This window comes from Streptomyces gossypii, assembly GCF_025165795.1.
Classification (GTDB): Bacteria; Actinomycetota; Actinomycetes; order Streptomycetales; family Streptomycetaceae; genus Streptomyces; species Streptomyces gossypii.
This window is the reverse complement of the sequence record NZ_JAJAGO010000004.1, coordinates 115,344-169,590: the sequence shown is the minus strand read 5'-3', so window position 1 is coordinate 169,590 and position 54,247 is coordinate 115,344. Positions and strand designations below refer to the sequence as shown.

Genomic DNA, 54,247 nt, shown 5'->3' with positions numbered 1-54,247 from the left:
GGCGCTGACGGACGTTCACGCCTCGCTGATCCACCGCGATCTGAAGCCGTCCAACGTGATGATGACTCTCGACGCCCGAAGGTGATCGACTTCGGCATTGCCCGTGCCCTCAACTCCTCCCTGGCCACGGGGCTGACGGCGGACGGGGCGGTCGCCGTTCGAGGTCGCGGACGAGCAGGCGCTCGCGCTGATGTACCGGGTGGCCGACGAGGAGCTTGGCCCGGCCGGGGTACCGGAGGCGTTGCGAGAGCTGATCAGCGGCTGCCTGGCCAAAGGCCCCGCCGACCGCCCCGACCCGCAGGCGCTGCGCGGACAGGCCGAGTCGGGTTACGACGCGTCTGCTCCATGGCTGCCGCCAAGAGTGCTGGACTGACTGACACCGAGAACACCCAGCCCGGCCGCTCACGGCGCAAGAGCCGCGCCGCCCTGCCCGATCTGGTGCGGTCCTGGGGCTGGATGACAACGAGACCCGGTGCGTGCGCGATCGGATCGCCCGCTTCGGGCCGGTGGATTGAGGGGCCGTCACCCTCACCTCGGCCTCACTCCGCCGCTGCGTCGCCTCCGTAGGCAAAGGTGGCCCCGCCCGCCGGTCAGGGACGCCCCATCCGTCAGGTGAGGGGCACGGGCGGAACCACTTTGTTTCTACAAGGTACAAAATGGGAGGGGTTCGCGCCAGTGCGTTCCCCAGTGACCTGCGGCTCATGTGCACCGGCTCGCTCACACCGATGTCGGCGGCCTTCGTGTGCTCCCGTGCCGGGGCCCCCGCCGTCGCCCCGGCCACCCCGTCCCGCCGGGTGATCCGCCCGAACGGCCGGGGCGGCGCGGGCACTCCTGCGGTGAGCCGCCGGTCATCGCGTTCAGTTCCCGTACCAGCTCGGTCAGTTCACGCGGGCGCTCCGCAGTCCACCAGTCGCCCAGTAGCTCGGCGAACTCCTCCTCACGGGCCTGTGCCAGCCGCCCTCCCGCGGTCCGGCCGGCCGGCGTGAAGACGAGCTGCAGTCCCTCACGTACGGCGAGCCCGCGCTCCTCCAGCTCACGCGCCGCATCCGAGACCACGGTCCACGGCAGCACGCCCTGGTCGGCCAGCAGCGCGGGCTCGACCGGGAGGTGGTGGTAGAGGCGCAGCAGCATCCAGCAGGAGGCGGGGCGCAGTTCGACATGGGCACGGTCCGCGATGCGCGCGTACAGGTCGCGCCGCCCCTCCCGGGTGCTGAGCACTGACAGCGCCCGCCGCACCTCGTCCGCCGAGGACCGCTCGACCGGGTTGAGGCCGAGCGTCTCGCTCTCGTCGGGCGTCTGGACGCTGCGGCGCAGCGGATCCTCCCGGATGAACCAGGAGAGCACGAAGGCGAGCAGCACCACGGGCGCGCCGAACAGGAACACATTGGTGATGGCGTCCGAATACGCGCTCAGCACCGCGCCCCGGGTCTCCGGCGGGAGCGCGCCCACCGCGCGCGGATCGTTCTGCAGCGACTCGGCCGAGACGCCCTCCGGTATCCGCCGTCCGCTCAGCGCGCCGGTGAGTTTGTCGCCCAGCCGTCCGGCGAAGACCGTGCCGAAGACGGCGACCCCGAACGCCGCGCCGATGGAGCGGAAGAAGCTGGCGCCGGAGGTGGCGACGCCCAGATGCCGGTAGTCGACGGAGTTCTGCGCCGCCAGTACGAGCACCTGGATCACCAGGCCCAGACCCAGCCCGAACACGGTGAAGTAGACGCTCATGGCCAGGGTCGAGCTGTCCGGCCCCATCCGGTGCAGCAGGAGCAGGCCGAGCGCGGTGACTCCCGTGCCCAGCACCGGGAAGATCTTCCAGCGGCCGGTACGGCTGACCAGCTGCCCGGAGAGGGTGGAGGTCACCAGCATGCCCGCGACCATCGGCAGCATGTGGACGCCCGACATCGTCGGCGTCACGCCGTGGACGACCTGGAGGAACGTCGGCAGATACGTCATCGCGCCGAACATCGCGAAGCCGACGACGAAAGCGATCACGGCGCAGAGCGTGAACGTCCGGACACGGAAGAGCTCCAGCGGCACCACCGGCTCCGCCGCCCTCCGCTCCACCCGGATGAACGCCGTCAGCAGGACCACGGCGAGGACGGCCAGCGCGGCCGTCTGTACGGAGATCCAGGGCCAGCTGGTGCCTCCCAGCGAGGCGATCAGCACCAGGCAGGTGGCGACCGACGCGACGAGGAGCGTGCCCAGGTAGTCGATGCGGTGCTTGCTGGAGCGGGCCGGCAGGTGCAGTACGGTCGCGGCGACCACCAGGGCGATGGCGCCGAGCGGCAGGTTGATGTAGAACACCCAGCGCCAGTCGAGATGTTCGGTGAAGAAGCCGCCCAGCAGCGGGCCGAGCACGCTGGTCGTCCCGAACACCGCCCCGAACAGGCCCTGGTAGCGGCCCCTCTCGCGGGGCGGCACGAGATCGCCCACGATCGCCATCGACAGCGTCATCAGCCCGCCGCCGCCCAGCCCTTGGATCGCACGGAAGCCGATCAGCTGCGCCATGTCCTGCGCGATCCCGCACAGCGCGGAGCCCAGCAGGAAGAGCACGATCGCCGCCTGGAAGAGCCGCTTGCGCCCGTACTGGTCGCCCAACTTGCCCCACAGCGGGGTCGCGGCGGTCGCGGCCAGCAGATAGGCGGTGACCACCCAGGACAGGTGGTCCAGACCGCCCAGTTCGCTGACGATCGTGGGCAGCGCGGTCGCGACGATCGTCTGGTCGAGGGCGGCGAGCAGCATGCCCAGAAGCAGCGCGCCGATGGCCACCAGCAGCGAGCGCGAGCTCAGACGCTCGCCCTCCCCAGGCGCTGTGGGTGCCGCGCCGGACGCGGCGGGCTGCGCCGTCATGAGCCGACCACGCTCCTTCGGGTACGAGGTGCCCTTCCATCGTCACCGCTGTACCCCGGAACGTCCTGCTGAGCTTCCCACCGGGCGGCCGGGCAACCGGGCCGCCGGGCCGCCCGGTCCGGCCGCCTCCGCCGGTGGCTCGGCCTCAGCCCGCCTTCGGCGCCGCCTGCTGCACGACCTCGAAGGACCACAGCGTCGACCCGGAGGCCGCCGGTTTCGGCTTCTCCGCCCCCTCGGCCGCCCCGCCGGGCGCCCCTTCCCCCGCCGGGCGGCCGCTCTGGTGGGCGGCCTTCATCGGCCCCTCCATCCACGCCTGGAAGGACTCCTCGTCGCGCCAACGGGTGTAGACGAGGTACTGGTCGGTGCCCTCGACGGGGCGGAGCAGTTCGAACCACTCGAAGCCGTCCGAGTTCTCGACCGTCCCGGCCCGGGCGCCGAAGCGCTGCTCCAGCACCTCCCGCTGCTCGTCCGGGACCGACAGCACATTGATCTTCACGATGCTCATGCGCCCATCCTGCCGTATTGCTGCGCTCGGTTCCCTTCCTGTCGACGCTCCGCTTTCGTGCGGGCGCTGACCTGGTGTGACGGGTGAGGTGATGGCGATTCGCCCGGACTTGGGGTGCGCGGGCCGCGTGAACTGCCGGTTCCGCCAGAGGTCTTGACCGCGAACAGACAATGCAATAGGTCTAGACCTTGGCGCTGTGAAACGAGGCGGCCACCGTTGCCGGAGTGTCCGTCTTCGCAGCGCCACGCACGACCAGGCCGCCAACAGGTATCAGCTCCCCGAGCTGGTGCCGCCCCCACCCTGACCGGCGGCCCCCACGTGAAGGAGTTGCATGAAGAACAAGACCAAGCTGGCAGCAGTGATCGGCGCGGGCATCGCTCCCCTCATCGCCGTCGCCCTCCCGGCCAACACGGCAAGCGCGCACGGCTATGTGAACAACCCGCCGAGCCGCCAGGCCCAGTGCGCCGACGGCTCCGTGCCCTGTGGCCCGATCAAGTGGGAGCCGCAGAGCGTCGAGGGGCCCAAGGGCCTGAAGAGCTGCAGCGGCGGCAACGAGGCGTTCGCCGAGCTCGACGACGACAGCAAGGGCTGGCGGGTGACGAACGTCGGCAGCTCGCAGGACTTCACCTGGCGGCTGACCGCACGGCACTCCACCAGCACCTGGCAGTACTTCGTCGGCGGCCAGAAGATCGCCGAGGTGGACGACGGCGGTGCGCAGCCGGGCTCGACGGTCACGCACAACGTCGACTTCGGCGGCCTGTCCGGCAAGCAGAAGGTGCTGGCGGTCTGGAACATCGCTGACACCACCAACGCCTTCTACGCCTGCATCGACGTGAACATCGGCGGCTGACACCTTCTCAGCACTCCATTCGACCTCCCCCCGCGATCGGGAGCGGGCTCCCCGTCGCGGGGGAGGTCGTCACCCACAGCCCACGGCCGCTCCCCGCGCGTCCGTGGGCTGTCCTGGTCCCCCGGCCACTCCCTGCTCCCCGACCTGGGCCCTGGCCTGCTCCCGCCCTGGGGTGGTGATGCGCCGTCCACCGTGGGTCACCGGAGTCGACCTGTCACGCCTGCGGGCACGGGAGTTCCTTCGGTGCGGTCACGGGGTGCGGCGCGTGCTTTCATACTCGCGACGACCCCGTGTGCCGGTCCCTCCACGCCTGGTTGCCGGAGAGCGGCAGCTGCCCTGCTGAGGGGGCGGTGAAAGCGCGTGCGTGAGGCTTCGGGACGACAAGTGCCGCTCCCTGTCGGTACTCTGGGACTTTGGCATGGTATTGCCGTTGACGGGTTGATTGTCCTATTGACGGTGAGTCTCGGGGCGTGTCAGGTAGCCGGTGAATGTCCCGCGTCTGACCACGGGGATGATGGGGCGGGACAATGGTTGCGGAACGAACGGGAGACGGCGGCGCGTGAGGGCGGATACGTCTGGGGAGCGGGCACAGAGAGGCGGCGCGGGTGTGACCCGGCCGAGCCTCGCCGGGCAACTGGGCTCACGCGGGGGCATGGCCCTGGTGGCGCTGTGGCTGCTGGCGGGGGCGCTGGTCGTCCGGCAGGCCGTCGCCGTGCTGCGGCAGCCACCGGACGAACGGCTGACCGACCTGCTCGGCTGGATCGGCGACAACGGCGTGCTGCAGGTGCGCGGCTCCTTCTACGACGGAGCGACCCCGTTCACCGGTACACCTTTCGCGGGCCTGGTGCTCAAGCCGCTCACCAGCGCGGCCGAACAGGGCCTCGGAGTGGCATGGACCTTTGGCACCCTGCTGCTCGTCGCAGCCGTCGGCGTCGTCGCCGCACGGGCTCTCCCGGCCCCGGTCTCGCCGCGTACCAAGCTGTTCGCCGTGCCCGTGGCGCTCAGCCTGCTCGTCGTGTCGGTGCCCGTCCGCAGCACCTTCACCCTCGGGCAGACCAGCATCCTGCCCGTGCTGCTCGCGCTGGTGGGCTGGCTCATGCTCAGCGACCGGCGGGCGAGCGGTGTCCTGATCGGTCTCGCCGCCGCACTCCAGCCCGCGGTCCTGCTTTTCGTACCTCTTCTGTGGTTCACCGGCCGCCGCTCGGCGGCGGTCACCGCGGGCGGGACCTTCGCCGCCGGTACGGCCCTGGCGTGGCTGACGGTGCCGGGCGACTCCTGGACGTACTGGGTGCACCACGTGGCGGGCGCCGGGCTGGGCGACCCCTCGGACGCCGTCACGAACCAGTCGCTGCACGGCGCGCTGCTGCGGATCGGGCTCAGCGGCCCGCTCGAGGTGGCGCTGCTCGTGGTCCTCGCGTGCGGCGTCGGCTGGCTGGCGCTGCGCCGTGCCGTGCACTACGCGCAGGACGGGCAGGCGCTGCTCGCGGCGGCGCTGGTGGGCTGCGCGATCGTCGCGGTGTCACCGACGGCCTGGCAGCACCAGCTGCTGTGGATCCTGCTCGCCGTGGTCGGCCGGATAGGGCGGCGGACGAGCGACCGGCTGATGTGGCCGGTGCTGGTCGTCCTGGTCATGTCGCTGGAGAGCGAGGCGCTGGTCCCCGACATGGCAGGGGTCAGGCTCATCGGGGACAACGCCCCGCTGCTCGCGGCCCTGGCGGCGGCGTGTGTGGTGCCGTTCCTCACCCGCGACTCCGCGAAGTGGGACGCACCCGAGCCGACCGGCCCGCTCAGTCGGCCCAACCTGCTGCTGGAACTGCTGCTGATCCGGGTCGGCTACTGGGCGTACTCGTACGTACGCGGTGACCACTCGCCGGAGAACCGCGCCACCGCGGAGGGCAACGGCAGCCAGATACTGGACTTCGAGCACTTCCTCCGGCTGGACATGGAGCACTGGCTGAACCAGTTCACGGCCCGTACGCAGTGGGTGGAGGTCATCTCGAACTTCTACTACTCCACCTTCCACTTCCTGGTGCCCATCGCGCTGCTCGCGGTGCTCTACATCCGGCGCCCACCGTCCTACCGGCGGGACCGTGCCGCGCTGGCCTTCGCCACCCTGCTCGGGCTGGTCGGATTCTGGCTCTACCCGCTGGCACCGCCGCGGCTGATGCCCGGCCTCGGCTACGTGGACACGGCACACGGCCCGCAGGATCTCAACGATCCGAACTTCGGTGCCCTGACCGAGCTGTCCAACCAGTACGCGGCGATGCCGTCGCTGCATGTGGGCTGGTCGCTGTGGTGCGCGGTGGTGGTGATCCGGCTGACACCGAACGTGTGGCTGCGGGTGCTGGGAGTGCTCTACCCGCTGCTGACCACGTTCGTGGTGATGGCCACCGCGAACCACTATCTGCTGGATGCGGTGGGTGGTGCGATCGTCGTCGCGGCGGGCTTCGCCATCCAGCAGGCGCTGGTGCGGTTGCGCATCCTGCCGAAGGTGCCGGCGGACGCGGCGGCGCCCGAGAAACGGGCCGAGGCGCACGCCGGCGATCAGGCCGACGAGCACGCCAGGGAACCGGCGCCGCTGGTCCCGGCGACGGTGCCAGTGCCCGTTCCGGAACTGGTTTCGGAGCCCGTTCCGGAACTGGTCCCTGAGCCCGTCCCCGAACTGGTCCCGGACGCCGTCGCCGCCGCGCCCTCGGGCGAGCCCGCGGGGCCCGTCGAGTCGGCCGAGCCCGTTGAGCCCGTTGAGCCCGCCGTGGGCGTCACCCGTGCAGCTTCAGCCCCTTCGACACCCGGTCCACGGAGTTCCGCGGACCGTACAGTCCCAAGCCCACCAGACTGAGCTTCTCCGCCTCGACGGCCTGCACCGCCGCGCGGTTGTCGGCGTCGTTGCCGGTGCTGAACAGCTCCTCGGTGTACAGGACGGTGGCGAGCCCCCGGGAGAGGGCCCGCTCGCGGGCGCGCGCCAGCTGCTCGCCGTCCGCCGCGAAGCACAGCACCGGCTCGCGGAACATCGGCAGATACCGGTTTCCCGAGCCGTCCTCGTACGGCTCGCCCATGATGTCCTCGGCGGCGCGGGCGATTCCGCTGGCCAGAAACGCGGTCACGTTCAGCTTCTGCCACTGGGCGAGGTCCTCATGGACCACCAGGGCGATCTTGGTGTCAAAACGCATGCGCTCAGCGTCGCAGCGAACCGGCGCCCCGTCTTGAACGCTCGTGCGCCCCACGTCTGCCACCTGGCACTTTCTCGCCCGGTGGCAGACTGGGCGTATGGGCCAGGCCAGGGAGCATGATCGTGACTGGGCGCAGTACTGGCGCGACCCGGAGCGCCCGCTGGAAGCGATGCGCGCCCATTTCGTCCGGCATGTCTTCCACCGGCACAGCCACGACGCGTACTCCTTCGCGGTCACCGAGTCCGGCGCCCAGCGCTTCCGCTGCCGGGGCGGTGACCACACGAGCGCCGAGGGCATGGTGATGGCCTTCAACCCGGACGACCCGCATGACGGCGAAACCGCCGTGGACCTCGGCTTCACGTACCGGATCATGCACATCGGCCCGGAGGTCGTCCGCTCCGTCCTCGACGACGCCGCCGGCCGCAGCACCCCCATGCCGCTGTTCCCCACCCCCGTACGGACCGATCCGGTGCTGCGTGCCGCGCTGTTGCGGCTGCACCCCGCACTGACCGGCGGCGCGGACGCACTCGTACGGGACGAGCGGCTGACGGAGGCGGTCACCGCGATGGTGTGCCGCGGCGCCAGCGGCCCGCTCCGTACGGCGCCGGGCGGCGCGGGGCGCGGCGCGGCGCGGCGGGCCCGCGCGCTGATGGTGGAGACCGCCGCGGAGGACCTCGCCGCCGAGGTCTCCGCCGAGCGGCTGGCGGAGGGCGCCGGATGCAGCCGGTTCGCGCTCTACCGCGCCTTCCGGGCCGAGTACGGGATGTCGCCGAGCGACTTCCGGCGGCAACTGCGCCTGCGCGGCGCGCGGCGCCTGCTGGCCGCGGGCAGCACGGCCTCGGAGGCCGCGGCCGCCTCCGGCTTCGCCGACCAGAGCCACTTCCACCGCTGGTTCGTCCGCTGCTACGGCATCACGCCGGGCGACTTCCGCCGCGCGAGTCCGTCGACGCGATGACCACCGATCGCCTTCGTACGTGGCAGAAGCGTCCACCGATCAACATCACGCGGGAGCGCGTTGGTGAGCAGTTCGCTGGCCGGTAGCTCGGCCCGGTCGATGAGTTCGGGCACTGCGTGCGCGGTGAGGGAGGCCCGTACGGAGGTCCGGGTGACGCCGACGGCACGCGGATCGCGGGGAAGGTGAAAGCGGTACTCGAACGAGGCGACGTCGCCGACGATCGCAGGTGCGGCACAGGTCCGGGCCATGCGAACTCCCGGGGTGAGGGGGAGGTAAGGGGTGGAATCGAGCCGTACGGCGCGCCTCCGCGCACGGTGACGCCCTTGCGGCGGGTGGCATTGCCGCCACTGGCCATACCGGTGCCGAGGCAGCGGGCACGGACGTGGTGACGGCGCGCTTCCGGCTGACCGAAAACCCACTGTGTGAGCGACGAAATACCTAAGGTAGGGGGCCAATGTTGGCCTCTTGTAACCCCGCTCCGTAGAGCTTCCCCGATGTGTGTACGTCGTGGGACTGTGACGGCGCCCATGAGAAGAGGAGTGAGTACATGTCACTCAGGAGCCAGCCGACGGCTCGGCAAGTGCGTTTGGGTACCGAGCTTGAAGCGGCTCCGGGAGCATGCCGGGCTCACGGCTCGCGACGCCGCCCGTCTCATCGCTGTCGATCAGGCGAAGATGACCCACATTGAGGCGGGCCGCATCTCCGTCGGCGATGCCACCGTGCGGTCGTTGGCAACCGGCTACGGAGTCACCGACCATGGCTTGGTCGATGCTCTGGCAGTCATGGCCCTAGAACGGACAGTTGGATGGTGGCGTGCGTACAGCGACCTGCTTCCCCGCGGCTTCCTCGATCTCGCCGAGCTTGAGCACCACGCCTCGTATGTCCGCACCGTTGAGGTCACGCAGATTCCCGGCCTCCTTCAGACGGAAGCTCACGCCCGCTCGGTGTTCGAGAACGGCCTCACTGCCGAGCTGCCCCAACGAGAGCTCGATGCTCGTGTCGCGCACAGAATGGAGCGGCGAGCCGCCTTCCGCCAGCAGTCCGCGTCGCCGCGCTGATCCGGGGAATCAAGGGCGGTCGGTTTGGACATGTCGGCTGATCGTGTACCAATACGGCCACCAGGTGGCCGTATTGGTACACGATGTCGGTCAAGCGTGGTCGCGCGCCCACGCCGCCACCTCATGGCCGGAAGGCGACCGGGGCGGCGAAGGCCGCGCGGCGGGTGGCGCGGCGGAGGGCCTTGAGGACGGTCGCCCCGAGGGTGAGGGTGAGGACGACCGTGAGCAGCGCGCGCGGCAGGTCCCAGCCCAGCGAGGTCGCCATGTTGTACGCGAGGAAGCGGGTCAGGTTCTCGCCGAGCGGGTCGCCCGGTACGAAGGAGATTCCCGAGCCCAGCCCGGCGATGTAGGTCCAGCCCTGGAGGTTCATCACCGCGCCGTACAGCACGGCGGACGCCGCCCCGTAGGCGGCGAGCAGCCACAACTCGCCGCGACCGCGCAGCGTGTCGGGGCCTGGCAGCAGCCCGGCGCCCATGCTGACCCAGCCCATGGCGAGCATCTGGAACGGCATCCAGGGGCCGACTCCGCCCGTGAGGAGGGCCGAGGCGAACATGGAGACCGCCCCCAGGACGAAGCCGAAGCCGGGGCCCAGGACTCGTCCCGAGAGCACCATCAGGAAGAACATCGGCTCCAGCCCCGCCGTACCCGCGCCCAGCGGGCGCAGCGCGGCCCCCGCCGCCGCCAGGACGCCGATCATGGCGATCGCCTTCGCGTTCATGCCGGTGTCCGCGATCGTCGCGACGACGACGGCGAGGAGCAGCGGCAGAAGTCCCGCGAAGAGCCAGGGGGCGTCCTTCGAGTGGGCGAGCCCGGAGGTGGAGTCGGCGAGCAGTGGCCAGCCGAAGGCGACGACACCGATGGCGGAGACCAGCGCGAGCGCGGCGACGGAGCGGGGCCCCAGGCGTACGGCCCGCGCCTGGCGGTCGGTGGTGGTGCCGTGCTCGGCGGGCGTCATTCCGTCACCTCCGAGGCAGGTGGGGTGGGCTCCGCGGTCGCGTCACGCGCGGTGAGCGCGGCCCGTATCTGGGGGACGGTCAGCCAGCGGTGCGGGGCGAGGATCTTGGCGGTCTGCGGCGCGAAGGCGGGCGAGGCGGTGACGACTTCGGAGGCCGGACCGTCGGCGACGATCTCACCCTCCGCCATGATCACGACTCGGTGGGCGAGTTCGGCGGCCAGTTCCACATCGTGCGTGGCGAGGATGATCGCGTGCCCCGAGCCGGCCAGCTCGCGCAGGATGCCGACCAGCCGCGCCTTCGCCGCGTAATCCAGGCCACGGGTCGGCTCGTCGAGGAGCAGCAGCGGGGGAGCGGCGGTGAGGACGACGGCCAGGGCGAGCGCCAGCCGCTGGCCCTCGGACAGGTCACGCGGATGCGTGGCATCCGGCACGTCCGGCAGGAGCCGGGTGACCAGTGCGCGGCAGGTGCCGGGGGCGGCGTCGGCGTCCGTGTCGGCGGCCTCGCATTCGGCGCCGACCGTGTCCGCGTAGAGCAGGTCGCGCGGCTCCTGCGGGACGAGGCCGATGTGGTGGAGCAGTTCGGCGGGCCTGGTGCGGTGCGGGACGACGGCGGTGCCTCCGAGAGGCCCCAGGCGTACGGAACCGGCGGCCGGTTCGTGCATACCGACCAGGGTGTTGAGGAGGGTGGACTTTCCGGCGCCGTTGCGTCCCATCAGGGCGACGGCCTCGCCGCTCCGCACGGTCAGGCCGATGCCGCGCAGCACCTCGGCGCGGCCACGGCGCACGGTGAGCCGGTCGGCTTGTGCGGCGCGCTGCGGTGACGGGGCGGGCTCCGGCGAGGCGGCCTGCTGCGGGGCGTCCGTGACGGTGCCCAGCCGTTCACGCAGCGGGCCCGCCCGGCGCCGTGCGTCCCGTACGGTCAGCGGCAGCGGCGACCAGCGGGCGAGCTTTCCGAGCGCGACGACCGGCGGGTGGACGGGCGAGAAGCCCATCACCTCGGCCGGATCGCCCAGCAGGGGAGGGGCGCCGGGGGCGGGGAGCAGCAGCACGCGGTCGGCGTACTGCACGACCCGCTCCAGCCGGTGTTCTGCCATCAGCACCGTCGTGCCCAGGTCGTGGACCAGCCGCTGGAGCACGGCCAGCACTTCCTCCGCGGCACCCGGATCGAGTGCGGAGGTCGGTTCGTCCAGCACCAGGACCCGGGGGTGCGGGGTGAGCACCGAACCGATGGCCACCCGCTGCTGCTGGCCTCCGGAGAGGGTGGCGATCGGACGGTCGCGCAGCGCGGCAAGGCCCAGCAGGTCGAGCGTCTCCTCGACCCGGCGGCGCATCACGTCGGGGGCGAGGCCGATCGACTCCATGCCGTACGCGAGTTCGTCCTCGACGGTGTCGGTGACGAAGTGGGCGAGCGGATCCTGTCCCACGGTGCCGACGACGTCGGCCAGTTCACGAGGCTTGTGGGTACGGGTGTCGCGCCCGGCGACGGTGACCCGGCCGTGCAGGATGCCGCCGGTGAAGTGGGGTACCAGCCCGGAAACAGTGCCCAGCAGTGTCGACTTGCCGACTCCGGAGGGGCCGACGAGCAGACACAGCTCGCCCTCGGGCACGGCGAGGTCCACACCGTGCAGTGCGGGCTCGGCGGTGCCCTCGTAGGTCACGGAGACCTGCTCGAACCGGATCACTGCGATGCCTCCTCGTGGGACGGCGGCGGGGCGGGGGGCCTGCGGTCCGCTGCGCGGGGTGCGGGTGCGGGTGCGGGTGCGCGGGCGGAGGTGGCCGGTGCGTGAACGTTCCGTCCCGGGCGCGGAGGGGGTGTGGGCAGGCCGGTGGCGTCCGGGGCTGGTGCGGAAGGGCGGCGGGCGGCGTGGGGGCGGCTTGCCGGGAGCGTGTCCTCGGCGTCCGCGCCCGGTCGCACGGGGGTTTCCTGGGACGGGGACGGGGACGGGGCCGGGGCGACGAACGCCGGGAGGAGCCCGAGCAGCAGGGCCGCGGCGGGCCACAGTGGGAGCGGTGGCGCGGCCAGCGGGATGGCCGGCGGGTGGAGGCCCTCCGGGTACTGTCCGCTCGCCCCGATGAGCAGCGCGGCGACCGCCGCCCCGGACCCGGCCACCAGCCAGGCCCGTACTCCCCACACATCGGGCCGGTAGCGGGTGCGTACGCTGCGCCGTCCGCCCAGCCGGAGTCCGCCCAGCGCGGCGGCGACTCCGGCCAGCAGCACCGGCAGTCCGAGACCGGCACCCTCTGCGGCGAGCAGCCCGTACGAGCCCCCGCAGATCCCCAGCAGTCCGCCGAGGGTGAGTGCGGTGGTGGTGTGCCGTACGGCGCGTGGGAGGTGCGCGGTGCGGCCGTACCCCCGCGCGTCCATCGCGGCGGCCAGCGCCACCGAGCGCTCCAACGCGCCCTCCAGCACCGGCAGCCCGACCTGGAGCAGCGCCTTGACGCCCCGGTCGCTGCGCCCGCGCAGACGGCGGGCGGAGCGCAGCCGCTGCACGTCGGCGACGAGGTTCGGTGCGAAGGTCATCGCGACGACGACGGCGACCCCCGCCTCGTACAGCGCGCCGGGCAGCGACTTGAGCAGCCGCGCGGGGCTCGCCAGGGCGTTCGCCGCGCCGACGCAGATGAGCAGCGTGGCGAGCTTCAGCCCGTCGTAGAAGGCGAAGAGCATGCCCTCGGCGGTGACCCGGCCGCCGATCCGCACGCCCTGCGCCCAGTCGGGGAGCGGCAACTCGGGAAGGGTGACCAGCACATGGCTGCCGGGGATGGGGGAGCCCAGGAAGAAGGCGAAGACCATCCGGATCAGCAGCACGAGCAGCCCGAGCTTGAGGAACGCGCCGTACGAGCGCGCCCAGGGCGCGTCCGTACGGCGGGCGGCGACCACATAACCGGCGACCGCGATCAGCAGGGCCAGCAGCAGCGGATTGGTGGTGCGGGACGCCGCCGTGGCCAGTCCGAGTGCCCACAGCCACCAGGCACCGGCGTGCAGCGCACCGGCACGGGTCGCCTCCGGCGCGCGCAGCCGCCGTGCGCGGTCTCGGGAGCGGGCGGGGGCCGCGAGCGGCACGTCGCCTGCCGTGCCTGCCGTTGCCTTCGTGCGCCGCGAGGTCACGCGGTCATCCGCGACGGCGCCGCGACTGCCAGACCGCGCCGGCCGCCAGGAGGAGCACCGCGCCCGCTCCGGCGGCGACGCCGAGGCCCGTCGGCAGGCCGCCGCCGTCACCGCCGCCGTCACTCGCGGCGGAGTCGTCCGGCGATCGCGCGTCCTGCTTCCCCTGCGCGCCGTCCGCGCCGTCCGCGTCCTTGCCGGAGCCCGAGACCTGTTCGCCGCAGCCCGACTCCGGGTAGCCCGCTATCGCGCACAGCAGCGCGTCGGAGCTGTAGCGCAGCGGCTTCACCTCGGCGGCCAGCGCGTCGGCGGCGGAGGCGTCGCCGCCGACCCGTGCACAGGCCGTACGCGCCTCCGGCGGCTGTTCGCCGGAGCGTGCGTCGGCTGCCGTGCCGAAGTCGACGACCAGGGCGATCCGTTTGCTGCCGGACTTCTCCGGCGTATCGGCGCATATCGCGTCGAAGTCGGCCGCACCACGCGGCTTGGCCGCGTCCGCGGAGTCCTCGCTGACGGAGAAGCGGAAGCCGACAACCGCGCCGTCGTCCGGACGCAGCAGGGATGGGCCCTGGGTGGCGTACTTCCAGTCGTCCTGCTTGCCGTTCTCGGATTTCTCGCTGCTCTGCTGCTCCCAGAAGGACCAGTAGCGGTACCCGTCCGCGTGGGCGGGAGTGGCGGTGAGGGCCAGCAGGCTTCCGAGCAGACCCGCCACCAGCGAGAATCTGGCGGCGCCGCTCACAGGCCCTGCCGCTTCCGGCGGCTGGAGAGCAGGAAGCCGATTCCGGCACCCGCCGCGAGCCCGGCGCCGATCAGGGAGAAGGTCAGGACGGTGCTGTTGTCGTCGTCGTCCTTGCCGTCATCGTCGCCCTCCTTCGTGGCTGCCGCGGTCTCCTCCGGTGTGGCCACCTTCCTGGGGGTGGGGCCGGTTGCGTTCAGCCGCTTGACCAGGTCCGTACCGCCGAAGTCGCGGGGGTCGGCGCCCGCCGCCCGGGAGGCGAGGACGAGGCTGCCCAGCGCGGCCGGGTCCGCCTTGGACTTGTCCCAGTCCGCCGCGTGCTTCTCCAGCCAGCCGAGTGTCGCGCGGGCCTCGTCGCCGTGGCCGCCCGCGGCCAGCGCGATCACGGCGTCGGCGGTGTTGCCGTAGTCCGGCTGGTCCTCGGCACCAGGGGTGACGGAGTCGAGGTGGTGGTCGTTCTTCTCCAGGACGTCCGCGAGGTAGGCCGCGGCGGCCTCCGCCGCGTCTTCCGGCTCCTCGGCGCCGCCCTTGCCGCCGTCCTTGTCGTCTCCGCCGTCGTTCCCGCCGCACTTGAGCGGTTCGGGGCTTTCCTCGTCGTCCTTCTCCAGCGGTTCGACGACGAGTCCTTCGTCGAGCCCGGCCAGCGCAGCCGCGGCGGTCGCGTCGGCGTTCGGGGCCAGTGCGCCCTTCTTGTCCGGCTGGTAGGCGAAGGCGCCCCGCTCGGCGGCTTTGGCGTCACAGCGGAGCTGGAGGCCGGCCAGCGCGTCGAAGGGCGTATTGTCCTTTTCCGAGACCGTTTTCGACGCGTCCTGGCCGACTGCCGCGAAGGCGCCGATCACGATCGAGACGGAGTTGGCGTCCGAGGGACTTCCCGGGTTGTACCCCCAGCCGCCGTCCTCGTTCTGGACGGACTCCAGCCAGCTCACGGATTTCTCCACGGCTTTGCTGTGCCCGCCCAGCGCCGCCAGTGCCTGCACCGCCGCCGCCGTGGCGTTGATGTCCGCCGGTGTCTGCTTGCCGCACTTCTCGCCGGGGTCGGCACGGTAGGCGGCGAACGAGCCGTCCGCGCACTGCTGGCCCAGGAGCCACTTCTCGCCCTCGGCCCCGGGGGTGACGCCCACGGTGTCCTGCGCCAGCAGGGCCACCGACTGCCGCCACACACCGTCGTACTTCGGGTCACCCTTGCCGTACAGGCCGTCGTCGTCACCGGCGGCGGCGGGCGCGGCGAACGCGACCGGGGACACCGCTGCTGCCGCTGCCGTACACAGCACGGTGGAGGCGGCGAGGACCGCGGCGCTTCGGCGCAGATACATGACGGGTGCCTTTCGGTGGAGACGGGACGGCACGCAGCAGACACGGCCGCCCCGTCGCGCGGCAACACTTCACGCGGCGGCACACCCGGCTCAGCTCCGTATACCTCGACGGTGCCGGAGCCACGGCTCCGCCCTGCGGCGGGAGCGCGGCTCCGAAAGCCTGCCTGCGACCGGGGGCTCCGGCTCGGGTGTCCGTGCGCGCGCTGCGGCAGGGCGCGCTTCGGCCACCATCACGGTTGCGGGTCAGCGCCGGATTCGCACCGGCTTCTCCCGATCGAAGGCATTCGATTCGCTGCCCACCTTAGCGGGCCCGCCTCCGGTGCTCCTACGCGCTGACGGCGACCGCGGCGAGGACCGCCCCTCGGACGATCCGGGGATGACGCTGCGCTGCCGCTGTGCGCTCGGGGCCATTCCGCCGGGCCCGCGGCAGCGGTCTCACCGCGGCTCGATGACGCGGAGCGGGAGCTGACCGTCGCGATCGCCCTCGTGGTGCTGCACGTCCCGGCGCCGTCGGTCAGGCGCTGAGGGCCGCCGCGCGTGCGCCCCGCCGCGTGCACCAGGTCGTAGGCCCCCGGTACGTCACCCGCGTACGCGATCCGGTGGTGCCGCCCGTGCAGGAGAGGTCGGCGGGGTGTCCTGCTCCAGCGCGAGGACCGCGAAGGTGGCCAGCCAGTGGTCGGTGGTGAAGTCGCCGGAGACCGTCGCCGGGAGACCGGCCGCCAGGTGTGTGTCCGCCGCCGAGGTGAGCGCGGCGAGGCGCGGGTCGCCGTCGGGGAGGGCGTGGGCGAGCCCCCGCAGGGCGGCGGCGCGGCTGAGGCAGAGTCCCAGCAGGTGCCCGATCTGGGGGTCGGAGGGGTCCGAGACCCGGGGCGGGGTGAGGAACGCGCTCGGTTCGCTGGAGAGTTCGGGAAGGAAGACCGTGAGCCAGCCGGCGAAGTCCGGCCCGGGGAGGACCCGGCGCATCGCGTCCGCCTCGCAGAGTGAGGGGGAGAGGAAGTCCTGTCCCGACGGCTCCCAGCGGAGGGACGGGCCGCGGTCCGCGAGGAACCACTCCCGCAGTTTCTCCTGGCAGGGCTCGATCAGCTCCGGCACCCCGGCCTGTTCGGCGCTGTCCAGGATCAGCCCGAGGGCGAACGCGCTGTTGGCGTGCGTCCCGTGCCGTACGGGCCAGGTGGCCCGGGGCAGCCAGGACAGCAGGAGTTCGGCCACGGTGAAGCTGAGCGGTTCGAGGGCGGTGAACCAGCTTTCGGTGCCGAGCGCCTTGCTCTCGGCGGCCAGCGCCAGCGACCACGCCCAGCCGTAGGGCCGTTCGAAGCCGGGGTGGGCGCGGACATAGGCGCATTCGGTGGCCAGCGCGCGGGGGGTGAGGTGGGTGTCCAGCGCGCTGGCGACCGCTGCCGCGTCGGCTCGTCCGACGCGGTCGGGGTAGCGGCGCAGCATCCGGAGCAGCAGCCAGTGCATGTGCACCGAGGAGTGCCAGTCGTAGGCCCCGTAGAACGCCGGGTGACAGGTGCGAGGTGGGACCAGGTCCTGGGGGCCGCGGAGCAGGTGGGCGGGGGAGTAGGGGTATTCCCGGGTGATGTTGGCGAGGGCCAGCCGGGTGTAGGTGTCCGCGCGTGCGGCCAGCGCGGCGCTGCGGGGCGGGTTCCGGCTCCCGGTGCCGCCTGGGGCGGCGTGCGGTTCGGTGCCGGATGAGGTGAGGTGTCCGATGTCGCTCAATGTGTCGCTCCGCCCGGCAGCCGGAGGTCAGTTGTGCGGCTGACGGCCGTGGTGAGGATCGCGCCGAGGCCGGTGGCGATGTCGGCCAGCGACATCGAGGGTGCCGCGCCGTCCACCACCTGGTGCGTGGCGTACGGCACATGCACGAAACCCCCGCGCAGGGCCGGGCGTTCGGTGGCGATGAGATGCGCGAGCCCGTAGAAGACGTGGTTGCACACGAAGGTGCCCGCTGTTTGGGAGACGGCGGCGGGGAGGCCCGCCTCCCGTACGGCCGCGACGCAGGCCTTCACCGGGAGGCTGGCGAAGTACGCGGCGGGCCCGTCGTCGGCGATCGGTTCGTCGACGGGCTGGTGGCCCGCGTTGTCCGGTATGCGCGCGTCGTCGACGTTGAGGGCGACGCGTTCGACGGTGAGACCGGTGCGGCCTCCGGCCTGGCCGACGCAGAGGACGAGAGCCGGGTCGGCCTCCCGTACGGCCGCGCGCAGCTCGTCGAGGGACCTGCCGAAGACGCAGCTCAGCTCGACGGCGGTGATCTCGACCCCGTCCGGCGGCTGTTCGGCGAGCAGCCGGACCGCCTGCCAGGAGGGGTTGGCCGCCTCGCCGTCGAACGGCTCGAAGCCGGTGACGAGGACCCTGGAAGTGGAGGATTCAGCGGACACGGGGCACCTCTAGAAGGCGAAGAAGTAGATGAGGGCGATGTTGCATCCGAGCAGCGGGATGGCGGTCGGCACCTGGGCCTTGATCGGGCCGTACTGGTCCTTCAGTTCCAGCAGTGCGGCGGGCACCAGGTTGAAGTTCGCGGCCATCGGGGTGCAGAGCGTGCCGCAGAATCCCGCGAGCATGCCGATGGCCAGCACTGCGGCGGGGTTGCCGTCCATCTGCTCGATCAGTACGGGCCAGCCGACGGCGGCGGTCATCACCGGGAAGGCCGCGAAGGCGTTGCCCATGATGAGGGTGAACACCGCCATGCCCACGCAGTAGAGCGCGACGGCTGCCAGCCGCTGCCCGTCGGGCAGCACCGACTCGGTGATCTTCCCGACCTGGGTGCCGACCCCGGCCTCCTGGAAGATGGCGCCGAGCACGGCCAGCAGCTGCGGCAGCAGCAGTGCCCAGCCCATCGACTCCAGCAGGCCGCGTCCCGCGTGCACCGGCACGCTGATCCTCCGCTCGCGCAGTACCCACATGCCGACGCCGAGGCCGGCCAGCGCACCGAGGCCCAGCCCGAGGATCGTCTCGCTGCCGTCCTCCAGGACGGGTTCGCCCCCGATGCGCACCTTGTCGACGAGGGTGGCGCAGACAACCGCGACCAGCGGGACGGTGAGGGCGGGGAGGAAGAGCTTGTTGCCCCAGCGGGCCGCGAGGGCCGTGCGCTCCTTCTCGTCGGTGGTGCGCGGCACGCCTTTGCCGGTGAGGCCGAAGCCGCCGACACAGATCATGACGAGGACGGCGACACCCAGCGGTTCCGCGGGCGCTGTCTTGTCCGTGACCCAGCTGCTGTAGATGAAGCACGCGCCCAGCAACCCCCAGAAGACCGTGGAGCCAAGGCGCTTGGGGTTGCTGCGGTCGACGGACATCTGCAGTGCCATCAGCAGGAACACCCCGCCGACCAGCCAGAAGAACCATTCGGACTGGATCATGTGACCTTCTCCTGGGCTGCGTTGCCGCCGTCGTGGGCGGTGAAACCGGCGTTGGAGGCGGCGAGTTCGCGCTCCAGCGTCCGGTCCAGGCGAAGCAGCCGCGCACCGTGGATGAGGAAGGCGCAGACGGCGCTGGGGATCGCCCACAGGGCGAGTTGCAGCGGCTCTAGATGGGTGTCGTAGGTGCTGTTGACGAAGCCGGTGATCAGCAGGATGGAGCCGACGGCCAGGAAGCAGTCCTCGCCGAAGAAGAGCCCGACGGTGTCCGAACCGGACGCGTGTGAACGGACCTTCTCGCGCAGCCGCTCCGGCAGCGGGCGTCCGCCGTTCTGCCGCTCGGCGGCGGCCTCGGCCATCGGGGCGATCATCGGGCGCACGCTCTGCGCGGGGCCGCCGATGGTCTGCAGGCCCACGGCTGCGGTCAGCTGGCGCAGGAACAGGTAGAGGGTGAGGAAGCGCCCGGTGGTGAGCTTGCCCAACTTGCCGATGAGGGTGCGGGCCTGCTGCTGGAGGCCGTTGCGCTCCAGCAGTCCGATGACGGGCAGGGTGATGGCGAAGATCGTCACCGAACGGCTGGAAGCGAAGCTGTCACCGAAGGTCCGGAGGATCTCGACGGGTGAGAGCTTTCCCAGCAGTCCGGTGACGATCCCGGCCACTCCGACCACCAGCAGGGGGTTGCGTCGTGTGGCGAATCCGAGGACCACCACGAGGACGCCGAGCAGAACGATCATGTCGCCTCGGCCTTCCGATGTACGAGCAGTTGCGCCTCAGGGGTACGAGAAGCGAATTGCTGGGAGGCTAGAGGATTGTTCAACGATCCGACAAGAGTGTTACGAGGAGTGATGCGGAATCGATTGGTGTCGTGTCGTCCCGGGGTGCCTCTGGCCGTCCTTGGCCGTACCGGTCGTCCTGAGACCGTCCCGGGTGAAGTCCCGGGCGCAGTCCTGGGCCAGCCGTGCCGTGAGTCGCGGGCGGGCGGCTGCTGGGCAGGTCGGGCGCGGGTCGGGTGCGGGGAGTGGGGGCGGGCCGGCCCGTCAGTCGTCCTCGGCGGGCCGGTCGGGGTATGCCTCGACCAGCTGGCGGCGGGAGTCCTCCAGGTAGAAGCCCAGCAGGCGTTCCGCTCGCTCCGTGTCACCGGAGTCCAGCGCGGTCAGGATCTCGCGGTTGCGGCTGAGGTAGGGCTCGTAGAAGCGGCGCGGATCGTCCATGACATGGAAGGCCAGGCGCAGCTCGGCCAGTACGGCGCGCATCATGTCGTCGGTCCGGGTGCTCTGGGCCAGGCCCGCGATCGCGCGGTGGAAGCGGATGTTGGCCGTCCCGAGATCCTTCCAGTCGCCCTTCGCCGCCGCTTCCTCGCCGGACCGGACGGCCGCCGCCACCTCGTCCAGCCGGTGCGGAGGGGTGCCGAGCCCCCGGATGGCCGCGCACTCGATGAGATGCCGAACCCGGTAGATGTCCAGGATGTCTGCTTCGGTGAGGCGGCGCACGAATGTCCCGCGGTTCAGGCGGTGGACGAGCAGCCGCTCGTGGGTCAGCAGCCGGAACGCCTCCCGCAGGGTGTTCCGGGAGACGCCGAGCGCGCCGCCGATGCGCTCTTCGGAGAGCCGGACCCCGGGGTGGAAGAGCCCCTGGGCGATCCGGTCGCGCAGGATGCTCGCGACGCGCTCCGCCGTGCTGGTGCGGCCGAGCAGTGCGCGGTCGGCGGCGAGTTCCTCCAGCGCGAGGCCGGCGTCGGTCATGGTGCCTCTCTGAGTTGTTCGGGCGGCCCAGGGCGGATGCTGATCCAGTGATCCAGTCAAGCGGAGAAAGCGGAACGTAACAACAAGCCTCTTGCCAAATTGTTGAACAATCCCATAGCTTGGGTGAGGTGATTGACCTCAACGCGGACCTCGGTGAAGGCTTCGGCCGCTGGGAACTGACCGATGACGAGGCGCTGCTGGCCTCGGTCACCAGCGCCAATATCGCCTGCGGCTTCCACGCCGGCGACCCGGCCACGATGCGACGCGTCTGCGAGCAGGCAGCCGCCGCCGGTGTGCGGATCGGTGCTCAGGTCTCCTACCGTGACCTGGCAGGCTTCGGGCGCCGCGCCATGGACGTCCCGGCCGGTGAGCTGGCAGCCGAAGTCGCCTACCAGATCGGCGCGTTGGAAATCTTCGCACGCGCGGCCGGAGCCACGGTCAGCTATGTCAAACCGCACGGCGCGCTCTACCACCGCACCGCGCGCGACGCCGAGCAGGCCGCCGCCGTCGTGGCGGGCGTACGCCTGTCCGGTACGCCGCTGCCGGTCCTCGGCCTCCCCGGCTCCGCCCTGCACGCAGCCGCCTCGGCGGCCGGGCTGTCCATCGTGGAAGAGGCGTTCGCCGACCGGGGCTACCGGCCCGACGGCAACCTGGTGCCGCGCTCCGAGCCCGGCGCCGTGGTCACCGAGCCCGCCGAGGTCGTCAAGCGTGCCGTCGGAATCGCCCGCGACAGCCGGGTGACGGCGGCCGACGGGCAGCAGCTCACCCTGCGCGCCCGCTCGCTGTGCCTGCACGGGGACACCCCCGGGGCGGCGCGGCTCGCCCGTCTCGTACGGGAGGAGCTGACGGCGGCCGGAGTCACGCTCCGGGCTTTCGCATGACCGGTGCCCGCATGACCGGTGCCCGCATGACCGGTGCCCGAGCGACCGGTGAGGAGGAGCACGGCCTCCGCGTCCTGCCGGTGGGGCGGCACGGACTGCTCGTCGAACTCCCCACCGCCGAGGCCGCCGAGGCGTTCCACGCCGAACTGCTGCGCCGCCGCACTGCGGGCGAACTGCCCGCCACACGCGAAATAGTCCCCGGCGCCCGAACCGTACTGCTCGAAGGGCTGGCCGAACCCGCCCGGCTGGCGGCCCGACTGCCGGAGTGGGCCATACCGCCACTGACACCGGGACAGGACGCGACCCTCGAGATCGCCGTCCGCTACGACGGTCCGGACCTGGAGCAGGTCGCCAAGCTGTGGCGGGTCCCGCCGGACGAGGTCGTACGGATGCACGCGGCCACCGAATTCCGAGTCGCCTTCTGCGGATTCGCGCCCGGCTTCGGCTATCTCACCGGACTGCCCGAGGAATACCACGTACCGCGCCGCGCCAGCCCGCGCACCCGCGTCCCGGCAGGCGCGGTGGCGCTGGCCGGCGCGTACACAGGCGTCTACCCGCGTGCCTCACCCGGCGGCTGGCAGCTGATCGGCACCGCCCCCCACACCGTCCTGTGGGACCCGGAACGCACCCCGGCCGCACTCCTGACGCCAGGGACCCACGTCCGCTTCGTACCGGAGGAGACGCGGTGACCGCCGCGCTGGAGATCGTACGGGCGGGCGCGCTCACCACCGTGCAGGATCTGGGCCGCCCCGGGCACGCGCATCTCGGCGCACCCCGCTCCGGCGCCCTGGACGAGCCCGCGCACCGGCTGGCCAACCGGCTGCTCGGCAACCCGCCAGAGGCCGCCACCCTGGAGACCACGCTCACCGGCTGCACCGTCCGCGCACTGCGCCCGACCACGGCCGTAGTCACCGGTGCGCCCTGCCCGGTCACCGTGGACGGACGGCCCGCCGCCTGGGGAACGCCCGTACGCCTGCCCGCCGGTGCCGTGCTGGCGACCGGCACCGTCACCCACGGGCTACGCGGCTACCTCGCCTTCGAAGGCGGCGTGGACGTGACACCCGTGCTCGGCAGCCGCGCCACCGACCTGCTCACAGGGCTCGGTCCCGAGCCGCTCCGCGACGGCACCCTGCTGCACCTCGGCACACCGCCGTCCGCCCCGCCCGCACCCGCCAGTGCCGCGCACTGGCAGGCACCGCCCGGCGAACTCGTGCTCCCGGTCGTCTACGGGCCACGCGCCGACTGGTTCACCGCCGCGGCGCACCGGACCCTGATCACCGGCACCTACCGGGTGGCCTCCGCGAGCAACCGCATCGGACTCCGGCTGGAAGGGCCGCCGCTCGAACGCGCACGCGAGGGTGAACTGCCCAGCGAAGGCATGGCACTCGGTGCGCTTCAGGTACCGCCGGAGGGGCGGCCCGTCCTCTTCCTCGCCGACCACCCGGTGACGGGGGGCTATCCGGTGATCGGGGTGGTGCCGGAGGAAGCGCTGGCGGGTGCGGGGCAGGCGCCGCCCGGCACGGCGGTGCGCTTCTGGGCGGTCCGCTAGGTTCTGGCCGCCCGCCGCTGGTGCCTGTGGCGGGTTTTGCCCCTGGGCTGCCCCTTGCCGAAGCTGGGGCTTCGCCCCGGATCCCGCCTGGTGTTCCGGCCTGCGGCCCTGGGTCCTTGGCCCGGCTCGGATCCCTGCGCTGGCTCCGGACCTCTGGTGCTCGGGCTCCGCCCGCCCGCTGGTGCCTGTGGCGGGTTTTGCCCCTGGGCTGCCCCTTGCCGAAGCTGGGGCTTCGCCCCGGATCCCGCCCGGTGTCCCCGGTCTCCGGCCTTGGGTCCCGGGCCGATGGGACCCCGGCTCTGCTCCGGAGCCCAGAGGCAGGTGCCCGGACTTCGTCCGGCACCGCCCTGGGCGCGTGCCCGAGGCTTAGGCTCCGCTGCGGGGGCCGCGTTTCGGGGTGGTGAGGAGGGTGCAGACCGTTTCGATGTCGATCTGGACCTGTGCGATCGAGGCGCGGCCGGAGAGCCAGGTGATCAGCGCGGCGTGCCAGGTGTGCTCGATGACCCGGACGGCGGAGAGTTGACGGGCGGTGGGTGCGGAATCCGGCCCCATCGCGTCGAGGATGATCGTGGTCGTCAGCCGGGAGACCGCGTCGACCTCGGCGCTGACCGAGCTGTCCGCGAAGGTCAGCGCCCGCACCATCGCGTCCGCGAGGTGGTGGTCGCGGCGCATGGCACGGAAGGCGCGCATCAGGGTTCCGGCGACGCGGGCGGACGGATCGGGCTGGGACGGCGGGTGCCGGTGCAGGTCCTCGTGCATCCGCTGGAGCTGGTCGTGCATGGTGGCGACGAGCAGATGGACCTTGGAAGGAAAGTAGCGGTAGAGCGTGCCCAGGGCGACCTGCGAGAGCTCGGCCACCTCGCGCATCTGCACCGCGTCGAAGCCGCCGCGCCTGGCCAGTTCCGTGCTGGCGTCCAGGATGCGGCGCCGTCTGGCCTCCTGGCGCACGGTCAGCGGCGGCGAGGACGGCGGTTCGGCGTGTGTCGCCATCGGTCCCCTCCCCGTTCCCCGGCGGCTGGCCCGCGCTACCGGATCGGTGCATCCTCGCAGGCGGCGACGGGTGGCGCGAATCACCCGCTCCGGTACGTCCGCAGATGTGACCGGCCGGTAGATTCGTGGCTCAGCAGGCGGCAGGATGGCAATCCTGAAACTTGTTCTAGATTAGCGCCAGCGGCTACGCTCCGGCGAAGTGCAGTGAAGAAGGGGGCCGCGAGTGACCGCAGAGGCCGTACGGGACGCAGAGTCCGGCCCCCAGCCGAGGCCGACGAGCCGCGACGTGGACGGACAGCGGCCGCTGCGCATCGCGCTGCTGTCGTACAAGGGCAATCCGTTCTGCGGCGGGCAGGGCGTCTATGTGCGGCATCTGTCCCGCGAGCTGGCCCGGCTCGGGCACTCCGTCGAGGTGATCGGTGCACAGCCCTACCCCGTGCTGGACGAGGGCGTCACGCTCACCGAACTGCCCAGCCTGGACCTCTACCGGCAGCCCGACCCCTTCCGGACCCCGCGGCCGGGCGAGTACCGCGACTGGATCGACCTCCTGGAGGTCGGCACCATGTGGACCGGGGGGTTCCCCGAGCCGCTGACCTTCTCGCTGCGCGCCCGGCGCCACCTGGCCGGGCGGCGTGCTGATTTCGACGTCGTGCACGACAACCAGACCCTCGGCTACGGCCTGCTGGGCCTGCCGCGCTCCGGCTTCCCGCTGGTCACCACCATCCATCACCCGATCACCGTGGACCGCCGGCTGGAGCTGGACGCGGCCGAGGGGCGCCGCCGCCGCGCCTCCGTCCGCCGCTGGTACGGCTTCACCCGGATGCAGCGGCGGGTCGCCCGGCGGCTGCCCTCCGTGCTGACCGTCTCCGGCACCTCACGGCGCGAGATCGTCGAGCACCTCGGGGTACGCCCGGACCGTATCGACGTGGTCCATATCGGTGCCGACGCGCGGCTCTTCTCCCCGGACCCGGCGGTCGCCGAGGTGCCCGGCCGGATCGTGACCACCTCCAGCGCCGACGTCCCGCTCAAGGGCCTCGTCCATCTCGTGGAGGCGCTGGCCAAGGTGCGCGTGGAACGGCCCGAGGCGCATCTGGTCGTGGTCGGCAAGCGGTCTGAGGAGGGGCCGGTGGCCGCGGCCATCGAGGAGTACGGGCTGACGGGCGCCGTCGAGTTCGTCAAGGGCATCAGCGATCCGGAACTGGTCCGGTTGGTGCGCAGTGCTCAGATCGCCTGCGTGCCCTCGCTCTACGAGGGGTTCTCGCTGCCCGCCGCCGAAGCCATGGCCACCGGGACGCCGCTGGTCGCCACGACCGGCGGGGCCATTCCCGAGGTCGCGGGCACGGACGGCGAAACCTGTCTGGCGGTACCGCCCGGCGACTCGGGCGCGCTCGCCGCCGCGCTCGGCCGCCTTCTCGGCGACCGTGAACTGCGGGAGCGGCTGGGGGCTGCCGGGCGGGAGCGGGTGCTGCACCGTTTCACCTGGGAGGCGGCGGCCCGCGGCACGGTCGAGCGGTACCGCGCCGCGATCGCCGCGTCCGCGTCCGGGCCTGCGCACCCCGCGCCCGTGCGCGCCGCTGCCGGACGGCGGACGTCCGCGGCGGGTCCGGACCCGGACGACGCGCTGTCCCCGGCGCGCGATGTGCCGAACGTGCCGTCGGAGGCGGGTGCCGCCGAGCGGCAGGCGTGCGCTGTCGGTTCGGTGGGGACGGGTCCGGCGTCCGACCCCGTACGGCCACTGGCGCGGCACGCGCAGACCGCGCCGGCCGTTTCATCGGAAGTGGCCGCCGCCGCGCAGGCGTCCGCAGGGCGGGACGAGCCGCCGGGGGCGGGCGGCTGACGCCACGGCGGCCCGCCGCCCCCGCCCGCCCGCCACCACCGCAACGAACCGTCGCCAGCCGACAGAGAAGGCAGACCACGTGCTGACCGTCGATTTCTCCCGCTTCCCGCTCGCCCCCGGAGATCGTGTCCTCGACCTGGGGTGCGGCGCCGGGCGGCACGCCTTCGAGTGCTACCGGCGCGGTGCGCGCGTCATCGCGCTCGACCGGAACGCGGAGGAAATCCGCGAGGTCGCGAAGTGGTTCGCCGCGATGGAGGAGGCCGGAGAGGCACCGGCTGGTGCCGCGGCCACGGCGATGGAGGGGGACGCCCTCGCGCTGCCCTTCCCCGACGACAGCTTCGACGTCGTGATCATCTCTGAGGTGATGGAGCACATCCACGACGACAAGGGTGTACTGGCCGAAATGGTACGGGTGCTGCGCCCCGGCGGGCGGATCGCGGTCACCGTGCCCCGCTACGGGCCGGAGAAGGTCTGCTGGGCGCTCAGCGACGCGTACCACGAGGTCGAGGGCGGCCATATCCGCATCTACCGTGGCCACGAACTCCTGGAGCGCATCCGGGAGGCGGGGCTGCGTCCGTACGGAACGCACCACGCGCACGGGCTGCACTCACCGTACTGGTGGATCAAGTGCGCCGTCGGTGTCGACAACGACAAGGCGCTGCCGGTGCGCGCGTATCACAAGCTGCTGGTCTGGGACATCATGAAGAAGCCCCTCGCCACCCGCCTCGCCGAGCGGGCACTCGACCCGCTGATCGGCAAGAGCTTCGTGGCGTACGCGACGAAGCCCCGGCAGCCGCACGGTTCGTACGAGTTGCGTCGGCAGCAGCAGCCGCAACAGCCGCAACAGGCGCGCCAGTCGGGACTGCCCGCCGCCGTGCCGCAGGGTCCCGCGTGACGAGCCCCCAGCCCACCGACCGGCTGGTCCTGCCCGGTGTGCTGACGTCCGAGCAGGCCACCGAGACGGTCGCCGGGATCTTGGCGGCGCAGCGTCCGGACGGCGCCATCCCGTGGTTCACGGGGCACCATCTCGATCCCTGGGACCACGTGGAGGCCGCGATGGCCCTGGACACCGCCGGGGAGCACGCGGCGGCGGAGGCCGCCTACCGCTGGCTCGCCGCTCACCAACTGCCCGACGGATCCTGGTATGCGGCATACGCCGACGGTGATTCCGCCCGGCCCACGGACCTGGCGCGCGAGAGCAACTTCTGCGCCTACCCGGCCGTCGGCGTCTGGCACCACTATCTCGCCACGGGTGACGACGCGTTCCTGGAGGAGACCTGGCCGATGGTGCGCCGTGCCGTCGCCTTCGTGCTCGCACTGCAGCAACCCGGCGGCCAGATCGGCTGGAAGCGGGAACCGGACGGCACCGCCTGCCCGGACGCCCTGCTCACCGGCTCCTCTTCCGTCTACCAGGCGCTGCGCTGCGCACTTGCTCTCGCCGAGCACCGCGAGGAGCCGCAGCCCGACTGGGAACTGGCGGTCGGCAGTCTCGGGCATGCCGTACGCCACCACCCGGAGCGCTTTCTCGACAAGAGCCGCTACTCGATGGACTGGTACTACCCGGTGCTGGGCGGAGCGGTGCGCGGAGCCGCCGCCAAGGAACGTCTGGAAGAGGGCTGGGACCGCTTCGTGGTGCCCGGCCTCGGGGTGCGCTGCGTCGTGCCCAACCCCTGGGTGACCGGGGGCGAGAGCGCCGAACTGGCCCTGGCCCTGTGGGCGGTGGGGGAGTCGGACCGGGCGCTGGACATCCTGAAGTGGATCCAGTGTCTGCGGGCCGAGGGCGGGATGTACTGGACCGGGTACGTCTTCGAGGACGACGCGGTCTGGCCCCGTGAGCAGACGACCTGGACGGCGGCGTCGCTGCTGCTGGCAGTCGCGGCACTGGGCGGTGACGAGCCGACGGTCACCGTCTTCGACGACGGGGGCCTCCCGCCCGGCCTCGCGCTGGACTGCTGCTGACGGCTGGCTTCTGGCTTCTGACGGCTGTCAGCCGCATGGCGAAGGCCCCCCTCCCGCAAGGGAGAGGGGCCTTCATCCACCGGATCGCGGCGCGCGGTGTGCGCGTCGGTTCGGGCGCGCGGACTCAGCCGCGCTGTATGCCGGAGCTGTCCTGCAGCACGCCACGACGGCCGTCCTGCGTCTGGGCGATCAGCGTGTGACCGCGCTGTTCGACCGCCAGGTACCAGGTACCGGGTGCGAGCTCAGCGATCGGGTTCGGCGAACCGTCCTCGGCGAACAGCGGACGGGCCACGGGGACCGCGAACCAGAACGCCTGGAAGTCGCCGCCACCGGCCGGTGCGGCAGCAGCGGGCTGCGGCTGGCCCGGCTGCGGCTGGCCCGGCTGGGGCTGGCCCGGCTGGGGCTGGCCGCCGTAAGGCTGCTGCCCGGCGGGCTGACCGCCGTAGGGCTGCGGCTGGCCCGGCTGCGGCTGACCCGGGTAGCCGTAGCCGCCCTGCGGCTGGCCGCCGTACGGGCTCGGCTGGTTCATGCCGCCACCGGAGGGCAGGAGCGGCGCCTTCAGAGCGGGAACCGCCTCGGACATGATGGCGCCCGCCGCGAGGACGAGTGAGGCCAGGACCGCGAGAATGGAGCCGATGGCGAGGCCGGCCTGGTCGGGCATGAGGAACAGCGACCAGAGGGCGTTCCACGCGGTGGCGACGGCAAGACCCGTGCCCCACTGGGGAATGGTGAGACCGGCGACACGGCGCTCCGGCAGGAGCCGCCCGAGGACGATGAGAGCGGCACCGATCACGCCGATCAGGACTACCGCCGGCAGAACCAGCTGGAGTGCGTCCGTGTCCCACGCGTTGGGCATCTCGATGGCGTCGCAGACCTCATCGGGGCCATCGCAGTCAGCAGAGTAGTAATCGAGGAATGAGGCGATGAACAGCAGAAGGGCTGCTCCGATCACCGCGCCGTCGCCTCGTGTGAGCGAGCGGATGTTCAACGTGGGGTCCTTGTCGGTCTTGATGTGGGTGTGAGCTGTCTGCCGGGGGTGAGCACCCCATCGTACGGGCGAGACTATGGCCTGTTGTGGCGGGCCGTCTTCTTGTTTCCGTTCTGTGTTAACGCCTCCCCGTCAGGAAGGCCACGAGCCCCCGAGTGACTCCGTCGGCGGCCCGGCCCCGCCACTTCGGATCGGTGAGCTGAGCGGCATCCTGCGGATCCCGCATGTTGCCGCATTCGAGGAAGACCTTGGGGACTTTACTGAGGTTGAGACCGCCCAGGTCGCTTCGGGTCATCAAGCCGTTCTCGGCGGACAGATAGTTGGCGGGCTCCGCTCCGGTGGCGGCGCGGTAGCTCGCGGCAAGTTCGGCGCCGAGCATCCGTGAGGGCCCGACGATGTTGGCCGTGTCGGCCTTACCGTCCCGTACGGATGCGGGAAGGATCACATGGAATCCCCGGTTCCCCTGCCCCGATCCGTCCGCGTGCAGGGACACCACGGCATCGGCATCCGCCTCGTTGCCGATCTCGGCACGCTCATCGATGCAGGGGCCGAACGGCCGGTCGGCATCCTGGGTGAGTTTCACGTTGGCACCCTGCTTTTCGAGTGCCTGCCGGACCCGGTGCGCGAGATCGAGAGTGAAAGACGCTTCCGTGTAACCGGCGTTGGTCTGGGTGCCGGTGGTGTCACAGGCTTTCATGTTCGTCCCGATATTCACCTGCGCGTTGATTTCCCCGGGGTGATGCCGGTTGTTCGGATTGTGACCGGGATCGAGCACCACCGTCCGGCCGCTGAGCGGCATCCCCGGATCTCTCTTCCCGTTCTCCTCGTTCTCCTCGTTCCCTTCACCGCTCTCGCGGTTTCCGCCTCTTTCGTCCTTCTTCCCGTTTTCCTTTTGCTCCCCGTCTTTCCCGTTCTCATCCGGCTTTCCGGAATCCTCCGGTCTGTCCGGATCGTTGCTGCCCGCAGCGGACGGCACGGGCATGAGTGCGGGGGCCGGGTCCGCCTCCTTCTCCGGTCCCCGCACCGACTTCCACACCAGCCAGCCCGCGAAACAGAGGGGCACCAGCGTGGCGAGGGCGATCATCAGGGTCCCGGCACGGCGGGACGGGCTTCCGTAGGACACGGTTCGCGATCGTAGCGGTGCGGGTCAGTCTCCCGCGCCCGTCCGGCGTAGTACGCGCAGTGAACCGGTGGCGGACACCTGGGTGAAGGCCCCCGAATCGAGTGCCCGGCGATGGATCCGGTGAGGGGCCTGGCCGCCGTCCGCCGGGTCCTCGAAGACGTCGTGGATCACCAGCAGACCGCCCGCGGCCAAGTGCGGTGCCCAGCCCTCGTAATCGCCACGGGCGTGCTCATCGGTATGCCCTCCGTCGACGAAGACGAGCCCGAGCGCTCCACTCCATACGGCGGCGACCTGCGGCGACCGTCCGACGACGGCCACCACGTACTCCTCCAGTCCGGCGGCGTGCAGGGTACGGCGGAAGGCGGGCAGGGTGTCCATGAGCCCGGTCGCCTGGTCGACGAGCGCGGGGTCGTGGTACTCCCAGCCGGGCTGCTGCTCCTCGCTGCCCCGGTGGTGGTCGACAGTGACAGTCGTCACACCGGCCCTGCGGGCGGCATCGGCAAGCAGAATCGTCGAACGTCCGCAGTAAGTCCCGATCTCCAGCAGCGGAAGCCCCAGCCGTCCGGCCTCCACGGCCGCCTCGTGGAGGGCGAGCCCCTCGTCCAGGGGCATGAACCCCTGAGCCGTCTCGAAGGCGGCGAGCACCGCCGGCTCTGGCGCCGCCGGCTCTCGTGCCGCAACTCTGGGCACCTGGTCCTGATTCATGTCTGGCTCACCCCGGTGTCCGTCCTGTCGTTTGCGTGGATGCCGACGGTCCTGCGGGCCGTGAATCCGGCGCTCCCGTCGAAGGGCCATGGTGCCCCACCAAATCCGGCTGTCACTGCCGGTCGATAGCATCGATCGACTGGCAAGCGTCGAAGAGGGGGAGTTCGTGGGAGCGGAACCAGCCCACGGTCCGGACCACACCGATGACAGACCCACCTGGTTGCGGCGCTTCGGACGGCTCTCCCGGCGAAGGCGGCTGGCCTGGGGCGGAGCAGCGCTGGCCCTGGCTCTGGGCAGCACCGCCGTGACCGCCCAGGCGACCGGCACCTGGCCTTTCGACAAGGACCGTTACTGCTGGGGAGCCTGGAAGCAGGACAGCGGCCCGCGCCTGCTGGGCGACGCCGTGCTGCAGCGCACGGACTCCGAACGGAGCGGCACGGCGAGCGACGTGCCGTCACCGGACCGCCCGCAGGGCAAGTGCTCCGTCGTGATGACCTCCGAGGTCCCGGACGACCACGGCGGCCACACCGGCACCGGCACCGAGCAGTACGGCGAGGAGGCGGGCGAGGCGCAGGAGACGCTCACCTTCGAATCGCGGGTCACCGTCGAGTTCGGGCCCGTCCCGCGAAAGGCGGCGGAACGGCGGAAGTGGCTCGCCGGCTTCCTGGACGCCTCTGCCGTACCGCTCCCCGACGGAGTGCCGGGAGTGGTCGCGGGCAACCGTGGCATGGTCGTCCTGCCGAAGGCGTGTGACGTCGACGGGCGCCCCTCCGCCGTCACCCTCGCCGGGGGCGAGACCGGGGACGGTCACCTCGGTGTCGTCGAGATGCCGTTCACCGTGGGCAGCCGCTCAGAGGTGGCGCGACTGATGCTCGCGGTGGCCGAGAAAGGCATGAAGAGCGTCGGCTGCGCGCCGGAGGAGCCGTACCGGGTGACGTCACCGGTCGCGGCCACCAGTGGGGACGCGGACGGAGTGCGGGAGGACTTCACGGCTTGCCGCATCCCGGGCCAGCGGTTCGACGTGGGCAAGTTCGGCGGACTGGCCGTGCAGCGCGGGCCGGTCACGGACCGGATGCAGACCTGTTCCCTGACCCTGCGGAGCCGGGGTACCGCGCCGACGCCGGCTGGACAGTTCGTCATGGTCCGCGAACCTCGGCTGGTGGCCCTGTTCCACGGGCTGACCGGCGAGCGGGCGCCCGGCCCGGACTGGCGGGGCAAGGGCGAACTCAAGGCCGGACACCAGGTGGTTCGGGCCGACTGCGCGGGCCACCCCACGGTGTTCTTCCAGCAGCTCGACGAGACCCTGCGCGCCGCCGCGCGGCCCAGTCCGGAGCGGGTCTTCGCCCGTTCCGCGAACGAAGTGGCCGCGCGGATCGGCTGCGCGGCCGTGGCGCCGTGAGCCCTGCACCCGGTCACCGGTAAACAGGCAAGGAGAGTGGCGAGATGACCGATGACACGTCGGCGCCGGAGCCGAGCTCGGCGGAGGCGCCCGTTGCGCCGCACGCCGCCAGCGCAGCAGCGTGGCCCGCACCGCGCCCGCGCCCGCGCTGGCGGCAGTGGCAGTGGTGGCGGCGCGTGCTGCGGGGGAAGCCGGGCGCCGTCCTCGCTGCCGCTGTCGCCGGTGTCCTGCTGGGCGCCGGAACCATGGCGTGGCAGACCGGCGCGCCGCCGTTCTTCGATGAGGACGCCTGCTGGGGCACGCTGAGCGAGGACGACCTCGAAGCGCTGCCGCTCGGCAGCGAGAAGATCAGAGCACAGGAGCTGTCTCCGGGCGACGGCGTGGAGGTCAGCGGGGAGTGCCGCCTGACGGGGGACCGCTACGGCCGCGCCGACTGGGCGGTGACATTCCGTGTGCACACCCCGGGCGGTGACTACGGGAGTGAACCCAACGACTGGCACGAGAAGTTCCTCGCCTCCGACATGGCCCCGCTGGGCGGTGAGCTCCTGGGGATGACCTCGCCCGCCCGAGCGTGGCTGACACTGCCGCAGTCGTGTGCCAGCGGCTCGAGCGCCGGTTCGGACCCGCCCCCGACCATCGTCGATGTCGACACCGGTGGTTCGGGCCGGTACTCCGGTCCGGAGGACGACGAGATGCGCCGGGTGCTCGGTCGCGCCGTCACTCGTGTGGCCAACGGCACGATGGACAGGCTGGGATGCGACGGCAGGTTCGAGGATCCCGGCGAACTCCCCGCCCTCACCCAGGCGCAGGACTCGCGGCCGGAGGCGCTCTGCGGCATCGAAGGACTCAACACCCCCTCCTCGGCCGACGAACAGCTGGTTCTTGAGCGGCGATCTGGGGGCGGCGGGCCGATTCGCAGCTGCGACCTCGGGTACAGCGATTACGACATCGACGACGTGCACCTCATCACTGTCGAACACCCCGGACTCGCACGGAGCCTCACCCATGCGGTGCGGGGCTCGGGCACCCGGATCGAGAGCGACGACGGCGACGGCACGCTGGGGTCCGCGCGGGCAGCCTTCGAAGCGTCCTGTCAGACCGGCCCGGTGGTCTTCATGCTGAGCCAGGGCAGCGTCCAACTCAAGCCGGCCACGGCCCGCGCCCTGTTCTCCGAGTACGTCGCCGCCGAAGCGAAACGCATCGGATGCGGCCCGCTGAAGATGGAGATACCGGCGATCGGCTGATTGCTTCTGCCCTCAGGGGCTGTGATCTAGTTTTCCGTATGGGACTCGGGATCACGCGGGAGCAGCGGGAGCTGACGGAGGCCGTGCGCGGGTGGGTGGAGCGGGCCGTGCCGTCCGGGTGGCGGCAAGAGCTCCTGGACGGCGTGCCGCCCGTCGCCGCCGCCCGCCCGCCGTACTGGGGCGAGCTGGCCGGGATGGGCCTGATCGGGCCGCAGCTGCCCGAGGCGTGCGGTGGCGGGGGTGGCACGCTGACGGATCTCGCCGTCGTACTGGAGGAGACCGGCCGCGCGCTGCTGCCCGGCCCGTATCTGCCCACCGTGCTCGCCGCCGAACTGCTGCTGCGGGGCGGGCTGGCCGAGCTGGCGACAGCCCTGGCAGAGGGGACGCGGATCGGGGCCGTCGCGCTGGGCACCGGCTCGCTGACCGCCACGCCCGCCGAGAGAGGCGGCCACCTGCTGAACGGCACGGCACCGCCCGTCCTCGGCGGAGCGGACGCGGACGTCCTGGTGCTGGCGGCCGCGTCCGCCGGCGGGACGCTCTGGCTGAGCGTCGACGCGGCAGACCTCCGCACCCGGACGCACCAGAGCGCGGACCCGCTGCGGTCGACCGCCGAAGTGGCCGCCGAGGACGTCACCGTGCCGGGCGGACGCGTACTCGCCCTGGACTCCGCCCAGGTGGACGATCTCGCCCGGACCTTCTTCGCCGCCGAGGCTTGCGGGGTGGCCGCGCGCGCACTGGAGACGGCGGCCGGGCACGCGGCACTCCGCGTCCAGTTCGGACAGCCGATCGGTGCGTTCCAGGCGGTCAAGCACCGCTGCGCCGAGATGGCCGTACGCCTCGACCAGGCCCGTGCGTTGACCTGGGACGCGGCGCGCGTTATGGACGAAGCCGCACCGGTGCGTGGCCTGGTGTCCTCGCTCGCCGCTGCCGGAGCGCTGGAGGCGGCGTACCGCTCCGCCCAGGACTGCCTCCAGATCCTCGGCGCCACCGGCTTCGCCCGGGAACATGACGCCCATCTCTCGCTCCGCCGCGCCCTGGTGGCACGGCAGCTGCTCGGCGGCGGCACACACCTTCGGCGGGCCGCCCGGCTGGCCGCAGGCGGTGCCAGGCGCCCGCTGCGGCTGGAGCTGCCGCCGGAGGCCCAGCCCTTTCGCGACCAGGCACGCGAGATCATCGCGCGCGCCGAGGGACTCGACCCGGCCACCGCCCGACGGGTCCTGGCGCTCACCGGATACACGGAGCCCGAACTGCCCGAGCCGTACGGGCTCGGCGCGGGGCCCGTACGGCAGTTGGCGGTGCGGAAGGAGGCGCGGGAGGCCGGGGTGTGGATCAGCGGGCTGGGCGTCACCACCTGGGCGGTGCCCCTGCTGGCCGAACTGGGCACGGCGGCCCAGCGCGAGCGGCACCTGCCGCCCACGCTGCGCGGCGAGTCGCAGTGGTGCCAGCTCTTCTCCGAGCCGGACGCGGGCTCGGACCTCGCCTCGTTGCGCACGAGGGCCGAACGGCGGACCGCCGAACAGGGCGGCGGCTGGCGGGTCAACGGCCAGAAGGCGTGGATCTCGGGTGCGCAACAGGCGCACTGGGGCATCCTCCTCGCCCGCACAGATCCGGCGGCAGCCGGGACGGAGGGGCTTACCTGCTTCCTCGTCGACATGAGGAACACGCCTGGCGTCGAGGTACGGCCGCTCCAGGACATCACCGGCGACGCGCCCTTCGACGAGGTCTCCTTCGAGGACGCCGTACTACCGGAAGACGCCGCCTTCGGGCAGGTGGGCCGGGGCTGGCAGACCGCCGGGCACACGCCCCGCAACGAACCGGTGCGTCTGCCTGAGCGGCTGCCCTTCGGGGAGAGGCTGGAATCCCTCCTCGTTCACGCTGGAGGCGCCTGGGGCGCGGACGCCTCCGTGCGGGAGCGCCTCGGTCGGCTTCTGGCCGAGGCGCACGCGCTGGGCTGCATGGATCTGCGTGGGGCACTTCAGCAGATCGCGGGCCAGGAGACGGGTGCACGCGGCATCCGTACGGTCGTGGAATCCCGGCACTTGCAGCAGCTCGCGGAACTGGAACTGGAACTGCTGGGCCCGGCAGGCGCCTTCTGTGAGGGGCCGGGCGAAGACGCGGTGCGGGAGCTGCTGCGTTCGCGCTCCCTCACGATCTCCGGGGGCACCCTGGAGATCCGCCTGAACCTCATCGCCGAGCGGCTGCTCGGGCTGCCCCGTGACGCCGAGCCCCGCCCCGTGATCTGACGGGGCTGTTCAGCGGGCGGAGAGTGCCCCGCTCCTGACTGCGGTGACGAAGCTGGTCCACCCGTCGGCGGGGAAGATCAAGGCGGGGCCGTCGGGCGTCTTGCTGTCGCGGACGGGCAGCACGCCGGGGTAGCCGTCGGCGACCTCGACGCAGCTGCCGCCCTCCCCATTGCTGTGAGAGGACTTGCGCCAGACAGCGGTGCCCAGGCCGGGTGCGGTGTTCATGATCTTGTGAAGTCCTTCGTCGCCGAGTCGATCAGGCACCGCGATGCCTTTGGTGAAAGCGCGGCGGCCCTGACCAGATCGTATGACCTCTGGTAGCGCTCTACCAACGTCGGTTCTTCAATCAGTTGGCCAGCGTGTGAGCCCTCGGTGTACACGACGGGGGGAGCATCGCTGAAGGTCATCACGGACGCCATGCTGCTCATAAAGGCATCGTCCACTGCGCTGAAGGGCAACACCTGCACGATGGCACGTCGTGTCCGGGCCGCGTCGACGAGGTGGAGCAGCTGCTCCTTCATCACGGCAAAGCCGCCCAGCGGCGCCCGCAGGACCGCCTCGTACCGCGTAAGTGCCCGCGCGTACTCCTCCGTCTGGAGGAGCCCCGGTACCAGGGTCGGCGCGTACTCGCTGATGGTCTTGGCGAGGCGTTCCAACTCCGCCGCGTCCGCGAAGTACTCGGGGTGTTTGGATTTGCGGGCCAGCCTGCACAGGCGCTGGAGGTGCTCGCCGCTGCCAAGCACCTCGTCGAACGTCCGGGACAGGTCGGGCTGCGGGCGCCGGACCGTCGACTCGAACTGGCCCACGTACGTGCCCGAGCAGAACGCGCGCTCGCCCAGCTGGCCCTGTGAGAGGCCCGCCGCTTCCCTTATGCGGCGCAGCTCCGCTCCGTAGAACGCGCGGGGAGAGTTGTACGGGTCCAGGGTCTTCGGCAAGGTCATGCTGACCAACGCCCCTCTGTGGGTGTGACGCATGGATTCCCCCACGGATTCCCCCCGCCATGGTGAAGGGCTGTTCGCGGCGGAGGAGGCCGTCGAGTTGCTGCGGGACGCGCTGCGGGCGGTCGATGTGACCCTGCCGTCCCTGTCCGTCGATCTCCTGTCCTGCACCGGGGACGTCGGTCCGGCCCCGCTGGTGGCGCTGGGGCGCTGCAATCTCGTGACGGCGCACGAGCTCGCGGCCGTGCTGCGGAGGTGCCCTCGGTGACCGGGGAGCATGACGGGCCCGCGCTGGCCGCATCCTCCGTGACCGTGGGCATGGTCGTGGTGGACGAGCGCACTGGGTGGGTCGGCGAGGTGTGTGGCCGCGAGGGTTCGTATCTCCAGCTTCGGCCCCTGCGCGGCGGTCGGGAGTGGGACGCGGCTCCGGCCCGGGTCCGCCCCGCCACCCCGGATGAGCGGCTGGCGGCGTCCGTGGCTGCCGCCAACGCCCTCAGCAGGCGGGGGCGGGGATGACGTCTGGGGTATCGGTCGACGCAATGACCACGGATCAGTGGTGGAAGTGACTATTCCGTCGACTGATCCGACCGCGTGCGCGGGGCACGGACTCAGGCTCGGGCTCGGGCCGCCAGGTCACCTGTTACTACGGGGAAGCCAAGGTCGGGTAACTCCGTGGCCTCTGGAGCGGGAGAGCTGGCAGACTCGCCCGCATGTCCGAATCCGCACCGGTGGTGCCGCGTGATGTCACGGAGTTGCGGCGCCTCGAACAGCGCGGTCAGCGGCTGAAGTTCCTGTACTTCTGGGGCCACCGGCCGCCACGGGGCGGCGGCATCGGCAGCGGGTGCCTCAGCCAGTGGTGGCAGGCGGACTTCGCCGTCGAAGGCGTCACGTACCGCAGCGCCGAGCAGTGCATGATGGCCGAGAAGGCGTGGCTGTTCGGCGATGAACGGACGGCGGCGCGCATCCTGGCGGCCCGCGATCCGGGCGAGATCAAGGCGCTGGGGCGCCAGGTCGCCCGCTTCGACGAAGAGACCTGGGAAGCGCACCGGTACGCCATCGTCGTCCGGGCGAACGTTGCCAAGTTCGGGCAGCATCCGCAGCTGCGGGACTATCTGCTGACGACGGGGCGGCGCGTGCTCGTGGAGGCCAGCCCGGTTGACCGGATCTGGGGTATCGGGCTCGCCGCGGACGATGATCGCGCCGCCCGGCCCGCGGAGTGGCGGGGGCTGAATCTCCTGGGCTTCGCGCTGATGGACGCACGCGCCGCGCTCGGCTGCTGACGTACGGCTTACGTACGCCGGGTCGCCGGTCGCCGGCCAAGGGCAGTGGCAGTGGCAGTGGCAGGCGACGCGCCCGGTCCGTGTCAGCGGACGGGAAGGAGCGTGCCCTGTTCCGCAGGGGGGCGCGGGCCGAAGATGCGCCGTTCCGCCTCGGTGATGGCGAGGTCGTTGATGCTGGCTTCCCGCCGGCTCATCAGCCCGTCCTCCGTGAACTCCCACAGTTCGTTCCCGTAGCTGCGCCACCACTGGCCTGCGGTGTCGTGGTGCTCGTACTGGAAGCGCACCGCGATGCGGTTGCCCGTGAACGCCCACAGTTCCTTGCGCAGTGCGTAGTCGAGCTCTCGGATCCACTTGTCGCGCAGGAAGGCGACGATCTCGTACCGGCCGGTGACGAAGGTGTCGCGGTTCCGCCAGACGGAGTCCTGGGTGTAGGCGAGCGCGACGCGCTCGGGATCACGGGAGTTCCAGCCGTCCTCGGCGGCCTGGACCTTCTGGGCCGCGGACTTCGCGTCGAACGGTGGCAACGGCGGCCGTGGTGCCATGACGGGCTCCTCATCTCGTATCCCGTAGAGAACGATCGTTCTCCGGGTTTCGGCTAGTCTAGAGAACGATCGTTCTCGGCGGTAGTGGGAGATGCTGTGAATCACGAGGAAGCCCGCACACGCCTGCTCGACGCGGCCGGGAGGCTCTTCTACGAGCGCGGCATCCAGGCCGTGAGCATGGACGAACTGCGTGCCGCCTCGGGGGTGTCGCTGAAGCGGCTGTACCAGTGTTTTCCGGCCAAGCACGATCTCGTGGAGGACTACCTGCTGCGCCGTGACGCGCGCTGGCGCGCCGAACTGGCGGACTACGTCGCCCGTCAGGCCCGCACGCCTGAGGACGGCCCGCTGGTGGTCTTCGACTGGCTGCACACCTGGTTCACGGCACCGGACTTCCGGGGCTGTGCCTTCATCAACGCCTTCGGAGAGCTGGGCGCCGTCTCCGACGCGGTGACCCGGGCGGCCCGGCATCACAAGCTGGCCGTCCTCGAGTATCTGACCGATCTCGTACGTGTCCTGCCGGTCCGGGATCCGGCGGAGCTGGCCGGGCAGTTGGTGCTGCTGGTCGACGGCTCGATCACCGCCGCCGCGATGACCGGCGCTCCGTCGGCCGCCCTGCGGGCCCGTACGGCGGGCGCGATCCTCGTGGCGGCGGCGGCGACGACGACGGCGGCGACGGCGACGGCCGGGCCGGACGCCTCGCCCGCACCCGTTTCCGCCCCCACGCCTTCGGGGTGAGGGGAGGCCGGCGAGTGAGGGGGCGAGGCGGGGAAGGGTCAAGAGAATGACTCTAACGGTTCTATTGTTCCGTTAAGATGACTGAGGGGAAGCGGATGGCAGCGGAAGACTGGTTGAGGAGACGGGAGACCCACTGTGGGTTCTGAGGGTTCTGAGGGTGTGGTGCCGGGCACGGTCCGGCCGGGTGGGCGGACCGCCCGGGTGCGGGCAGCGGTACTACGGGCAGCCGGGGACGCCCTTGTCGAGCATGGGTTCGACCGGCTTGACCTCGCCGAAGTGGCCCGCCGCGCGGACGTCGGCAAGACGACCGTCTACCGCCGCTGGGGCACGGCTGCCGGGCTGGTCTCCGATCTGCTGCTCGACATGGCCGAGCAGTCACTGCCCCGTTCGGACACCGGCTCCCTGGAGGAGGACCTCAGACAGAACGCCCGGCTTGTGCTCCGCACCCTGACCGATCCGCGCCAGGGCGCGCTGTTCAAGTCCGTGATAGCCGCCTCGCTGTGCAACGCGCACACCGCCGACGCACTGCACCGCTTCTACGCGACCCGCATCGGGGAGTGGGCGGGCTGTGTCGAGGCGGCGGCCAAGCGCGGCGAGATCCCCGCAGGCACGGATGCGCACGAGGTGATCCGCGCCGTCTCCGCTCCGCTCTACTACCGGTTCGTCGTCAGCGGCGACCCGCTGGACGAGGCCGCCGCCGACCGCGCGGCCGAGGCGGCCGTGGTGGCGGCCCGCGCGGGCACGTACGTCGGCTGAGGCGGAAGCGGAAGCGGGAGACGGAAGCGGGGGACGGAAGCGGAAGACGGCGGGAGCGGGAGGCGGGGTGCTCCCGGCGCCGTCCTGGTGGGTGTTGTTCCGCCGGCTCTGCCCGGAGCGAATCTGCTGCGGGCCAAGAAGACTGCCGTAGCGCCTCATCGGGGCCGAGAGTGAGGAGACCGCGGCGACGGCAGTCGCGGCGGCCACCCCACCAGGAGGACTCGATGACACCACTCCTCACCGGCCCCGAACCGGCTTGGCACACCCCGGCTCCGCACACCTCGACCGCCCCGAACGTGCGGCCCGCCGCCCTGAACGTACGCGCCGCCGCCGACGACACCCCCGCGACGCGCTTCGACGACCACCTCGCCGCACAGCTCCTCATGCAGCGGATCATCTTCCTCGGCACCCAGGTGGACGAGGTCTCCGCGAACCGCGTCTGCGCGCAGCTGCTCGTCCTCTCCGCGGAGAATCCGCGCACCGACATCAGCCTCTACATCAACTCTCCGGGCGGCTCGGTGACGGCGGGGCTGGCGATCTACGACACGATGCGCCTGATCCCGAACCACGTCGCGACCCTCGCCATGGGATTCGCCGCCAGCATGGGCCAGTTCCTGCTCACCGTCGGGGAGCCGGGCAAGCGCTTCGCGCTGCCGAACGCGCGGATCATGATGCACCAGCCGTCGGCCGGTATCGGAGGCACCACCTCCGACATGGCGATCCAGGCCGAGAACCTCGAATTCACCAAGCGGTCGGTCGAACGGATCACCGCGGAGCACACCGGTCAGGCCGAGGAGACCATCTCCCGTGACGGCGACCGCGATCGGTGGTTCACGGCCGAACAGGCCAAGGAGTACGGCATGGTCGACCACGTCGTCGAATCCCTCGAAGACGTCCGCCCGGCCGGTTCGCAGCGAAGGATGGGACTCTGACATGGCCCAGTACACGATCCCGACCGTCGTCCAGCGCACGCCGCAGGGTGAGCGGGCGTACGACATCTACAGCAGCCTGCTGTCCGAGCGGGTCATCTTCCTCGGCACCGAGATCGACGACGGAGTGGCGAACGTCGTCATCGCGCAACTGCTCCACCTCGAATCGTCGAGCCAGGACCGCGAGATCGCGATCTACATCAACTCGCCCGGCGGCTCGTTCACTTCGCTGATGGCGATCTACGACACGATGACGTTCGTCAGTGTGCCGATCTCGACGTTCTGCGTCGGGCAGGCGGCCTCCACGGCGGCGGTGCTCCTCGCCGGGGGAGACCCCGGGCGGCGGTTCGTGCTGGAGCACTCGCGGGTGCTGCTGGGCCAGCCCGCGAGCGGCGGCAGGCAGGGGACCGTCTCGGACCTCAGTATCGAGGCCAAGGAGATGCTGCGGATCCGCTCCGAGGTCGAGGAGGTGCTCTCCCGGCACACGCACCACGAAGTGGCCACCCTCCGGGCCGACATGGACCGGGACAAGATCTTCACCGCGCAGCAGGCGGTGGCGTACGGGCTCGCCGACGAGGTGCTCAGCAGGCGGGCCGTCGCAGCCTGACCGCCGCGGCCCGGCCGCCCGACCGGCCCGCCCGTACGTCAGGCGGCGAGCCTGGTCTCGCCTCGGTGCGAGAGCAGTCGCGTCCGGGTGCGCCGGGCGCGCAGCTCCACGACGGACGTCACCACGTCGTCCCCCTGGCCCGTGGCGGCACGCCCCGATCCGGGGCGGGCAGCGGGGACGACGGAGGTGACCGACGTGACGGAGGTGACCGGGACGACCGGTGCGGGGGCGGTGCGGGACGCGGTGGGCCGCGCACGGCCGAGCCGGGCCAATTCGCCGTGGCTCAGGACGAGAAGGTCCGCCAGTCCCAGGCCGAGCGCGTGGGCGGCGGCCGCGAGTACCTCGGACGAGGCCTCCTTGCGCCCGCGCTCCAGCTCGGAGAGATAGGGCATCGAGATCCTGGCGGCCTCGGCGACATCCTTGAGCGTGCGCTCCTGCGCGAGGCGCTCGCGGCGCAGGACGTCACCGACGACATGCCGCCACAGCGGTTCTCTGGCGGCGGGGGCCGGGCGCGGGGCTGGTTCGGCAGCCGCTGCAACCGGGCGCAGGGGAAGAACGCGGGCTTGGTTGGACGCGTGGCTGCTCACCCCCTCAGCCTAGGAGTGCAGAGCCCGGGCAGGGAGCCGGTGGCGTTCTGCTGTCGGCGAATCCGCCCGGTGCGGCGCCGATCCGGGGCCGTCAGCCCGGAGGCCGAGCTTCGGTCCCGGCTCATCGCAGCCTGCCGCTCACACGAACTCACGCATGACCGGGGCCAGTTCGCGCCACTCGGGCACCGGCAGCAGCCCCGGCTCGGCTGTCAGGACCTGGAGGCAGACATGGTCCGCCCCCGCGTCGAGATGCTCTCGGACACGTCGGCGGGCCGCCTCCAGGTCACCGTAGGCGACGATCGCGTCCACGAGCCTGCGGCTCGGTCCCCCGACGATCTCGTCATCGCCGAAGCCGAGCCGCCGTACGCTCGCCTCCTGGTGCGGCGCCATGGAGACGTAAGCGGCCACGTGGGCGGTGGCCGTCTCGCGGGCGCGGGTGAGGTCGGTATCCAGCACCACGGCCTGCTCGACCCCGAGGAAGGCGTCCGGCCCCATGAGTTCGCGCGCCTGGGCGGTGTGCCGTACGGGCACGAAGTAGGGGTGCGCGCCCCAGGTGCGCTCGGCCGCCAGCTCCAGCATCTTCGGGCCGAGCGCGGCAAGCACCCGGCGCGGGGCCGGGTCCGGGTCCGGACCGTGGGCGGGCACCGCGTCCATCGAGTCCAGGTAGCCGCGCATCGTCGTGACCGCCTTGCCCCGGGCCGGCACGGGATAGCCGTCCAGCCGGTGGACGGTGTCGTCGACGCGATGGCCGCCGAGTCCGAGTACGTAGCGTCCGGGGAACGCCTCGCCGAGCGTACGGGCCGCCCCGGCGGTGGCGATGGGGTCACGGAAGGCGATGTTGGCGATGCCCGCCGCGACCGTCAGACGCCGGGTCGCGGAAAGCAGCAGCCATGCCTGCCCCACCGAATCGCGGCCGAACGCCTCACCGAACCAGATCGCTCCGTAACCGAGTTCCTCGATCTCCGCCGCGGCCTCGCGCACCCGTGGGGCGGGCTGCCCGTCGAAGGCGGACGTCCAGATCCCGACCGGGCCGAGCGTTCCCCGCGTGCCGTCTGTCATTCCTGCTCCCCAGCTGTGTCTGTCGCCTGCCGCCTGTTCCGGAGAGGTTCTCCGGATGCGTTGACCGGTACGATACGGAGAGACTCTCCGTTTGGCTAGCCGGAGGGCTTCCCAGGACCCGGCCCAGCTCACAGGCCACGGGCCACCAGCAGTTCGAGGAGCGGCGATGACGGCACCGCAGGACGGCACGGCCGTGGCGCGGCGGCAGCGTACGGACGCACGGCGCAACCGGGAGCGCCTGGTCGAGGCGGCCCGGGAGGCATACGCCGAGGCCGGCCCGGAGGCGTCACTGAACGAGATCGCGCGGCGGGCCGGGGTGGGGCCCGGCACCCTCTACCGGCACTTCCCCACCCGGACCGAGCTGCTGACGGCGGTACTCAGGAACCGGATCGAGACGCTGTGCACGCGGGCCGTCACACTCCAGGAGGCCGCTGCCGCTGCCGCCGTCCATACCGCCGCCGACGACGCACTCGCGGAGTGGCTGCGCGCCTTCCTGGCGCACGCACGCGTCAATCAGGGGCTCGGCGGTGCGCTCATGCTGGAGGAACCGGCCGCGCTGGGCATCGACTGCCACCAGCTGATCCTCGACGCCGCCGCAGGCATGCTCACCCTGGCCCAGCGCCAGGGAACCGCCCGCACCGACGTGAGCCCCGCCGATCTCCTCCGGCTCGTCACCGGCATCGCCCTGTCCACGGCGCGTGGCGACGACCTGGAGGAACCCGATCGGCTGCTCGGCCTCGTCCTCGACGCCGTGCGGCGGCCGGACCGCAGGGCCTAGGACCGGAGCACCCCGCCCCTGGGTCGGAATCCCGGTGTGCGGCGTCAGTGGCGGGTGGGAGCATGGCGGGCATGGCCCAGACCCCTCCCTCAGCTGAAGCTTCGCCCGAGGCGCGTGACCGGCGCCCCGCCCCCCGGCTCTGGGCGGTGGTGCTCGCCGCGTGCGCGGGGCAGTTCCTCGTCGTACTCGACGTGTCGGTAGTCAATGTGGCGCTGCCGTCGATGCGGTCGGACCTGGGGCTGAGCGGACCGGGGCTGCAGTGGGTGCTGAACGCCTACACCCTCACCTTCGCGGGTTTCATGCTGCTCGGCGGCCGGGCCGGTGACCTCTTCGGGCGCAAGCGCATGTTCCTCGTCGGCCTGGGGCTCTTCGTCGTCGCCTCCCTGGCGGGTGGCCTGGCCCAGGAAGGCTGGCAGTTGGTCACGGCACGCGCCGCGCAGGGCGTCGGCGCCGCGGTGCTCTCCCCGGCCACCCTGACGATCCTGACCACCACCTTCCCGACGGGCGCGGCCCGTACCAGAGCGATAGGCACCTGGACGGCGGTCGGGGCGGGCGGCGGTGCCGCGGGCGGCTTCGTCGGCGGGGTGCTGACGGACGCACTGTCCTGGCGCTGGGTGCTGCTGATCAACGTGCCGGTCGGTGCCGTCGTGCTGTTCGCGGCATGGCTGTGGCTGGCGGAGAGCCGGGCGGGGGAGCGGCGGCGCCTGGACGTACCGGGTGCGCTGCTCGTGACAGCCGGGCTCGGATCGCTGGCGTACGGCATCGTGGAGACGGAGTCGAAGGGCTGGACGGGGGCGGGCGCGCTGCTGCCGCTGTTCGGCGGGATCCTGCTGCTGGCAGCCTTCGTCGCGGTGGAGGCGCGTACGCGGGCGCCGCTCATGCCGCTGAAGCTCTTCCGCATGCGGTCGGTCTCGGCGGCCAACGTGGCGATGTTCGTGAACGGCGCGGCCATGTTCTGCATGTGGTATTTCATGTCGCTCTACATGCAGAACGTGCTGGACTACACGCCGATCCAGGCAGGGCTCGGCTTCGTGCCGCAGTCGCTGGCCATCGTCCTCGGATCGAAGCTCGCACCCCCGCTGATGCAGCGGGTCGGCGCCCGCAACCTCGCCATCGCGGGCACCCTGACGGCCTCCGCCGGCTACTTCTGGCAGAGCGGCATGCAGGCGGACGGCGGCTATCTGGACAGCGTGCTGGGCCCCGGCCTGCTGATGGCGCTCGGCGCCGGGCTGTCGGCCACCCCGCTGGCCTCCATCGCCACCTCCGGTGCCGCCCCCGGCGACGCCGGGCTGGTCTCCGGGCTGATCAACACCTCCCGCACGATGGGTGGCGCACTGGGCCTCGCCGCGCTCTCCACCGTCGCCGCCTCCCGTATCGGCGACCGGACAGGGCCGGTCGCCGAAGCATCGGGCCACGCGCTCGCCTTCCGCACGGGCGGGTGGATACTGATCGGCAGCGCGCTGCTGATGATGCTCACGCTGCCGGGCGGCCGCGAGCGGGACCAGGACCCGCCCGCGGAGGAGGACCCGCAGGCGGGAGAGGACCGGCATACGGGAGCAGACCCGCATGCGGAGAATTTCGAACGGAGCGGGAACCGCGCCGTCAAGGAGCGGGGTGCCCACGGTGAGTGACTTTCCTTCGACCGGCCGCCGGGTGCTCGTCAGCGGCGCCTCGCGCGGCCTCGGCCGCGCCCTCTCGCATGCCTTCGCGGCAAACGGCGACCACGTCGCCGTCCACTACCGTTCACGCCGCGCCGAGGCGGAGGAGACCCTCGCCGGGCTGCCCGGGGAGGGGCACACCCTCGCCGAGGCGGACATCACCGAGCCAGGGGACGCGAAGCGGCTGGTGGCCGAGGCCGCCGGAGCGCTGGGCGGCCTCGACGTCCTGGTGAACAACGCCGCGGCGAACGTCGCGCATCCGCCGCTGAGCACCTCCTACGAGGAGTGGGCCGCCGCCTTCCAGCAGCACACCGCGGTGAACCTGCTGGGCGCCGCATACCTCTCGCACCAGGCGGCCCGGCAGATGGCCGCCGGGAGGGGCGGCCGCATCGTCAACATCGGTTCGCGCGGCGCCTTCCGCGGCGAGCCGGACCACCCCGCGTACGCCGCAACCAAGGCTGCCGTGCACGCGCTCGGCCAGTCGCTGGCGGTGGCGCTCGCACCGCACGGCATCGCGGTCGCCTCCGTCGCACCCGGCTTCTTCGAGACGGAGCGGGTCGCGCACCGGCTGACCGGCGACGAGGGGGCGGCAATCCGCGCGCAGAGCCCGTACGGGCGGGTCGCCCAGCCGGAGGAGATCGCGGAGGCGGTGCTGTGGCTCGCCTCCCCGGCGGCGGAGTGGAGCTCGGGCACGGTGCTCGACCTCAACGGCGCCTCGTACCTGCGCACCTGACCCGGCCCGCATCTGACCCGGCCCCCACCGGCGCTGCTGGCGTCCAGCGGGGCACAGGCGGCGGTCAGTTCGTCCAGGCGGCTACGGCGACCTGTCGCCCGCGATCGCCATCGGCCGTTGCCCATGGCAGGGGCACCACGCCTACCGTAGTCGCCAGCACCGAGGACGTTCCCCCGCATCCTCACCCTGCCCTCACCAGGAGCGCGTCCCATGCCGATCGATCCCGCGAAGGCCCTGGCCGCCCCACCGCGCCGTACCGGGATCACCTGGGAGCCGAAAGACGTGCAGCTCTACCACCTCGGAGTGGGCGCCGGAATCCCGGCCACCGACCCCGCCGAGCTGCGCTACACGCTGGAGAACGAGCTGCGGGTGCTGCCCGCGTTCGCCACCGTCGCGGGCGGCGGACCGGGGGTCGTCGGCGAGTTGGACGCGCCAGGCATCGATGTCGACCTCGCCGCCGTACTGCACGGTGGCCAGACGCTCACGCTGCACCGGCCGATCCCCGTACACGGCGAGGCCGTCCAGACCACGGCCGTCACCGCCGTCCACGACAAGGGCACGGCCGCCGTGATCGCGCTGCGATCCGAGACCGCCGACGCCCACGGGCCGCTGTGGACAAGCGACTTCCAGCTGTTCGTACGCGGCGAGGGCGGCTTCGGCGGCACTCGCGGCCCCTCCGTCCGGCTGCCGCCGCCCGAAGGCGAGCCCGATCGGGTCGTCGAACGCGGCATCCGGGAGGACCAGGCGCTGCTCTACCGGCTCTCCGGCGACCGCAATCCCCTGCACGCCGACCCCGGGTTCGCCCGGCGCGCGGGCTTCGAACGGCCGATCCTGCACGGCCTGTGCTCGTACGGCATCGCCCTCAAGGCGGTCGTCGACACGCTTCTGGACGGCGAGGTGGCGAAGGTACGGAGCTACGCCGCACGCTTCGCCGGGGTCGCCTATCCGGGCGAGACGCTGCGTCTGGCGATGTGGCGGCAGGGGCGGGGCCGCATCCGGCTGGAGGCCACGGCACCCCAGCGCGCGGGCGCGCCGGTGCTCGCGGACACGTGGGTGGAACACGGCTGACGCATGGCGGGGCGGGGCCGTTGGGCTCCCGGCCATCCCGGCCATCCCGGCCACCCGGCGCGCCGGCCACGCGGTGCCCCGGATCAGCGCGTCCGGCGCTGCCGTCCCGCGTCGATCCGCTCCTGGACGAGCTCGGTGACACGGGCGAACCGGGCCAGCTCGTCCCCGGCCACCTCGTCCGCCGCAGATGATGCCGCTCCGGGCTCCGGCTGCCGTACCAGCACCGCCAGCCGGAACGCCAGCGCCCGCACGAGCAGTTGGGCGCCCTCGGCACCCGGGGCGGCCCGCTCCAGCAGCTCCGGCCCGGCGCCGTGATACAGCGTCCCGTCCACCGCCACGATCGCGTCGGCGTATGCCACCGGCCGCCAGTACGGCGAGAAGTCGATGACGGCGGGCACCTGACCGGCCGCGAAAAGCACATTGCCGGTCAGGTCACCATGGACCAGCTGGCAGGGTGCCTCGACCGGCTGCCGGAGCGACAGGATCCGGAGCAGCAGCCGCCGGGCCTCGGACGGCACGCCGCCCGCCGGTGCCAAGCGGGAGCGCCCGCCCCAGGCGACCCGGTCCGCCACCGCCCACGGATGCCGCCGCGCGTCCAGCAGACGGGGGCGTGGCGCCTGCCGCAGGGCCCGGTGAAAGGCCCGCCCGGCGTTCAGCAGGGCAGCCCAGTCGCCCGCCGGGCGTGGCGCGCCGGAGACGAAACGGGAAGCCGCCCAGCCCTCGACCACATACTTCCCGCCGACCGAACACAGCGGCCGCGGCACCCGGAACCCGTGCCCCTCGCCCTGCCGCAGCCCTTCCACCAGCCGCGCTGCCCACTCGCTCTCATCGCCCCCCTCGGCGGGCTTCAGCACGGCGTCGCCCACCCGCACGCTGTGGCCCTGGCCTCCGGACAAGCGCACGGGGCGCCCCGTGAGCCCGAAGGCGGCGACTACGGCAGAGGGCGGCAGCCCGACATCGGCGGTCGACAGAGTCACCCCGCCAGCCTGCGCCACCCGCACCACCGCGCGCACCCGGATATCCCACCTCCGCCCCCGCAGACCGTGCCAGAGGCACGGGAGCGGATACCGGTGGGGTCAGGCGCCCCGTGCCATGGGTGCATGGCGCAGGGGCAGGACGGGCGCCGATGTGGGTGCCCGTCCTCCCCTTGCGGCGCCGGGCGGTGGTCCCTCCCGCAGGGGCATCGCGTCCGGGGGTTCCGCGTCGTCTGCCGCCTCCGCCATGGGTGCCTGCCGCACCGCAGGCCTGAACGCCCGCAGCGTCGCCACCCCGCACGCCGTCTGCGCCGTCGCGTACGGCAGCCGCAGTTCCCCGCCCGGCGTCCAGAGCCCCGTGCCCGCGAGCCAGCCCTCCGGCGCCGGGAGGTGTGCAAGTGCCTTGCGGCCCGGCCGCCACACCGCGACCCAGGTGCCGTTCGGTCCGTCCGCGCGCAGGGCGACAGAGCAGTTCTCCGGCTGGAGCATCTGCCCCGGCTGAAGGGCGAACGGCGTCAGCCGGACACCCGCCGGGCACAGTGCCTCCGGGAAACGAACCGGCCGGTGGCTCCCCAGCACGCCCCAGCCCAGCCGGTCCGTGCCCGCCGCATCGGACCGGACGAGCAGCAGTCCGCTCGCAGGACTCGCCAGCAGCAGCCGGTCGTCACTGTGCTCGGTGATCTGCAGCAGCGGAGTCACCTCGCCGCCGCGCAGCAGGTCGACGACGACGCTCTTGACCGGCGCAGGCGCTCCGCCGACCCCTGGCGCCGTCCGGTCCAGCGACAGCAGCCGCCCCTCCTGGTCCAGCCAGGCGCCACCCGAGCAGCGGCCCCGCACGGTGGCGACCCGCTGCGGCCCGGCAGCGGTACCGCCCGCCACCAGCCAGACCGTGCTGGTGCGCGGCCCGCAGGCCAGTGCGTACGCCAACTGCCCGCCCGGTGAGGGCGGCAGCAGGCTCAGCCGGGTGGCGCCGAGGGCGGCGAGATCGAGGCTGCCCAGCGCCACCTGCCCGGTGTCCGGGCCGGTCGGGTAGAGCAGCGCCAGCTCGTACCGCCCGCGCCGGCGGTGGCGGGCGATGAGCACCCGTCCGTCGGACAGCGGGAGCACCTGGCTGGCAGGCTCCTCCGGGCGGTCGCCCGGCAGGGGCACCGCATACGGCTCGGGCCCGTCGAGCGTCCAGCGCTCCGGATACCAGCCGCGCACCGCACCAGACGCCCTGGTGAGCCGCGCCGCGTACGCACCGTCGGCCGAGATCACACAACCGGCACGCACCACCGGTGCTGCCTTGCCCACGACAATCTCACTGGCGCAAACAGTCATGAAGCGATCACCTCCAGTGAGGAAGCTATGCGCCATGCGTCGGGTCGAACAGAGCGAGTTGGGTGCCTTCACGCGTATGAGTGGCTTTTCTTGTGCGCTCGGTTCGCCTCCGGGCGCTTGGACCCGGAGGCGACACTCCTCGACACTGCACTCGCTCGTACCTCGCTCACTGGGTCTCGTCACTTTCGACACCGGCGCGCCCTCCGGCTCACTCGCTGAGCCTCACTCGCTTCGCTCCCTCGGGACACCGCTGCCCAGGGCGGTTCTGCGCGGCCGCAATCGGACACCGGTACCGCAGGCGCGGACGGCGCGGTACCGGCATGCGCACGCAGCGAGGCAAGGCGGGTGCCGTGTGGCTCACGGACGGGGCCGGGGTGACTGTCAAAGCCCGCACGTGGAGACGGTGCGGTACCGGCTCGCGAACGTAGTGAGCCCCAGCGAGCGAGTCGAAGCGGGCGCCGGTGTCGAAAGTGACGAAGCCAAGTGAGCGAGGTACGAGCGAGTGCAGCGCTGAGGAGTGTCGACACCGGGTACGAGCCCGCGGAGGCGAGCCGAGCGCACAGGAGGAGTGTCGGCATCGGGTACGAGCCCGCGGAGGCGAGCCGAGCGCATAAGAAAGGTAGCCTTCACTTGTGCCAGCTCTCTCCGAAGTCATCTCCGCGCTCGACGGCCTCTGGCCACGTGAGCGGGCCGAGCAGTGGGATGCGGTCGGGACGGTCTGCGGTGATCCGGGCACCGAGGTGACCAGTGTTCTCTTCGCTGTCGATCCGGTCCAGGAGATCGCCGGGCAGGCCGTCGAGCTGGGCGCCCAACTGCTCGTCACTCATCACCCGCTCTATCTGCGCGGGACGACGACCGTGGCTGCCGACACCTTCAAGGGCCGGGTCGTGCACACGTTGATCAAGCACGACATCGCGCTGTACGTTGCGCACACCAACGCCGACCGGGCTGCTCCCGGCGTCTCCGACGCCCTCGCGGGCGCCCTCGGCCTGCGGGTGGTGGGTCCCCTGGTGCCCGATCCGGATGATTCGCAGGAGCGGCGCGGCCTGGGCCGGATCTGCGAACTGGACCGGCCCGTACCGCTGGAGGAGTTCGTCCGGCTCGCCGCCGAGCGGCTTCCGGCGACGGTCCAGGGGGTCCGCGCTGCCGGAGACCCGGCCCGTCCGGTGCGTACGGTGGCGGTCTGCGGCGGTTCCGGGGACGGCCTCTTCGATCAGGTGCGGGCTGCGGGCGTGGACGCTTATGTCACGGCCGATCTGCGGCATCACCCCGCCTCCGAGGCACGCGAGCAGTCGCCGCTGGCGCTTGTGGACGCCGCCCACTTCGCCACCGAATGGCCGTGGTGCGAGCAGGCCGCGGCGCAGCTGGACGCGATCTCGGACCGGCACGGCTGGGGCCTGCGCACGCATGTATCCCGTATGGTCACCGACCCGTGGACGGCGCACGCGGCTTCCTCCCCGGATTCCGCCCGCCCCGCCCTCTCCGCCGCCAACTCGACAACCTCTGGAGCCCCCAACTGAACGCCGCCCCCGCCGACCAGATCCGCCTCCTCGACGTACAGGACCTCGACACACGGCTCGCGCAGCTCGCTCACCGGCGCCGGAACCTGCCCGAGCACGAGGAGATCCAGACGCTGGAGGCCGATCTCAACCAGCTGCGCGACCTGCTGGTGGCCGCGCAGACTGAGGAGAGCGACACCGCCCGCGAGCAGAAGAAGGCCGAGCAGGACGTCGACCAGGTGCGTCAGCGCGCCGCCCGCGATCAGCAGCGTCTCGACTCGGGGATGGTCACCAACCCCAAGGACCTGGAGAGCCTGCAGAGCGAGATCGCTTCGCTCGCCAAGCGGCAGGGGGATCTTGAGGACGTGGTCCTGGAGGTCATGGAGCGCCGCGAGTCCGCGCAGGAGCGGGCGGCCGAGCTCACCGAGCGCGTCGAGTCGGTGCAGGCTCGGGCTGACGACGCGCTCGTGCGCCGGGATGCGGTGCTGACGGAGCTGGACGCCGAATCCGGGACGCTGGCCAAGGAGCGCGGGATCGTGTCCGCTTCGCTGCCCGCCGACCTGCTCAAGCTGTACGAGAAGATTCGTGAGCAGCAGGGCGGCGTGGGTGCGGCCAAGCTCTTCCAGCGCCGCTGCGAGGGCTGCCGTCTGGAGCTGAACATCACCGAGGTCAATGATGTACGGGCGGCGGCTGCGGACACGGTGCTGCGGTGCGAGAACTGCCGCCGGATCCTGGTCCGTACGCCCGAGTCCGGCCTCTGATGGCGGCGCGCAGCTTTGTCGTCGAGGCCGACGGCGGGTCGCGCGGCAACCCCGGCCCGGCTGGGTACGGCGCGGTGGTGAAGGACGCGTCCACGGGCGAGACGCTGGTGGAGACGGCCGCGTACATCGGGCGCGCGACGAACAACGTCGCCGAGTACAAGGGTCTGGTGGCCGGGCTGCGGGCGGCGTACGAGCTGGACGCCTCGGCGGCGGTGCGGGTCCGGATGGACTCCAAGCTGGTGGTCGAGCAGATGTCGGGCCGCTGGAAGATCAAGCACCCGGCGATGCGGCCGCTGGCGGCCGAGGCACAGCAGATCTTCCCGGTGGGGGCGGTGAGCTACGAGTGGTTCCCCCGAGAGAAGAACAAGCACGCCGACCGGCTCGCCAACGAGGCGATGGACGCGGGCAAGCGGGGCGAGGAGTGGTCACCGGGCGGGTCGACTGCTGAGCTGGACGCGGGCGTTCCGGTGGCGACGGCGGCTGCGGCCGCGCCGTCCGTGCCCGCGCCGTCCGCCCTCTCGGAGCCCTCGGCGCCGCCCGCGCCGGCCGCCGGCTGGGGCCCCGACCTCGGGCCGCCCACCACCTTGGTCCTGCTGCGGCACGGGGAGACCGTGTTCACTCCCGAGAAGCGGTTCTCGGGCAGTGGCGGTACCGATCCCGAACTCTCCGAAGTGGGCCGCCGCCAGGCGGAGTCCGCCGCGTCGGCGCTCGCCGCGCGCGGCACCGTGCAGGTGGTGGTCAGTTCGCCGCTGCGCCGCTGCCAGGAGACGGCGGCGGCTGTCGCGGGTCGTCTGGGCCTGGAGGTCCGCACCGAGGACGGCCTGCGCGAGACGCACTTCGGGGCCTGGGAGGGGCTGACTTTCGCGGAGGTGCGGGAGCGCTTTGCGGAGGATCTCGATGCCTGGCTCGCCTCGCCGGAGGCCGAACCGACAGGGGGCGGCGAGAGCTTCGCGGCGGTGGCTCGCCGGGTCGCGCGTGCCCGGGACAAGGTCCTTGCCCGCCATCCGGGGCGTACGGTCCTGCTGGTCACGCATGTGACCCCGGTCAAGACACTGGCCCGGCTGGCATTGGGCGCTCCGCCGGAATCCGTCTTCCGGATGGAGCTCGCCGCCGCCTCCCTGTCAGCGGTGGCCTACTACGCGGACGGTAACGCCTCCCTGCGCCTGCTCAACGACACGGCGCACCTGCGCTGAAGGGGGCGTGGGACCGTCACCTTCACGGCTGGGTGGCCTCGGCCTCCAGCGTGATGGTGATGGTCTCGCCGATCATCGAGCCGGCGGGACCGCCCGTGATGCCGAACTCCGTGCGGCTGATCTCGGTGGACGCCGAGAAGCCAGCCATGGCACCTCCCTGGTAGCCCTTCCCGAAGCCGTTCACCTCCAGGGCGAGGGTGACGGGCCGGGTGACGCCGCGCAGCGAGAGATCTCCGTCGACCAGGAACGCGTCTCCATTGGCGCGTACGCCGGTGGAGGTGAACTTCATCTCCGGGAACTCCTCGGTGTGCAGGAATTCGGCGGTGCGCAGGTGCGCGTCGCGCTGCTCGCTGCGGGTGGAGACGGAGGACGCCTGGATGGTCGCCGTGACCGAGGAGTCCAGCGGGTTCTCACCGGTGACGATCTGGCCCTCGAAGGAGTCGAACCGGCCGCGGACCTTGGCTATGCCCAGGTGCTTGACGGAAAAGGAAACCTCGGAATGGATCGGGTCGATGTTCCAGGTACCGGCGGTGTAGCCGGGAGGGACAGAAACAGACACAGAAATCTCCCAGAATGACGGTGGTTGCACACTCAGTGATGGATCTCGGTGTGAAAGTATCAGCTTCGTATTGAGTGCTCAACTACTTGTACACTGGCTGCATGTCGGTGTACGACCCCCAGCAACAACACCTGCGGAAACCTGAGCAAGCTCGGCGGTCTCAGCAGAACGAATGGCTGACAGACGGTGAACAGGAGCTGTGGCGTTCGTACATGACGGCCCACCTCAAGCTCCAGGCACATCTCGACCGCCGGCTCCGCATCGACGCGGGAATGCCCGTCGCGTACTACGAGATTCTCGCGATGCTCTCCGAGAGCCCCAGCCGTTCACTGCGCATGAGCCGCCTCGCCGAGGTCTGCAACTCCTCGCGCAGCCGCCTCTCGCACGCGGTCGCCGCTCTCGAGAAGGAGGGCTGGGTCAGCCGCTGCGCGACGGCCGGGGACCGGCGCGGCTCCGTCGCCCAGCTGACCGACGCCGGGTTCGCCGCTCTGGAGTCCGCCGCGCCCGGCCACGTCGCCGAGGTACGGGCCTGCTTGTTCGACGGGCTCACCTCCGAGCAGTTGGAAACCCTCAAGGAGGTCAGCCGAATCCTCCACGGCACGCTGGACCGGCGCGCCGCGGAGGACGGGGCACGGCCGTCCGTCAGCCGTGAACCGGCCGGCTGTGAACCAGCCCGCCGTGAGCCAGTCACCCATGAGCTCGGCGGCGCCGGTAGTAGGCGATCGTGACCACCGCCAGCAGCGGGCCCCACAGCAGCATCGGGGCGTAGCAG

The 54,247-nt window shown here is 71.9% G+C and carries 56 protein-coding genes, 1 pseudogene and 1 riboswitch (2 of these 58 only partly in view); of the genes and pseudogenes, 30 read left to right on the top strand and 27 right to left on the bottom strand.

The annotated features are described in order from the left end of the window. Together LHJ74_RS09905 and LHJ74_RS09900 are read left to right on the top strand one after the other, a co-directional pair. Positions 1 to 85, top strand: the 3' portion of a protein-coding gene (locus LHJ74_RS09905) for a protein kinase family protein (RefSeq protein ID WP_260217532.1). 104 nt of this gene lie to the left of the window's left edge; only the last 85 of its 189 coding nucleotides appear in the window; its start codon lies off the left edge, out of view; the stop codon is at positions 83 to 85. A 105-nt stretch (positions 86 to 190) separates the two neighbouring features. Next, positions 191 to 373 (top strand): hypothetical protein, encoded by a 183-nt coding sequence (locus LHJ74_RS09900; RefSeq protein ID WP_260217531.1) that lies wholly within the window; start codon positions 191 to 193, stop codon positions 371 to 373. Between the two features lie 344 nt (positions 374 to 717). On the opposite strand, the gene LHJ74_RS09895 is transcribed toward LHJ74_RS09900, so the two are convergent. Continuing rightward, positions 718 to 2,844, bottom strand: coding sequence for an MDR family MFS transporter (locus tag LHJ74_RS09895; protein ID WP_260217530.1), 2,127 nt, complete (start codon positions 2,842 to 2,844; stop codon positions 718 to 720). Between the two features lie 145 nt (positions 2,845 to 2,989). Beyond that, positions 2,990 to 3,349, bottom strand: coding sequence for an antibiotic biosynthesis monooxygenase family protein (locus tag LHJ74_RS09890; RefSeq protein WP_260217529.1), 360 nt, complete (start codon positions 3,347 to 3,349; stop codon positions 2,990 to 2,992). A gap of 331 nt (positions 3,350 to 3,680) precedes the next feature. Between LHJ74_RS09890 and LHJ74_RS09885 the strand changes: the two genes are divergently transcribed. Both LHJ74_RS09885 and LHJ74_RS09880 read left to right on the top strand, forming a co-directional pair. Beyond that, entirely contained in the window at positions 3,681 to 4,199 is a 519-nt protein-coding gene (locus LHJ74_RS09885) for a lytic polysaccharide monooxygenase auxiliary activity family 9 protein (protein ID WP_260217528.1), read from the top strand. Between the two features lie 652 nt (positions 4,200 to 4,851). Continuing rightward, the gene (locus LHJ74_RS09880; RefSeq protein WP_260217856.1) at positions 4,852 to 7,038 is read left to right on the top strand and encodes a phosphatase PAP2 family protein; all 2,187 of its coding nucleotides are present in this window, start codon (positions 4,852 to 4,854) and stop codon (positions 7,036 to 7,038) included. On the opposite strand, the gene LHJ74_RS09875 is transcribed toward LHJ74_RS09880, so the two are convergent. Further along, the gene (locus LHJ74_RS09875) at positions 6,959 to 7,369 is read right to left on the bottom strand and encodes a DUF2000 domain-containing protein (protein WP_260217527.1); all 411 of its coding nucleotides are present in this window, start codon (positions 7,367 to 7,369) and stop codon (positions 6,959 to 6,961) included. The genes LHJ74_RS09880 and LHJ74_RS09875 overlap by 80 nt on opposite strands. Before the next feature lie 97 nt (positions 7,370 to 7,466). Between LHJ74_RS09875 and LHJ74_RS09870 the strand changes: the two genes are divergently transcribed. Then, positions 7,467 to 8,324: an AraC family transcriptional regulator gene (locus LHJ74_RS09870; protein ID WP_260217526.1), complete on the top strand. Its 858-nt coding sequence runs from the start codon at positions 7,467 to 7,469 to the stop codon at positions 8,322 to 8,324. Here LHJ74_RS09870 and LHJ74_RS09865 read toward each other — a convergent pair. Then, positions 8,273 to 8,572: a hypothetical protein gene (locus LHJ74_RS09865; protein ID WP_260217525.1), complete on the bottom strand. Its 300-nt coding sequence runs from the start codon at positions 8,570 to 8,572 to the stop codon at positions 8,273 to 8,275. The genes LHJ74_RS09870 and LHJ74_RS09865 overlap by 52 nt on opposite strands. Before the next feature lie 351 nt (positions 8,573 to 8,923). Between LHJ74_RS09865 and LHJ74_RS09860 the strand changes: the two genes are divergently transcribed. Beyond that, positions 8,924 to 9,382 carry a Scr1 family TA system antitoxin-like transcriptional regulator gene (locus LHJ74_RS09860; protein ID WP_260217524.1) on the top strand — a complete coding sequence of 153 codons (459 nt, stop codon included), beginning with the start codon at positions 8,924 to 8,926 and terminating at the stop codon, positions 9,380 to 9,382. A 121-nt stretch (positions 9,383 to 9,503) separates the two neighbouring features. On the opposite strand, the gene LHJ74_RS09855 is transcribed toward LHJ74_RS09860, so the two are convergent. From LHJ74_RS09855 to LHJ74_RS09810, 10 genes are all read right to left on the bottom strand, one after another. Next, the gene (locus LHJ74_RS09855; protein WP_260217523.1) at positions 9,504 to 10,337 is read right to left on the bottom strand and encodes an ECF transporter S component; all 834 of its coding nucleotides are present in this window, start codon (positions 10,335 to 10,337) and stop codon (positions 9,504 to 9,506) included. Next, positions 10,334 to 12,019: an ABC transporter ATP-binding protein gene (locus tag LHJ74_RS09850; protein ID WP_260217522.1), complete on the bottom strand. Its 1,686-nt coding sequence runs from the start codon at positions 12,017 to 12,019 to the stop codon at positions 10,334 to 10,336. Before LHJ74_RS09850 ends, LHJ74_RS09855 begins: the two co-directional genes overlap by 4 nt. Then, complete coding sequence (locus LHJ74_RS09845; protein WP_260217855.1) at positions 12,016 to 13,353, bottom strand: energy-coupling factor transporter transmembrane component T; 1,338 nt, start codon at positions 13,351 to 13,353, stop codon at positions 12,016 to 12,018. Before LHJ74_RS09845 ends, LHJ74_RS09850 begins: the two co-directional genes overlap by 4 nt. A 94-nt stretch (positions 13,354 to 13,447) precedes the next feature. Continuing rightward, the gene (locus LHJ74_RS09840; protein ID WP_311203277.1) at positions 13,448 to 14,149 is read right to left on the bottom strand and encodes an SCO2322 family protein; all 702 of its coding nucleotides are present in this window, start codon (positions 14,147 to 14,149) and stop codon (positions 13,448 to 13,450) included. Between the two features lie 23 nt (positions 14,150 to 14,172). Beyond that, complete coding sequence (locus tag LHJ74_RS09835; RefSeq protein WP_260217520.1) at positions 14,173 to 15,486, bottom strand: SCO2321 family membrane protein; 1,314 nt, start codon at positions 15,484 to 15,486, stop codon at positions 14,173 to 14,175. Positions 15,487 to 15,637: 151 nt separating this feature from the next. Continuing rightward, a riboswitch (cobalamin riboswitch) is annotated at positions 15,638 to 15,780 on the bottom strand. A 285-nt stretch (positions 15,781 to 16,065) separates the two neighbouring features. Beyond that, entirely contained in the window at positions 16,066 to 17,112 is a 1,047-nt protein-coding gene (locus LHJ74_RS09830; RefSeq protein WP_260217854.1) for a DUF2891 domain-containing protein, read from the bottom strand. Positions 17,113 to 17,201: 89 nt separating this feature from the next. Then, positions 17,202 to 17,864: a pyroglutamyl-peptidase I gene (gene pcp / locus LHJ74_RS09825; RefSeq protein WP_260217517.1), complete on the bottom strand. Its 663-nt coding sequence runs from the start codon at positions 17,862 to 17,864 to the stop codon at positions 17,202 to 17,204. A 9-nt stretch (positions 17,865 to 17,873) separates the two neighbouring features. Beyond that, positions 17,874 to 18,842: a DUF979 domain-containing protein gene (locus LHJ74_RS09820; protein WP_260217516.1), complete on the bottom strand. Its 969-nt coding sequence runs from the start codon at positions 18,840 to 18,842 to the stop codon at positions 17,874 to 17,876. After that, on the bottom strand, positions 18,839 to 19,573 hold the full coding sequence (locus LHJ74_RS09815) for a DUF969 domain-containing protein (protein WP_260217515.1): 735 nt from the start codon (positions 19,571 to 19,573) through the stop codon (positions 18,839 to 18,841). Before LHJ74_RS09815 ends, LHJ74_RS09820 begins: the two co-directional genes overlap by 4 nt. Positions 19,574 to 19,876: 303 nt before the next feature. Beyond that, on the bottom strand, positions 19,877 to 20,581 hold the full coding sequence (locus LHJ74_RS09810; protein WP_260217514.1) for a GntR family transcriptional regulator: 705 nt from the start codon (positions 20,579 to 20,581) through the stop codon (positions 19,877 to 19,879). Between the two features lie 128 nt (positions 20,582 to 20,709). On the opposite strand from LHJ74_RS09810, the gene LHJ74_RS09805 reads away from it, so the two are divergent. From LHJ74_RS09805 to LHJ74_RS09795, 3 genes are read left to right on the top strand one after another with little or no spacing between them, the layout of a single operon-like run. Continuing rightward, positions 20,710 to 21,462, top strand: coding sequence for a LamB/YcsF family protein (locus tag LHJ74_RS09805; RefSeq protein WP_260217513.1), 753 nt, complete (start codon positions 20,710 to 20,712; stop codon positions 21,460 to 21,462). Positions 21,463 to 21,488: 26 nt separating this feature from the next. Continuing rightward, on the top strand, positions 21,489 to 22,151 hold the full coding sequence (locus LHJ74_RS09800; RefSeq protein WP_260217512.1) for a 5-oxoprolinase subunit B family protein: 663 nt from the start codon (positions 21,489 to 21,491) through the stop codon (positions 22,149 to 22,151). Continuing rightward, positions 22,148 to 23,011, top strand: coding sequence for a 5-oxoprolinase subunit C family protein (locus LHJ74_RS09795; RefSeq protein WP_260217510.1), 864 nt, complete (start codon positions 22,148 to 22,150; stop codon positions 23,009 to 23,011). The genes LHJ74_RS09800 and LHJ74_RS09795 overlap by 4 nt, the downstream gene beginning before the upstream one ends. A 366-nt stretch (positions 23,012 to 23,377) precedes the next feature. Here LHJ74_RS09795 and LHJ74_RS09790 read toward each other — a convergent pair whose 3' ends face one another. After that, entirely contained in the window at positions 23,378 to 24,001 is a 624-nt protein-coding gene (locus LHJ74_RS09790) for a TetR family transcriptional regulator (RefSeq protein ID WP_260217509.1), read from the bottom strand. A gap of 223 nt (positions 24,002 to 24,224) precedes the next feature. Here LHJ74_RS09790 and LHJ74_RS09785 point away from each other — a divergent pair, with 223 nt between their 5' ends. The 3 genes from LHJ74_RS09785 to LHJ74_RS09775 all read left to right on the top strand — a co-directional run bounded on the left by LHJ74_RS09785 (position 24,225) and on the right by LHJ74_RS09775 (position 27,797). After that, positions 24,225 to 25,838 (top strand): glycosyltransferase family 4 protein, encoded by a 1,614-nt coding sequence (locus LHJ74_RS09785; RefSeq protein ID WP_260217507.1) that lies wholly within the window; start codon positions 24,225 to 24,227, stop codon positions 25,836 to 25,838. Between the two features lie 79 nt (positions 25,839 to 25,917). Beyond that, entirely contained in the window at positions 25,918 to 26,733 is an 816-nt protein-coding gene (locus LHJ74_RS09780) for a class I SAM-dependent methyltransferase (protein WP_260217506.1), read from the top strand. Next, the gene (locus LHJ74_RS09775) at positions 26,730 to 27,797 is read left to right on the top strand and encodes a prenyltransferase/squalene oxidase repeat-containing protein (RefSeq protein WP_260217505.1); all 1,068 of its coding nucleotides are present in this window, start codon (positions 26,730 to 26,732) and stop codon (positions 27,795 to 27,797) included. The genes LHJ74_RS09780 and LHJ74_RS09775 overlap by 4 nt, the downstream gene beginning before the upstream one ends. A gap of 124 nt (positions 27,798 to 27,921) precedes the next feature. Here the strand turns inward: LHJ74_RS09775 and LHJ74_RS09770 are convergent, their stop codons facing one another. The 3 genes from LHJ74_RS09770 to LHJ74_RS09760 all read right to left on the bottom strand — a co-directional run bounded on the left by LHJ74_RS09770 (position 27,922) and on the right by LHJ74_RS09760 (position 30,613). Next, positions 27,922 to 28,785: a hypothetical protein gene (locus LHJ74_RS09770; RefSeq protein ID WP_260217504.1), complete on the bottom strand. Its 864-nt coding sequence runs from the start codon at positions 28,783 to 28,785 to the stop codon at positions 27,922 to 27,924. A 118-nt stretch (positions 28,786 to 28,903) separates the two neighbouring features. Continuing rightward, on the bottom strand, positions 28,904 to 29,908 hold the full coding sequence (locus LHJ74_RS09765; RefSeq protein ID WP_260217503.1) for an N-acetylmuramoyl-L-alanine amidase: 1,005 nt from the start codon (positions 29,906 to 29,908) through the stop codon (positions 28,904 to 28,906). A 24-nt stretch (positions 29,909 to 29,932) separates the two neighbouring features. Next, positions 29,933 to 30,613, bottom strand: a complete 681-nt coding sequence (locus LHJ74_RS09760; protein WP_260217500.1) for a class I SAM-dependent methyltransferase — start codon at positions 30,611 to 30,613, stop codon at positions 29,933 to 29,935. A 166-nt stretch (positions 30,614 to 30,779) separates the two neighbouring features. Here LHJ74_RS09760 and LHJ74_RS09755 point away from each other — a divergent pair, with 166 nt between their 5' ends. Genes LHJ74_RS09755 through LHJ74_RS09745 form a run of 3 tightly spaced genes read left to right on the top strand, consistent with a single transcriptional unit; the run spans position 30,780 to position 35,499 of the window. Next, the gene (locus LHJ74_RS09755; RefSeq protein WP_260217499.1) at positions 30,780 to 32,012 is read left to right on the top strand and encodes a hypothetical protein; all 1,233 of its coding nucleotides are present in this window, start codon (positions 30,780 to 30,782) and stop codon (positions 32,010 to 32,012) included. Positions 32,013 to 32,056: 44 nt separating this feature from the next. Next, positions 32,057 to 33,256, top strand: coding sequence for a hypothetical protein (locus tag LHJ74_RS09750; RefSeq protein WP_260217497.1), 1,200 nt, complete (start codon positions 32,057 to 32,059; stop codon positions 33,254 to 33,256). A 38-nt stretch (positions 33,257 to 33,294) separates the two neighbouring features. Beyond that, entirely contained in the window at positions 33,295 to 35,499 is a 2,205-nt protein-coding gene (locus LHJ74_RS09745) for an acyl-CoA dehydrogenase family protein (protein WP_260217496.1), read from the top strand. A gap of 9 nt (positions 35,500 to 35,508) precedes the next feature. On the opposite strand, the gene LHJ74_RS09740 is transcribed toward LHJ74_RS09745, so the two are convergent. Both LHJ74_RS09740 and LHJ74_RS09735 read right to left on the bottom strand, forming a co-directional pair. Beyond that, entirely contained in the window at positions 35,509 to 35,724 is a 216-nt protein-coding gene (locus LHJ74_RS09740; RefSeq protein WP_260217495.1) for a DUF397 domain-containing protein, read from the bottom strand. Then, positions 35,721 to 36,440 carry a helix-turn-helix domain-containing protein gene (locus LHJ74_RS09735; protein ID WP_260217494.1) on the bottom strand — a complete coding sequence of 240 codons (720 nt, stop codon included), beginning with the start codon at positions 36,438 to 36,440 and terminating at the stop codon, positions 35,721 to 35,723. Before LHJ74_RS09735 ends, LHJ74_RS09740 begins: the two co-directional genes overlap by 4 nt. A 31-nt stretch (positions 36,441 to 36,471) precedes the next feature. Here LHJ74_RS09735 and LHJ74_RS09730 point away from each other — a divergent pair, with 31 nt between their 5' ends. The 3 genes from LHJ74_RS09730 to ybiA all read left to right on the top strand — a co-directional run bounded on the left by LHJ74_RS09730 (position 36,472) and on the right by ybiA (position 37,717). Continuing rightward, on the top strand, positions 36,472 to 36,705 hold the full coding sequence (locus tag LHJ74_RS09730; RefSeq protein WP_260217493.1) for a hypothetical protein: 234 nt from the start codon (positions 36,472 to 36,474) through the stop codon (positions 36,703 to 36,705). Continuing rightward, positions 36,702 to 36,953 (top strand): hypothetical protein, encoded by a 252-nt coding sequence (locus LHJ74_RS09725; protein WP_375546708.1) that lies wholly within the window; start codon positions 36,702 to 36,704, stop codon positions 36,951 to 36,953. Before LHJ74_RS09730 ends, LHJ74_RS09725 begins: the two co-directional genes overlap by 4 nt. 194 nt (positions 36,954 to 37,147) lie before the next feature. Further along, positions 37,148 to 37,717, top strand: coding sequence for a riboflavin biosynthesis intermediates N-glycosidase (gene ybiA, locus LHJ74_RS09720; protein ID WP_260217491.1), 570 nt, complete (start codon positions 37,148 to 37,150; stop codon positions 37,715 to 37,717). Positions 37,718 to 37,800: 83 nt separating this feature from the next. On the opposite strand, the gene LHJ74_RS09715 is transcribed toward ybiA, so the two are convergent. Next, complete coding sequence (locus LHJ74_RS09715; RefSeq protein ID WP_260217490.1) at positions 37,801 to 38,259, bottom strand: nuclear transport factor 2 family protein; 459 nt, start codon at positions 38,257 to 38,259, stop codon at positions 37,801 to 37,803. A gap of 96 nt (positions 38,260 to 38,355) precedes the next feature. On the opposite strand from LHJ74_RS09715, the gene LHJ74_RS09710 reads away from it, so the two are divergent. From LHJ74_RS09710 to LHJ74_RS09695, 4 genes are all read left to right on the top strand, one after another. Continuing rightward, positions 38,356 to 38,994, top strand: coding sequence for a TetR/AcrR family transcriptional regulator (locus LHJ74_RS09710; protein WP_260217489.1), 639 nt, complete (start codon positions 38,356 to 38,358; stop codon positions 38,992 to 38,994). 135 nt (positions 38,995 to 39,129) lie between these two features. Further along, positions 39,130 to 39,750 (top strand): TetR/AcrR family transcriptional regulator, encoded by a 621-nt coding sequence (locus LHJ74_RS09705; RefSeq protein ID WP_260217487.1) that lies wholly within the window; start codon positions 39,130 to 39,132, stop codon positions 39,748 to 39,750. 224 nt (positions 39,751 to 39,974) lie between these two features. After that, the gene (locus LHJ74_RS09700) at positions 39,975 to 40,682 is read left to right on the top strand and encodes a ClpP family protease (protein ID WP_260217486.1); all 708 of its coding nucleotides are present in this window, start codon (positions 39,975 to 39,977) and stop codon (positions 40,680 to 40,682) included. 1 nt (position 40,683) lies between these two features. Then, the gene (locus tag LHJ74_RS09695) at positions 40,684 to 41,286 is read left to right on the top strand and encodes a ClpP family protease (protein WP_260217485.1); all 603 of its coding nucleotides are present in this window, start codon (positions 40,684 to 40,686) and stop codon (positions 41,284 to 41,286) included. A gap of 224 nt (positions 41,287 to 41,510) precedes the next feature. Here LHJ74_RS09695 and LHJ74_RS09690 read toward each other — a convergent pair. Together LHJ74_RS09690 and LHJ74_RS09685 are read right to left on the bottom strand one after the other, a co-directional pair. Further along, positions 41,511 to 41,873: pseudogene (locus tag LHJ74_RS09690) on the bottom strand (helix-turn-helix domain-containing protein); the annotation flags it as partial. A gap of 138 nt (positions 41,874 to 42,011) precedes the next feature. Continuing rightward, positions 42,012 to 42,932: a TIGR03620 family F420-dependent LLM class oxidoreductase gene (locus LHJ74_RS09685; protein WP_260217484.1), complete on the bottom strand. Its 921-nt coding sequence runs from the start codon at positions 42,930 to 42,932 to the stop codon at positions 42,012 to 42,014. Between the two features lie 166 nt (positions 42,933 to 43,098). Here LHJ74_RS09685 and LHJ74_RS09680 point away from each other — a divergent pair, with 166 nt between their 5' ends. From LHJ74_RS09680 to LHJ74_RS09665, 4 genes are all read left to right on the top strand, one after another. Then, entirely contained in the window at positions 43,099 to 43,710 is a 612-nt protein-coding gene (locus LHJ74_RS09680) for a TetR/AcrR family transcriptional regulator (RefSeq protein ID WP_260217483.1), read from the top strand. A gap of 62 nt (positions 43,711 to 43,772) precedes the next feature. Then, positions 43,773 to 45,341, top strand: coding sequence for an MFS transporter (locus tag LHJ74_RS09675; protein ID WP_375546707.1), 1,569 nt, complete (start codon positions 43,773 to 43,775; stop codon positions 45,339 to 45,341). Then, positions 45,277 to 46,101, top strand: coding sequence for an SDR family NAD(P)-dependent oxidoreductase (locus LHJ74_RS09670; protein WP_375546706.1), 825 nt, complete (start codon positions 45,277 to 45,279; stop codon positions 46,099 to 46,101). The genes LHJ74_RS09675 and LHJ74_RS09670 overlap by 65 nt, the downstream gene beginning before the upstream one ends. 210 nt (positions 46,102 to 46,311) lie before the next feature. After that, positions 46,312 to 47,169: a MaoC/PaaZ C-terminal domain-containing protein gene (locus LHJ74_RS09665; RefSeq protein WP_260217479.1), complete on the top strand. Its 858-nt coding sequence runs from the start codon at positions 46,312 to 46,314 to the stop codon at positions 47,167 to 47,169. Between the two features lie 83 nt (positions 47,170 to 47,252). Here LHJ74_RS09665 and LHJ74_RS09660 read toward each other — a convergent pair whose 3' ends face one another. Both LHJ74_RS09660 and LHJ74_RS09655 read right to left on the bottom strand, forming a co-directional pair. Beyond that, on the bottom strand, positions 47,253 to 48,146 hold the full coding sequence (locus LHJ74_RS09660; RefSeq protein WP_260217478.1) for a TIGR02569 family protein: 894 nt from the start codon (positions 48,144 to 48,146) through the stop codon (positions 47,253 to 47,255). A 99-nt stretch (positions 48,147 to 48,245) separates the two neighbouring features. Next, positions 48,246 to 49,463 (bottom strand): hypothetical protein, encoded by a 1,218-nt coding sequence (locus LHJ74_RS09655; protein ID WP_260217477.1) that lies wholly within the window; start codon positions 49,461 to 49,463, stop codon positions 48,246 to 48,248. Between the two features lie 632 nt (positions 49,464 to 50,095). Here LHJ74_RS09655 and LHJ74_RS09650 point away from each other — a divergent pair. From LHJ74_RS09650 to LHJ74_RS09640, 3 genes are read left to right on the top strand one after another with little or no spacing between them, the layout of a single operon-like run. Further along, the gene (locus LHJ74_RS09650) at positions 50,096 to 50,983 is read left to right on the top strand and encodes a Nif3-like dinuclear metal center hexameric protein (protein WP_260217476.1); all 888 of its coding nucleotides are present in this window, start codon (positions 50,096 to 50,098) and stop codon (positions 50,981 to 50,983) included. After that, the gene (locus LHJ74_RS09645) at positions 50,980 to 51,723 is read left to right on the top strand and encodes a zinc ribbon domain-containing protein (protein ID WP_260217852.1); all 744 of its coding nucleotides are present in this window, start codon (positions 50,980 to 50,982) and stop codon (positions 51,721 to 51,723) included. The genes LHJ74_RS09650 and LHJ74_RS09645 overlap by 4 nt, the downstream gene beginning before the upstream one ends. After that, positions 51,723 to 52,916, top strand: coding sequence for a bifunctional RNase H/acid phosphatase (locus LHJ74_RS09640; RefSeq protein WP_260217851.1), 1,194 nt, complete (start codon positions 51,723 to 51,725; stop codon positions 52,914 to 52,916). The genes LHJ74_RS09645 and LHJ74_RS09640 overlap by 1 nt, the downstream gene beginning before the upstream one ends. Positions 52,917 to 52,938: 22 nt before the next feature. Here LHJ74_RS09640 and LHJ74_RS09635 read toward each other — a convergent pair whose 3' ends face one another. Further along, positions 52,939 to 53,475 (bottom strand): YceI family protein, encoded by a 537-nt coding sequence (locus LHJ74_RS09635; protein WP_260217475.1) that lies wholly within the window; start codon positions 53,473 to 53,475, stop codon positions 52,939 to 52,941. Positions 53,476 to 53,687: 212 nt separating this feature from the next. Here LHJ74_RS09635 and LHJ74_RS09630 point away from each other — a divergent pair, with 212 nt between their 5' ends. After that, complete coding sequence (locus LHJ74_RS09630; protein ID WP_260217474.1) at positions 53,688 to 54,203, top strand: MarR family winged helix-turn-helix transcriptional regulator; 516 nt, start codon at positions 53,688 to 53,690, stop codon at positions 54,201 to 54,203. On the opposite strand, the gene LHJ74_RS09625 is transcribed toward LHJ74_RS09630, so the two are convergent. After that, positions 54,163 to 54,247: the final stretch of a hypothetical protein gene (locus tag LHJ74_RS09625; protein WP_260217473.1), read on the bottom strand. 506 nt of this gene lie beyond the right edge of the window; only the last 85 of its 591 coding nucleotides appear in the window; its start codon lies off the right edge, out of view — the gene reads right to left on this strand; its stop codon occupies positions 54,163 to 54,165. The genes LHJ74_RS09630 and LHJ74_RS09625 overlap by 41 nt on opposite strands.

Bases quoted from the DNA above. Each gene is read 5' to 3' on its own strand.
- LHJ74_RS09900 (WP_260217531.1), top strand. From the start codon at position 191: ATGTACCGGGTGGCCGACGAGGAGCTTGGCCCGGCCGGGGTACCGGAG.
- LHJ74_RS09895 (WP_260217530.1), bottom strand. From the start codon at position 2,844: ATGACGGCGCAGCCCGCCGCGTCCGGCGCGGCACCCACAGCGCCTGGG.
- LHJ74_RS09890 (WP_260217529.1), bottom strand. From the start codon at position 3,349: ATGAGCATCGTGAAGATCAATGTGCTGTCGGTCCCGGACGAGCAGCGG.
- LHJ74_RS09885 (WP_260217528.1), top strand. From the start codon at position 3,681: ATGAAGAACAAGACCAAGCTGGCAGCAGTGATCGGCGCGGGCATCGCT.
- LHJ74_RS09880 (WP_260217856.1), top strand. From the start codon at position 4,852: ATGGCCCTGGTGGCGCTGTGGCTGCTGGCGGGGGCGCTGGTCGTCCGG.
- LHJ74_RS09875 (WP_260217527.1), bottom strand. From the start codon at position 7,369: ATGCGTTTTGACACCAAGATCGCCCTGGTGGTCCATGAGGACCTCGCC.
- LHJ74_RS09870 (WP_260217526.1), top strand. From the start codon at position 7,467: ATGGGCCAGGCCAGGGAGCATGATCGTGACTGGGCGCAGTACTGGCGC.
- LHJ74_RS09865 (WP_260217525.1), bottom strand. From the start codon at position 8,572: ATGGCCCGGACCTGTGCCGCACCTGCGATCGTCGGCGACGTCGCCTCG.
- LHJ74_RS09855 (WP_260217523.1), bottom strand. From the start codon at position 10,337: ATGACGCCCGCCGAGCACGGCACCACCACCGACCGCCAGGCGCGGGCC.
- LHJ74_RS09835 (WP_260217520.1), bottom strand. From the start codon at position 15,486: ATGTATCTGCGCCGAAGCGCCGCGGTCCTCGCCGCCTCCACCGTGCTG.
- LHJ74_RS09820 (WP_260217516.1), bottom strand. From the start codon at position 18,842: ATGATCCAGTCCGAATGGTTCTTCTGGCTGGTCGGCGGGGTGTTCCTG.
- LHJ74_RS09815 (WP_260217515.1), bottom strand. From the start codon at position 19,573: ATGATCGTTCTGCTCGGCGTCCTCGTGGTGGTCCTCGGATTCGCCACA.
- LHJ74_RS09810 (WP_260217514.1), bottom strand. From the start codon at position 20,581: ATGACCGACGCCGGCCTCGCGCTGGAGGAACTCGCCGCCGACCGCGCA.
- LHJ74_RS09800 (WP_260217512.1), top strand. From the start codon at position 21,489: ATGACCGGTGCCCGAGCGACCGGTGAGGAGGAGCACGGCCTCCGCGTC.
- LHJ74_RS09790 (WP_260217509.1), bottom strand. From the start codon at position 24,001: ATGGCGACACACGCCGAACCGCCGTCCTCGCCGCCGCTGACCGTGCGC.
- LHJ74_RS09760 (WP_260217500.1), bottom strand. From the start codon at position 30,613: ATGAATCAGGACCAGGTGCCCAGAGTTGCGGCACGAGAGCCGGCGGCG.
- LHJ74_RS09750 (WP_260217497.1), top strand. From the start codon at position 32,057: ATGACCGATGACACGTCGGCGCCGGAGCCGAGCTCGGCGGAGGCGCCC.
- LHJ74_RS09745 (WP_260217496.1), top strand. From the start codon at position 33,295: ATGGGACTCGGGATCACGCGGGAGCAGCGGGAGCTGACGGAGGCCGTG.
- LHJ74_RS09740 (WP_260217495.1), bottom strand. From the start codon at position 35,724: ATGAACACCGCACCCGGCCTGGGCACCGCTGTCTGGCGCAAGTCCTCT.
- LHJ74_RS09735 (WP_260217494.1), bottom strand. From the start codon at position 36,440: ATGACCTTGCCGAAGACCCTGGACCCGTACAACTCTCCCCGCGCGTTC.
- LHJ74_RS09730 (WP_260217493.1), top strand. From the start codon at position 36,472: ATGGATTCCCCCACGGATTCCCCCCGCCATGGTGAAGGGCTGTTCGCG.
- ybiA (WP_260217491.1), top strand. From the start codon at position 37,148: ATGTCCGAATCCGCACCGGTGGTGCCGCGTGATGTCACGGAGTTGCGG.
- LHJ74_RS09715 (WP_260217490.1), bottom strand. From the start codon at position 38,259: ATGGCACCACGGCCGCCGTTGCCACCGTTCGACGCGAAGTCCGCGGCC.
- LHJ74_RS09700 (WP_260217486.1), top strand. From the start codon at position 39,975: ATGACACCACTCCTCACCGGCCCCGAACCGGCTTGGCACACCCCGGCT.
- LHJ74_RS09695 (WP_260217485.1), top strand. From the start codon at position 40,684: ATGGCCCAGTACACGATCCCGACCGTCGTCCAGCGCACGCCGCAGGGT.
- LHJ74_RS09685 (WP_260217484.1), bottom strand. From the start codon at position 42,932: ATGACAGACGGCACGCGGGGAACGCTCGGCCCGGTCGGGATCTGGACG.
- LHJ74_RS09680 (WP_260217483.1), top strand. From the start codon at position 43,099: ATGACGGCACCGCAGGACGGCACGGCCGTGGCGCGGCGGCAGCGTACG.
- LHJ74_RS09675 (WP_375546707.1), top strand. From the start codon at position 43,773: ATGGCGGGCATGGCCCAGACCCCTCCCTCAGCTGAAGCTTCGCCCGAG.
- LHJ74_RS09670 (WP_375546706.1), top strand. From the start codon at position 45,277: ATGCGGAGAATTTCGAACGGAGCGGGAACCGCGCCGTCAAGGAGCGGG.
- LHJ74_RS09665 (WP_260217479.1), top strand. From the start codon at position 46,312: ATGCCGATCGATCCCGCGAAGGCCCTGGCCGCCCCACCGCGCCGTACC.
- LHJ74_RS09655 (WP_260217477.1), bottom strand. From the start codon at position 49,463: ATGACTGTTTGCGCCAGTGAGATTGTCGTGGGCAAGGCAGCACCGGTG.
- LHJ74_RS09640 (WP_260217851.1), top strand. From the start codon at position 51,723: ATGGCGGCGCGCAGCTTTGTCGTCGAGGCCGACGGCGGGTCGCGCGGC.
- LHJ74_RS09630 (WP_260217474.1), top strand. From the start codon at position 53,688: ATGACGGCCCACCTCAAGCTCCAGGCACATCTCGACCGCCGGCTCCGC.